This is a genomic window from Rhodoferax sp. GW821-FHT02C08, from assembly GCF_059421805.1.
Genome location: NZ_JBWKVR010000008.1, coordinates 57,062 through 112,063, shown reverse-complemented (window position 1 = coordinate 112,063; position 55,002 = coordinate 57,062). Strand labels below are relative to the sequence as shown.

The 55,002-nt window shown below is 63.2% G+C and carries 56 protein-coding genes (2 of these 56 only partly in view); 16 read left to right on the top strand and 40 right to left on the bottom strand.

Going from position 1 to position 55,002, the window contains the following annotated elements:
- The 6 genes in view from AC07VY_RS12180 to AC07VY_RS12155 are tightly spaced (at most 41 nt apart) and all read right to left on the bottom strand, a layout consistent with a single transcriptional unit that may run on beyond the window.
- Positions 1-2,246 carry the 5' portion of a pilus assembly protein gene (locus AC07VY_RS12180; RefSeq protein WP_495097625.1) on the bottom strand. Its footprint begins 1,924 nt before the window's first position, so only the first 2,246 of its 4,170 coding nucleotides appear in the window; it begins with the start codon at positions 2,244-2,246; its stop codon lies beyond the left edge, outside the window.
- Between the two features lie 41 nt (positions 2,247-2,287).
- Complete coding sequence (locus AC07VY_RS12175; protein WP_495097626.1) at positions 2,288-2,896, bottom strand: pilus assembly PilX family protein; 609 nt, start codon at positions 2,894-2,896, stop codon at positions 2,288-2,290.
- Between the two features lie 8 nt (positions 2,897-2,904).
- A complete protein-coding gene (locus AC07VY_RS12170) occupies positions 2,905-4,221 on the bottom strand; it encodes a PilW family protein (RefSeq protein WP_495097627.1) in 1,317 nt (438 codons plus the stop codon).
- Positions 4,221-4,655 (bottom strand): type IV pilus modification protein PilV, encoded by a 435-nt coding sequence (pilV, locus tag AC07VY_RS12165; protein ID WP_495097628.1) that lies wholly within the window; start codon positions 4,653-4,655, stop codon positions 4,221-4,223. Before pilV ends, AC07VY_RS12170 begins: the two co-directional genes overlap by 1 nt.
- On the bottom strand, positions 4,652-5,260 hold the full coding sequence (locus AC07VY_RS12160) for a pilus assembly FimT family protein (protein ID WP_495097629.1): 609 nt from the start codon (positions 5,258-5,260) through the stop codon (positions 4,652-4,654). The genes pilV and AC07VY_RS12160 overlap by 4 nt, the downstream gene beginning before the upstream one ends.
- The gene (locus tag AC07VY_RS12155) at positions 5,254-5,763 is read right to left on the bottom strand and encodes a type IV pilin protein (protein ID WP_495097630.1); all 510 of its coding nucleotides are present in this window, start codon (positions 5,761-5,763) and stop codon (positions 5,254-5,256) included. Before AC07VY_RS12155 ends, AC07VY_RS12160 begins: the two co-directional genes overlap by 7 nt.
- 173 nt (positions 5,764-5,936) lie before the next feature.
- Here AC07VY_RS12155 and AC07VY_RS12150 point away from each other — a divergent pair, with 173 nt between their 5' ends.
- From AC07VY_RS12150 to AC07VY_RS12140, 3 genes are read left to right on the top strand one after another with little or no spacing between them, the layout of a single operon-like run.
- Complete coding sequence (locus tag AC07VY_RS12150; protein WP_495097631.1) at positions 5,937-8,030, top strand: ATP-dependent helicase; 2,094 nt, start codon at positions 5,937-5,939, stop codon at positions 8,028-8,030.
- Positions 8,027-8,473, top strand: a complete 447-nt coding sequence (locus tag AC07VY_RS12145) for a hypothetical protein (RefSeq protein ID WP_495097632.1) — start codon at positions 8,027-8,029, stop codon at positions 8,471-8,473. The genes AC07VY_RS12150 and AC07VY_RS12145 overlap by 4 nt, the downstream gene beginning before the upstream one ends.
- Entirely contained in the window at positions 8,470-9,681 is a 1,212-nt protein-coding gene (locus tag AC07VY_RS12140) for a phospholipase A (protein WP_495097633.1), read from the top strand. The genes AC07VY_RS12145 and AC07VY_RS12140 overlap by 4 nt, the downstream gene beginning before the upstream one ends.
- 102 nt (positions 9,682-9,783) lie before the next feature.
- Here AC07VY_RS12140 and AC07VY_RS12135 read toward each other — a convergent pair whose 3' ends face one another.
- Positions 9,784-10,182, bottom strand: coding sequence for a hypothetical protein (locus tag AC07VY_RS12135; protein ID WP_495074173.1), 399 nt, complete (start codon positions 10,180-10,182; stop codon positions 9,784-9,786).
- Between the two features lie 128 nt (positions 10,183-10,310).
- Here AC07VY_RS12135 and dbpA point away from each other — a divergent pair, with 128 nt between their 5' ends.
- Complete coding sequence (gene dbpA / locus AC07VY_RS12130; protein ID WP_495097634.1) at positions 10,311-11,741, top strand: ATP-dependent RNA helicase DbpA; 1,431 nt, start codon at positions 10,311-10,313, stop codon at positions 11,739-11,741.
- 42 nt (positions 11,742-11,783) lie between these two features.
- On the opposite strand, the gene AC07VY_RS12125 is transcribed toward dbpA, so the two are convergent.
- The 3 genes from AC07VY_RS12125 to AC07VY_RS12115 are packed head-to-tail and all read right to left on the bottom strand — an operon-like array spanning position 11,784 to position 13,927.
- A complete protein-coding gene (locus tag AC07VY_RS12125) occupies positions 11,784-12,248 on the bottom strand; it encodes a GNAT family N-acetyltransferase (RefSeq protein ID WP_495097635.1) in 465 nt (154 codons plus the stop codon).
- A complete protein-coding gene (gene htpX, locus AC07VY_RS12120; protein ID WP_495074176.1) occupies positions 12,245-13,120 on the bottom strand; it encodes a protease HtpX in 876 nt (291 codons plus the stop codon). The genes AC07VY_RS12125 and htpX overlap by 4 nt, the downstream gene beginning before the upstream one ends.
- A 51-nt stretch (positions 13,121-13,171) precedes the next feature.
- Positions 13,172-13,927: a DUF3025 domain-containing protein gene (locus tag AC07VY_RS12115; protein ID WP_495097636.1), complete on the bottom strand. Its 756-nt coding sequence runs from the start codon at positions 13,925-13,927 to the stop codon at positions 13,172-13,174.
- A 72-nt stretch (positions 13,928-13,999) separates the two neighbouring features.
- Here AC07VY_RS12115 and AC07VY_RS12110 point away from each other — a divergent pair, with 72 nt between their 5' ends.
- From AC07VY_RS12110 to AC07VY_RS12100, 3 genes are read left to right on the top strand one after another with little or no spacing between them, the layout of a single operon-like run.
- Entirely contained in the window at positions 14,000-14,713 is a 714-nt protein-coding gene (locus AC07VY_RS12110; RefSeq protein WP_495097637.1) for a GntR family transcriptional regulator, read from the top strand.
- Between the two features lie 27 nt (positions 14,714-14,740).
- On the top strand, positions 14,741-15,604 hold the full coding sequence (locus tag AC07VY_RS12105; RefSeq protein ID WP_495097638.1) for an isocitrate lyase/PEP mutase family protein: 864 nt from the start codon (positions 14,741-14,743) through the stop codon (positions 15,602-15,604).
- A 1-nt stretch (position 15,605) separates the two neighbouring features.
- Entirely contained in the window at positions 15,606-16,034 is a 429-nt protein-coding gene (locus tag AC07VY_RS12100) for an HIT family protein (protein WP_495097639.1), read from the top strand.
- Between the two features lie 21 nt (positions 16,035-16,055).
- On the opposite strand, the gene AC07VY_RS12095 is transcribed toward AC07VY_RS12100, so the two are convergent.
- The gene (locus AC07VY_RS12095) at positions 16,056-17,210 is read right to left on the bottom strand and encodes an ABC transporter substrate-binding protein (protein WP_495097640.1); all 1,155 of its coding nucleotides are present in this window, start codon (positions 17,208-17,210) and stop codon (positions 16,056-16,058) included.
- A gap of 132 nt (positions 17,211-17,342) precedes the next feature.
- On the opposite strand from AC07VY_RS12095, the gene AC07VY_RS12090 reads away from it, so the two are divergent.
- Positions 17,343-18,749, top strand: coding sequence for an FAD-binding oxidoreductase (locus tag AC07VY_RS12090; protein WP_495097641.1), 1,407 nt, complete (start codon positions 17,343-17,345; stop codon positions 18,747-18,749).
- A gap of 6 nt (positions 18,750-18,755) precedes the next feature.
- Here AC07VY_RS12090 and pyrC read toward each other — a convergent pair whose 3' ends face one another.
- The 11 genes from pyrC to AC07VY_RS12035 all read right to left on the bottom strand — a co-directional run bounded on the left by pyrC (position 18,756) and on the right by AC07VY_RS12035 (position 31,277).
- Entirely contained in the window at positions 18,756-19,793 is a 1,038-nt protein-coding gene (gene pyrC / locus AC07VY_RS12085; RefSeq protein ID WP_495097642.1) for a dihydroorotase, read from the bottom strand.
- 35 nt (positions 19,794-19,828) lie between these two features.
- Positions 19,829-21,475: a methyl-accepting chemotaxis protein gene (locus AC07VY_RS12080; protein ID WP_495074184.1), complete on the bottom strand. Its 1,647-nt coding sequence runs from the start codon at positions 21,473-21,475 to the stop codon at positions 19,829-19,831.
- Between the two features lie 29 nt (positions 21,476-21,504).
- Positions 21,505-22,242, bottom strand: coding sequence for an amino acid ABC transporter ATP-binding protein (locus tag AC07VY_RS12075; RefSeq protein WP_495074185.1), 738 nt, complete (start codon positions 22,240-22,242; stop codon positions 21,505-21,507).
- Positions 22,243-22,263: 21 nt separating this feature from the next.
- Complete coding sequence (locus tag AC07VY_RS12070; RefSeq protein WP_495074186.1) at positions 22,264-22,950, bottom strand: amino acid ABC transporter permease; 687 nt, start codon at positions 22,948-22,950, stop codon at positions 22,264-22,266.
- A gap of 1 nt (position 22,951) precedes the next feature.
- The gene (locus AC07VY_RS12065; protein ID WP_495074187.1) at positions 22,952-23,674 is read right to left on the bottom strand and encodes an amino acid ABC transporter permease; all 723 of its coding nucleotides are present in this window, start codon (positions 23,672-23,674) and stop codon (positions 22,952-22,954) included.
- A 117-nt stretch (positions 23,675-23,791) separates the two neighbouring features.
- A complete protein-coding gene (locus AC07VY_RS12060) occupies positions 23,792-24,691 on the bottom strand; it encodes an amino acid ABC transporter substrate-binding protein (protein ID WP_495074188.1) in 900 nt (299 codons plus the stop codon).
- Positions 24,692-24,854: 163 nt separating this feature from the next.
- On the bottom strand, positions 24,855-25,748 hold the full coding sequence (locus tag AC07VY_RS12055) for an amino acid ABC transporter substrate-binding protein (RefSeq protein WP_495097643.1): 894 nt from the start codon (positions 25,746-25,748) through the stop codon (positions 24,855-24,857).
- 11 nt (positions 25,749-25,759) lie between these two features.
- Positions 25,760-27,055, bottom strand: coding sequence for a dicarboxylate/amino acid:cation symporter (locus AC07VY_RS12050; protein ID WP_495074190.1), 1,296 nt, complete (start codon positions 27,053-27,055; stop codon positions 25,760-25,762).
- A 344-nt stretch (positions 27,056-27,399) separates the two neighbouring features.
- Complete coding sequence (locus AC07VY_RS12045) at positions 27,400-28,332, bottom strand: LysR substrate-binding domain-containing protein (protein WP_495074191.1); 933 nt, start codon at positions 28,330-28,332, stop codon at positions 27,400-27,402.
- Positions 28,333-28,373: 41 nt separating this feature from the next.
- A complete protein-coding gene (locus tag AC07VY_RS12040; protein WP_495097644.1) occupies positions 28,374-29,315 on the bottom strand; it encodes a 2-hydroxyacid dehydrogenase in 942 nt (313 codons plus the stop codon).
- A 102-nt stretch (positions 29,316-29,417) separates the two neighbouring features.
- Complete coding sequence (locus AC07VY_RS12035) at positions 29,418-31,277, bottom strand: ABCB family ABC transporter ATP-binding protein/permease (RefSeq protein ID WP_495097723.1); 1,860 nt, start codon at positions 31,275-31,277, stop codon at positions 29,418-29,420.
- A 41-nt stretch (positions 31,278-31,318) separates the two neighbouring features.
- Between AC07VY_RS12035 and AC07VY_RS12030 the strand changes: the two genes are divergently transcribed.
- Both AC07VY_RS12030 and AC07VY_RS12025 read left to right on the top strand, forming a co-directional pair.
- Complete coding sequence (locus tag AC07VY_RS12030; protein WP_495097645.1) at positions 31,319-31,729, top strand: acyl-CoA thioesterase; 411 nt, start codon at positions 31,319-31,321, stop codon at positions 31,727-31,729.
- A gap of 23 nt (positions 31,730-31,752) precedes the next feature.
- Entirely contained in the window at positions 31,753-32,172 is a 420-nt protein-coding gene (locus AC07VY_RS12025; RefSeq protein WP_495074194.1) for a hypothetical protein, read from the top strand.
- Positions 32,173-32,203: 31 nt separating this feature from the next.
- Here the strand turns inward: AC07VY_RS12025 and AC07VY_RS12020 are convergent, their stop codons facing one another.
- Complete coding sequence (locus tag AC07VY_RS12020) at positions 32,204-33,166, bottom strand: chemotaxis protein (RefSeq protein WP_495074195.1); 963 nt, start codon at positions 33,164-33,166, stop codon at positions 32,204-32,206.
- A gap of 175 nt (positions 33,167-33,341) precedes the next feature.
- The gene (locus AC07VY_RS12015; RefSeq protein ID WP_495097646.1) at positions 33,342-33,923 is read right to left on the bottom strand and encodes a chalcone isomerase family protein; all 582 of its coding nucleotides are present in this window, start codon (positions 33,921-33,923) and stop codon (positions 33,342-33,344) included.
- A gap of 347 nt (positions 33,924-34,270) precedes the next feature.
- Between AC07VY_RS12015 and trpE the strand changes: the two genes are divergently transcribed.
- The 5 genes from trpE to trpD are packed head-to-tail and all read left to right on the top strand — an operon-like array spanning position 34,271 to position 38,369.
- Complete coding sequence (gene trpE, locus AC07VY_RS12010; RefSeq protein ID WP_495097647.1) at positions 34,271-35,773, top strand: anthranilate synthase component I; 1,503 nt, start codon at positions 34,271-34,273, stop codon at positions 35,771-35,773.
- The gene (locus AC07VY_RS12005; RefSeq protein ID WP_495097648.1) at positions 35,770-36,090 is read left to right on the top strand and encodes a chorismate mutase; all 321 of its coding nucleotides are present in this window, start codon (positions 35,770-35,772) and stop codon (positions 36,088-36,090) included. The genes trpE and AC07VY_RS12005 overlap by 4 nt, the downstream gene beginning before the upstream one ends.
- The gene (locus AC07VY_RS12000) at positions 36,087-36,662 is read left to right on the top strand and encodes an anthranilate synthase component II (RefSeq protein WP_495097649.1); all 576 of its coding nucleotides are present in this window, start codon (positions 36,087-36,089) and stop codon (positions 36,660-36,662) included. Before AC07VY_RS12005 ends, AC07VY_RS12000 begins: the two co-directional genes overlap by 4 nt.
- The gene (locus AC07VY_RS11995) at positions 36,659-37,336 is read left to right on the top strand and encodes a LysE family translocator (protein ID WP_495097650.1); all 678 of its coding nucleotides are present in this window, start codon (positions 36,659-36,661) and stop codon (positions 37,334-37,336) included. The genes AC07VY_RS12000 and AC07VY_RS11995 overlap by 4 nt, the downstream gene beginning before the upstream one ends.
- A gap of 13 nt (positions 37,337-37,349) precedes the next feature.
- Positions 37,350-38,369 (top strand): anthranilate phosphoribosyltransferase, encoded by a 1,020-nt coding sequence (trpD, locus tag AC07VY_RS11990; RefSeq protein WP_495097651.1) that lies wholly within the window; start codon positions 37,350-37,352, stop codon positions 38,367-38,369.
- 185 nt (positions 38,370-38,554) lie between these two features.
- Here trpD and AC07VY_RS11985 read toward each other — a convergent pair whose 3' ends face one another.
- The 5 genes from AC07VY_RS11985 to AC07VY_RS11965 form a co-directional block, all read right to left on the bottom strand.
- The gene (locus AC07VY_RS11985; protein WP_495097652.1) at positions 38,555-40,606 is read right to left on the bottom strand and encodes a methyl-accepting chemotaxis protein; all 2,052 of its coding nucleotides are present in this window, start codon (positions 40,604-40,606) and stop codon (positions 38,555-38,557) included.
- 248 nt (positions 40,607-40,854) lie between these two features.
- Positions 40,855-41,364: a DoxX family protein gene (locus AC07VY_RS11980; RefSeq protein WP_495097653.1), complete on the bottom strand. Its 510-nt coding sequence runs from the start codon at positions 41,362-41,364 to the stop codon at positions 40,855-40,857.
- A 3-nt stretch (positions 41,365-41,367) separates the two neighbouring features.
- A complete protein-coding gene (locus tag AC07VY_RS11975) occupies positions 41,368-42,120 on the bottom strand; it encodes an HvfC/BufC N-terminal domain-containing protein (protein ID WP_495097654.1) in 753 nt (250 codons plus the stop codon).
- Positions 42,117-43,004 carry an MNIO family bufferin maturase gene (bufB, locus tag AC07VY_RS11970; protein WP_495097655.1) on the bottom strand — a complete coding sequence of 296 codons (888 nt, stop codon included), beginning with the start codon at positions 43,002-43,004 and terminating at the stop codon, positions 42,117-42,119. The genes AC07VY_RS11975 and bufB overlap by 4 nt, the downstream gene beginning before the upstream one ends.
- A 29-nt stretch (positions 43,005-43,033) precedes the next feature.
- A complete protein-coding gene (locus AC07VY_RS11965) occupies positions 43,034-43,339 on the bottom strand; it encodes a BufA1 family periplasmic bufferin-type metallophore (protein WP_495097656.1) in 306 nt (101 codons plus the stop codon).
- A 149-nt stretch (positions 43,340-43,488) separates the two neighbouring features.
- On the opposite strand from AC07VY_RS11965, the gene AC07VY_RS11960 reads away from it, so the two are divergent.
- Complete coding sequence (locus tag AC07VY_RS11960) at positions 43,489-44,532, top strand: NAD(P)H-dependent flavin oxidoreductase (protein ID WP_495097657.1); 1,044 nt, start codon at positions 43,489-43,491, stop codon at positions 44,530-44,532.
- On the opposite strand, the gene AC07VY_RS11955 is transcribed toward AC07VY_RS11960, so the two are convergent.
- From AC07VY_RS11955 to AC07VY_RS11905, 11 genes are all read right to left on the bottom strand, one after another.
- Positions 44,529-45,683: a patatin-like phospholipase family protein gene (locus AC07VY_RS11955; protein ID WP_495097658.1), complete on the bottom strand. Its 1,155-nt coding sequence runs from the start codon at positions 45,681-45,683 to the stop codon at positions 44,529-44,531. The genes AC07VY_RS11960 and AC07VY_RS11955 overlap by 4 nt on opposite strands.
- A gap of 131 nt (positions 45,684-45,814) precedes the next feature.
- Positions 45,815-46,354, bottom strand: coding sequence for a pseudouridine synthase (locus AC07VY_RS11950; RefSeq protein WP_495097659.1), 540 nt, complete (start codon positions 46,352-46,354; stop codon positions 45,815-45,817).
- Between the two features lie 97 nt (positions 46,355-46,451).
- Positions 46,452-47,699 carry an enolase C-terminal domain-like protein gene (locus AC07VY_RS11945; RefSeq protein ID WP_495097660.1) on the bottom strand — a complete coding sequence of 416 codons (1,248 nt, stop codon included), beginning with the start codon at positions 47,697-47,699 and terminating at the stop codon, positions 46,452-46,454.
- A gap of 12 nt (positions 47,700-47,711) precedes the next feature.
- Complete coding sequence (locus AC07VY_RS11940; protein ID WP_495097661.1) at positions 47,712-48,746, bottom strand: L-idonate 5-dehydrogenase; 1,035 nt, start codon at positions 48,744-48,746, stop codon at positions 47,712-47,714.
- Between the two features lie 117 nt (positions 48,747-48,863).
- The gene (locus AC07VY_RS11935; RefSeq protein WP_495097662.1) at positions 48,864-49,631 is read right to left on the bottom strand and encodes an SDR family oxidoreductase; all 768 of its coding nucleotides are present in this window, start codon (positions 49,629-49,631) and stop codon (positions 48,864-48,866) included.
- Positions 49,632-49,653: 22 nt separating this feature from the next.
- Positions 49,654-50,481, bottom strand: coding sequence for a 2-keto-4-pentenoate hydratase (locus tag AC07VY_RS11930; RefSeq protein WP_495097663.1), 828 nt, complete (start codon positions 50,479-50,481; stop codon positions 49,654-49,656).
- Complete coding sequence (locus AC07VY_RS11925) at positions 50,478-51,461, bottom strand: 2-hydroxyacid dehydrogenase (RefSeq protein WP_495097664.1); 984 nt, start codon at positions 51,459-51,461, stop codon at positions 50,478-50,480. The genes AC07VY_RS11930 and AC07VY_RS11925 overlap by 4 nt, the downstream gene beginning before the upstream one ends.
- 31 nt (positions 51,462-51,492) lie before the next feature.
- Positions 51,493-52,665, bottom strand: coding sequence for an ABC transporter ATP-binding protein (locus tag AC07VY_RS11920; RefSeq protein ID WP_495097665.1), 1,173 nt, complete (start codon positions 52,663-52,665; stop codon positions 51,493-51,495).
- Between the two features lie 19 nt (positions 52,666-52,684).
- Positions 52,685-53,518 (bottom strand): carbohydrate ABC transporter permease, encoded by an 834-nt coding sequence (locus AC07VY_RS11915; RefSeq protein WP_310376605.1) that lies wholly within the window; start codon positions 53,516-53,518, stop codon positions 52,685-52,687.
- Positions 53,515-54,441 carry a carbohydrate ABC transporter permease gene (locus tag AC07VY_RS11910; RefSeq protein ID WP_495097666.1) on the bottom strand — a complete coding sequence of 309 codons (927 nt, stop codon included), beginning with the start codon at positions 54,439-54,441 and terminating at the stop codon, positions 53,515-53,517. Before AC07VY_RS11910 ends, AC07VY_RS11915 begins: the two co-directional genes overlap by 4 nt.
- 24 nt (positions 54,442-54,465) lie before the next feature.
- On the bottom strand, positions 54,466-55,002 hold the end of the coding sequence (locus tag AC07VY_RS11905) for an ABC transporter substrate-binding protein (protein ID WP_495097667.1). 708 nt of this gene lie beyond the right edge of the window; the window shows 537 of its 1,245 coding nt (coding positions 709-1,245); its start codon lies beyond the right edge, outside the window; the stop codon is at positions 54,466-54,468.

Below are 55,002 nucleotides of genomic sequence, written 5' to 3'. Positions count from 1 at the left end.
CACTGCGCGGTCATGGTGGCGCTGCCGCTGGTATCGTAGGCCACGGTGGCGCCGATCACGCTGCCCGTCCAGTTGGAAGGATCGTAATTGGCGGAATAGCTGGCGCTGCCGGTCACCACGTTGGGCGAGGCCATGGCGTAGGTGGTGCTGTTGGCCGAGCTCAGCTCGCTGGAAATCTTGTTGAAGGCTGCCGTCAGGCTGGACTTCATGGTGGCCGGGGAGCTACCGAAGTAATAGTTGTCGGGACGCTTGTCGTAGGTGGTGTCGGTGGAGAAAGTCACGGCGGCGCTGCCGGTCTGCGCGGACTGGCTGATGGTCGTCAGGCCCGAGCTGGTGTCGGAATTGGTGTACCAGGTGCTGTCGCTCAGGGTGCTGGTGCTATTGCTGCTGGAATAGGGCGAGAAGCCGCTGGGCACGGTGAAACCGCCGTACTTGGCCGCCAGCCAGTACTGGTTCTTGTGGCGGTAGGTCTGGTTCTCCATCACGTCCAGCCAGTAGGTGTTGATGGTTTGGGTGCCGGTCCAGTCCGAACGCAAGTCCACGGTGTGGGCGTCGTAGGCCAGGCCTGCGATGTAGTAGGTGTCACACCACTGGTAGGTCGAGGTGCTGCAGGTGCTGCTGCCGGTATCGCCGTAGAGACTGCCCAGGGAGGAATTGCCCTCCAGCGTGCCCACCATATTGGTGGCTGTAGCCACGTTCACGGAAGTGTCGTCTGTGGGATAGGTGGGGGTGGCATCGAGGGTGCTGCCCGAGCGCAGAGTACTGCCATACAGATTGGCATCGCGATGGGTGTTCACGTCGCCCATCCCCAAAATAAAGTTTTTCTGGCAGGAATAGAGGATAGGGTCGGCCCCCATGCTGCTGCTATCGCTCACCCGCCACTTGGTGATGACGGGAAAGCCATCTGCGTAGGTGGCATAGGTCGAAGCAGTCGCTGTGGTAGTCGCGGTGGTACTAGATTGAGAGGTGGCGGATGTGTATGGCGCCCAGTTCGCCAGACCTTTGTAGTAGCGCAGCACCGTGTTGTACAACTCGGAAACCGGGTCTTTGGATTTATAGGTATGCGAGTAATTGCCAAACTTGTTCAGGTAATTCATCACTCCGCTTTGGACTACGGCGGTAGACGATAGACCAAAGGTGCTGACCGTATCTGAGGCGTCGTTGTAGTCCGGGTTGGTTGCCATGATGCCGGTCGTGGCGCTCCACTCGGGATAGCCACCGTTGAGCGCAGTGCCATCGATCGTGACGGTACCTGCGTTGGTGATATCTGCAGAGCCGGGCACCGGCTGGTAAGGACCAATGTAATTCATACGTGCGCGAAGTACCCCGCCGTTTCGCTGCTGCCCGGTCACACTGCTGTCGCCGCTATGGTTGAGGTAGCTGAAGGCCGAGAAGCGCAGCTGCATGGCGTAGGTCTGCATCAGGCCTTCAGGCTTGTAGGTGCTGCCGTACAGCACGCAGTTATCTTCCTTCAATGCGGCCGACACACACACAGCCACGTTGATATAGAGCTGATAAACGCTGGTGTTACTGGCACTGCTTCCCTGGTTGGAATAGTCCACCAGGGCTTTGGTACCAGTGCCCGAGGTCGATGCATTGGTCAGATCGCCGTTGCTGGTGATCCACATGCGGTTGCCCAGGGCGCGGATGCGGGACGAGGCCGTGGTCCAGCCGGTGAAGGGTGTACCGGATGCGGTCAGTGTGGCGGTGGTGGTGGCCTTGTCAGGGGCCGAGGTGGTGCTGTCATTGACCGCATAGGTTTTGGTCAGGATGGTGTCGGTAGTCGAGCCGGTATTGGTGTCGGTACTGCGGTAGCCACCGGTCATGATCCAGCGGAATTCGTCCAGCGTTTGCATGGACGCCCAGTTCAGGTAGTTGCCGCTCCATGCGGGCTGGGTGGCACTGGCGCAGGAATGGCTGCTGGCAGCACTGATGGGCAAGAAGTAGCTGCTGGACGGCGTGGTGGAGTTATAGACGTATTGGTAGCACTTCTCGGAGTCGAAGTAGCCGATGAAGGTACTGCCTGTGGCATAGGCCGTGGTGCTCATATAGGCCGAGGTGGTGGCCGTGGGCCACTCCACCGACAAGGCCAGGGCCAGATTACCTGGCACCTTGACGGTGGAGAACAAGGGGTAGTCGGCCAGGTCAATAGCGCATGCCGGCAAGCTCAGCGCGGCACAGGCCACGGCCAGCAAGGCGGCCGTCAGCCCCCGGGCCAGATATGAGCGAAGGATAGAAATCAACATGGCGAACTCCTGCGGCCGAGGGCGGGGTATGGCGATGTCGCTCACTGCGACACGATCATTTGGTGGTAGGTTTCCGTGCCGCGCGGACCTTGCACGCGCACGCTGATGCGGTAGCTGGCATTGCCGGGGGCCTTGGCGCGCTTGATCCATATCGTGCCCGCCTGGGCTGCATTGGTCTTGGTCGCGCTAGATACGCAGCTGGTAGAGCTGTAGGCACCAGATGCCACGCATTGCCGGTCGATCACGGTGCGGATGGTGATGCCAGCGGTGCTGTCGCTGATCGCCGTGGTGTCGGTCATGCCGGCCGAGGTGAAGGTGCTGTCATTCACCAGCACCAGGGGTATGCCCTGCGCGTTCGACGCCAGGGTGGAGGCCGAGTAGTTCAACGTCAATTGGTCGGTGGTACGCGCGGTCTCGGTCACCAAGGCGCCGGTGTTCAACAAGGCCACGGCCGCCGCCATACCGCGCTCGCCCTGGTTCAGCAAATCACGCTTGAAGGCAAAGTTGCCGGCCAGCAGCAGGCTGTTGGTGGACGAACGCATCAGGGCCACCGAGGCCACCAGCATCAGCACCAGGCAGATCAGCGTCATGACCATCACCATGCCGCGCTGGGCCTGGTGCGGCGGGCGCGTATGCCGGCATTTGTGCATGCTGGGCCTCATGGCAACATCATGGGGTTGCGCACCGGGATCGTCGTCTCAACGGTGCGGTAGCGGTACAGCTTTTCTGCGTCCGTCAGCGTGCGGGTATACGCCACGCCGCTGCCCAGGTCGGAGAATAGGGTCAGGCTGCTGGCGGTGGTGACAGTGTCTTTTTCTGGCAGGCTGGTGCGCAGGATCAGGCCGACGCGGATCGCCAGAATCTTCTGCAGATAGTCGTTGGCGGTGGTGAGGCTGGAGCAGTTGGATAGGCGTACGCTTGCGCTGGTCGGACGGTTCTGCACTTCCTGTACGGTGCCTGCCATCAACGCGGCAACCGTATAGGGGTTGCTGGTGGTTGCCGTCGTCACGGGCTTGAACCACTCGCTGCTGCTGATCTTGCCGTCGCAATCCGCGTCTATGCCGTACAGGGCATGCATTTCAAACACGCCATCTGCCCGGGCTTGCACGGTGCGCGTACTGGCGGCCGCCGTGTTGAGCAAATCGTAGGAATACAAGGTGTTGTTGTCGCCTACGCCTAGGACCTGGAACTGCGGGGGCCGGCCCAGCGTCACATTGCCCATCGGCATAGCGGTGCTGTTGTCGGACAGTGCCGCCAAGCGGGTGCCGGCCACGTGGTAGTCCCCCGCCAGCGGCATGGCCGAGGCCGCGCCACCGCGCCCATCGGTGGAGGAAAACGCGCTGGCGCTCACCTGGTCCAGCAGACAGTTGGTAATGCCTGATGTGCTGGCATCGGGCTCCACCGAGGCCACCAACACCAGGTCGCTGTTGGAGAATGCGGCGGTGTTGGTCAAGTTCAGCTGCGCGGCCGAGGCGAAGCCAGAGAACTCGGTAGGGATTTCGCCCTGCCCGGCTGCGCCGCCCATGACGACCAGCACATCCGAGGTCTTGCCGCTGACACTTGGGGTCGTGGCGCCAGGCAGTATCACCACCGGCGCCAGACGGAAGACGCCCAAGGTGCTGTCGGTGGCCTCGGTGACGCTGGCAAATGGTGCGGGCAACGCGGTCGCGTTATAGGTGGGCAATATCTGTGTATTGGTTTGCGATGCCTGGTTCGCATACAGCTTGCAGCCGTAGTTGTAGGCCGCTGCCTGTGTGAAGCCGCTGCCTGCGCTACGCACCCATTGGTCAAGCAGATAGACGGCGTAGTTGCCGGCCTGGTTGATGTCGTTGGTGGAGGTGAGCGTGCGCTTACGCCCCTCGGCCGTGGTCAGCACCACCATCATGGCCAACGAGAGGATCATGCCGATCAGCAGCGCCACCATCAGCTCCAGCAGCGTGACGCCGCGCTGGCGTGCAAGTCGCCCGGCCCGCATCACGGTATGACCACGTAGGTAAAGTACTTGCTGTTCGTCTCGGTACTGAGCTTGGACGGCGACTTCCAACTGATGGCGACGGTGGTGATGCCCGTGCTGCTGTCCGTGCTGACGCTGGACGTTGCATTCGGCAGGCCCGAGACCGTAGGGTCGGCTACCCGCGCGGCCCAGGCCGTGAGGGTGGACGGCGAGGTGCTTTGCTCGGCCCACATGCAGGCAATGATTTCATTGGCCAGCATGGCCGCACGGGTGCGGTCCTCGGCGGCCACGGCGTAGCCAGTCGCCTTGGTCTGCATGGCCACCAAGCCCAGCACGCCCAAGGAAAACACCAGCAAGGACACCAGCACCTCGATGAGGGCGAAGCCAGCCTGCGCCGGGCCCGATGTATGCACGGGGCGCGCGGGATGCGACAGCAATTTGCGGGGCGGCTTCATGATGCGGGGCAGCCATCAGGCACGGTGGAAGACAAGGTGCGTGTGGGGTCGCACATGCGCACCTGCCCACCCGCAGTGAGCAGTACTTTCAGGGTCCGGTAGGCGTTGTTGCCGGCGACCGCACTGGAGCTGACCAGGGTGTAGCTGGTGGCCGTGGAGCTGCAGGCGGTGCTCAGCCCGGTGGCGGTGGAGGCCAGCGTCACCAGTCCGCCCAGGGAGCCGAAGCAGACGGCTGCCGGGCCGGTCACGGCCACACCGGCCTGCGTTCCGTAATTGCTGCCTTGTACGAACTCGGCGCTGGTTTCTGCGCTGCCGGTCAGCACCACGGTCTGGACGTACCAGTTCTTGCCATTGGCCACAGGGGTGGCCGCCAATGCCGGCGTGGCGTTGGTCAATGCGAACACGGTCTGGCGGTTGCGGCGGATGGCCTCGGCCTGGGCCTGGCGCAGGCCGTTCTGGATTTCTTCCGCCACGCTGCGCACCTTGGCATTGGCGATCCACTGGCTGAACGAGGGCACCACCGCCAGCAGCAACAACGCGGCCACGGTCAGCGTCACCATCAGCTCGATCAGCGTGAAGCCGCTGGATCGACGCTGGGTCAGCATGTATCCCCCTTGCGCAGGATCCAGCAGGCATAGGTGGCACCACCCCAGGCGGTGGACATGGTGCTGCCCTGCACGCCGGTCTGGGTGATGGTGTAGCTGAAGCCGTCCGTCGCCGTGCCCGAGGTACCCGTCGCGGTGACGGTGTAGGCCGTAGATGTAATGCCGCTACACACCAGCGAATACGGCGTCGGCTTGGTATAGGTGACCGCCGTGGCGGTGCATGGCGCGGGCGCGGCTGTGGATGTCACGTACGTGCGGTTGTCTTGGTAGAACTGCTCCATCTTGGCGCGGGTGGCCAGCACGTCGTTCGCCATGGTCACCAGATGCCCGCGCAGGATGTAGTCCCGGTACGAGGGCAAGGCCACCGCCGCCAGGATCGCCACCACGGCCACTGTGATCATCAGCTCGATCAAGGTAAAGCCTCGGGCTGCGGGACGGCCCGGCGCGCCTGGGGACCGCTGCGCCGAATGCAAAAGAGGAGTGTGGCGAGGTGGATTCAACATGTTTCACATTGTAAGTGGGATTATTTCCCATTTATTAACGCTATGTAAAATCCGATCGCCGGCGCCATGCGGACGACCAACGGTTGTCAAATACGGGCTTTCTACGGGCCTAGGTACGCCATCCCCCTCAGCCGCTATCATCCAAAGCTTTGTCTAAAGCATCCCCCCACACCATGTCCGCCGGAATGAACCCTGCCCAGCAGGAGGCAGTGAACTACATGCACGGACCCTGCCTGGTGCTGGCGGGCGCGGGCTCGGGCAAAACGCGGGTCATCACGCACAAGATTGGCCGGCTCATCCAGTCCGGCATGGCGCCCAAGAAGATTGCCGCCATCACCTTTACCAACAAGGCGGCGATGGAAATGCGCGAGCGGGCCAAGGCGCTGATTGGCCGCGAGGCCAAGGACGTGGTGATCTGCACCTTCCACGCCCTGGGCGTGCGCATGGTGCGCGAGGACGGCTTCCGCGTCGGACTGAAGCCGCAGTTCAGCATCCTGGACGCCGACGACGTGACCAGCATACTGAAAGACGCCGGCGGCAGCACCGACGTGGCCACCGCCCGCACCTGGCAGTGGACCATCAGCAAGTGGAAGAACATGGGCTTGAATGCCGAGCAGGCAGCGGCCCAGGCGGTGGACGACAACGAGGCCATCACCGCCCGCGTGATGGCGCTGTACGAAGAACGCCTGACGGCCTACCAGAGCGTGGACTTTGACGACCTGATCAGCCTGCCGCTGCGCCTGCTGCGCGACTTTGAAGAAGTGCGCGCCAAATGGCAGACCGTGCTGGGCCATGTGCTGGTGGATGAATACCAGGACACCAACGCCACCCAGTACGAGGTGCTGAAGTACCTGGTGGGCGAGGCGGCGCGCTTCACCGCCGTGGGCGACGACGACCAGTCCATCTACGGCTGGCGCGGCGCCACACTGGACAATCTGCGCAAGCTGCCACTGGACTTTCCGCAGCTCAAGGTGATCAAGCTGGAGCAGAACTACCGCTCTACCAGCGCCATCCTGCGTGCGGCCAACAACGTGATCGGCCCCAACCCCAAGCTGTTCCCCAAGACGCTGTTCAGCGAACTGGGCGAGGGCGAGCCGGTACGGGTGATCGACGCCGACAACGAAGAGCACGAAGCCGAGCGCGCCGTGGCCCGCATCCAGAGCCTGCGCGCGGGCACGGTGGTGACGCAGGGGCCGCAACTGCAGGACTTCAAGCACTTCGCCATCCTGTACCGCGCCAACCACCAGGCCAAGCCGTTTGAAAAAGCGCTGCGCAAGGCGGGTATTCCGTACAAGGTGTCGGGCGGCACCGGATTTTTTGACCGGGCTGAAATCAAGGACCTGTGCGCCTGGTTCCGCCTGTGGATCAACAACGACGACGACCCGGCTTTTCTGCGCTGCATCACCACGCCCAAGCGCGGCATAGGCCACACCACGCTGGCCAAGCTGGGCGAGTTCGCCACGCAGTACAAGCTGAGCTTGTTCGAGTCGCTGTTCGCCGCCTCACTCGGCGCCGTGGTGCCGGCACGTGGGCTGGAGGGCCTGCACGAATTCGGCCGCTATGTGAACGACCTGGAGTACCAGGCGCGCCGCACCATTGGCGCCGAAGACTCGCTGGCCTTCATGCTGCAGTGGCTGAAGGACATCGAGTACGAGCAACATCTGTACGACAACGAAGACAGCGAAAAGGCTGCCGCCGCGCGCTGGACCAATGTGCTGGAGTTTTGCGACTGGATGGCCGCCCGTGCCGGCGGCCAGACCGACGAGGATTCGGGCACGACAACGGTCCGCGAGACCAAGAGCCTGCTGGAGGTGGCGCAAACCATCGCCCTGCTGTCCACCATCAGCCAGCGCGAGAAAGAAGCCGACGTGGTCACCCTGTCCACCCTGCACGCGTCCAAGGGGCTGGAGTGGCCGCACGTGATCATGGCCGGCGTGACCGAGGGCATGCTGCCCTTCAAGCTGGACGACGACGAAGGCCGCCAGCAGGTCGTCAGCGAGGACATCACCCAGAAGCTGCAGGAAGAGCGCCGCCTGATGTACGTGGGCATTACCCGCGCGCAACGCAGCCTGGCCGTGAGCTGGACGCGCAGGAAGAAAAAGGGCCGCGAGATGGTGGCCGCCCAGCCCAGCCGATTCATCAAGGAAATGGCGCTGGACGCCAACACCGCCAAGGAAGACCCGCGCGAAAAGCTGCGCGCACTGCGCGCCGAATTCGCCAAGAAGTCGCAGGACAGCGCCGCTGCCCGCGCAGCACAAGAACCATGAAGTTTCGCAATGCTCTACTTTTGATAGCTGCCTGCGCAGGTATTACCTGCGCTAGCGGCCAAAATCTTATAAATCCAGCGGCCACGGCCTGCCCGGCTGCCCAGGACCTGGGCCCGCTGCAGCTCTACGGCCAATGGCAGGTGCAGATAGACGGCCAGCCCGGCCCAGCCAGCCTGCGCCTGGAAAAAGACCCCGAGCAACCCGACAGCCTGGTCGGCAGCATCCACCGCGCGGGCAAGCTGGCCCAGGTGGCGGGCGAAATCGAGCAGGGCAACTTCAACCTCGAAGAGTCAGACGACGGCACGCGCATCAGCGCCACCTGGGCAGGCCAGGTGAGCGAGGGCTCGTGCGGTAAAGAAATCAAGGGACTATGGACCAACACACTGCAGGACAACGCCACCCCGCTCGCCTTCGTGCTGCGCAAATCAAGCGGCTGGGAATGAAACCGCTGGCAGGCATCTGCGCCGGGCTGGCGCTGGCCGCGGGGACCACCGCCGCGCAGGCCCAGACGTCCAACACCGTGCCCACCATTGCCTCAACCACCAATGTGGCTCCTGCCAGCGCAACGTCGTCTGGCCCGGTGCCGTCGGCACCCTGGTTGTCTTGCGCGCGCCTGGTAAACGACAAAGAGGCACGGCTGGCTTGCTATGACGAGCTGGCAGAGCAACAGACTGCGGCCGTAGCCCCCCCCGCTCCTGCCCTGGCCACGTCCACCGCCGCACTGCCGGAGGTACCACCACAACCCGTCGCCGTGGCCCTGGCCATCGCCGCCGACAAGGGCTGTGAAGACACTCGCTATTCGGAAGCCTCGCGCTTCTGGGAGCTGGAGGCCGGCAGCGACTGCGGCACCTTCGGCATCCGCGGTTACCGGCCGATCAGCCTGTCGGTGATCGGTAGCGACAGCGTAAACGACCTGCCCAGTTCGCCCGCCGCCGGCCACACCGCTACCACCGCCATCGACTACAAGCGCACCGAGACGCGCATCCAGCTGTCGGTGCGGACCAAGGTGGCCCAGGGCCTGCTGACCCAGGGCGAGCCCAGCCTGCGCGACTCGCTATGGTTTGGCTACACCCAGCAGTCGTACTGGCAGCTGTTCAGCGCCGACCTGTCGCGCCCCTTCCGCAGCACCGACCACGAGCCCGAGCTGGTCTACGTCTACCCCACCACCATGGCGCTGCCCGGCTCCCTGCTGGAAGGCTGGAAACTGCGCTACAGCGGCCTGGGCCTGGTGCACCAGTCCAATGGCCAAAGCCTGCCGCTGTCGCGCAGCTGGAACCGCGTCTACCTGATGGCCGGGCTGGAAAAAGCCGGCCAGTGGAATGTGCAGGGCCGCATCTGGCAACGCATAAACGAAAGCAATGGCAACGACGACAACCCCGGCATCAGCGACTACATCGGCCGGGGCGAGTTGAGTGCCATGTGGCACGCCAGCAAAGACAGCACATTTGGCGTGACGCTGCGCCACTCCATGCGGCAGGACGCGCGCGGCTCGGTGCGGCTGGAATGGCTGCAAGCCCTGGGCGGCAGCGACAGCCACAAGAGCGACCTGCGCTTCCACACCCAGCTGTTCAGCGGCTACGGCGACAGCCTGATCGACTACAACCGACGCCGCACCGTGCTGAGCGTGGGCCTCAGTTTGGTGGATTTTTAGAACTGACGAGGATTCACCCACCGCCCGTTCGGGCTGAGGTCAAAGGGCTCCATTAGCAGGCCCTTCGACACCTCAGGACGAACGAGAGCCACACCCAGGTGGCTAAACCGTAGAGCTGGCCTTGCTGGCGGGTTTGAAGGGTTTGGTGTTGAACTTGCCGTGCGGCAAGGTAGCCAGGCGCTTGAGCATCCAGCGGCAGTAGCCCTGTATGCCCAGGCATTTGTTCAGCTCGTCCACCGGCAGCGGGCCGGACACCACCACGATGTCGTTGGCGCTGTCTTGCGCCCCCGCCGCCCGCAACCGGCGCCGCGCACCCATGGCCCAGGACTGGATGCGCGTAGGGTCGCCATGCTGGTGCAGCTCGCCGGTGCTGGCGTCAAAGGCAATGGCCACCGTGTCCGTCTTCAACCGAAAGCGGCGCTCGCCCGTGACCGCGCTGGGAGGCGTGGACATGTCGTACAGGTAGTAGCTGCCACCTTTGAGTTGGTATTGCAAATCCATAGGGTTTACGGCGGAGGGAGGGCCTCATTGTGGACGAATTTTGGCGACGCCCAAATAAGTATTACGAGCATACCCGAAGCCCAAGCGCCGCCAATCGCCCCGGCCGCCCCCCCAACGATAATCGGGGCATGACTACACCGCACACGCCCGCCACTTCTGGCACCTCCTCGTCCGATTTCAGCAGCCTGCCCCTGGCACCGGCCATGCTGGCCAACCTGGAGCAACTGGGTTATTTGCAAATGACGCCCATCCAGGCAGCCAGCCTGCCACTGGCCTTGCTCGGGCAAGATTTGATCGCCCAGGCCATGACCGGCAGCGGCAAGACCGCCGCCTTTGCCCTGGCCCTGCTGGCGAATCTGAACCCACGCCGCTTCGCCATCCAAAGCATGGTGCTGTGCCCCACGCGGGAGCTGGCCGACCAGGTGACCACCGAAATCCGCCGCTTGGCGCGCGCCGAAGAGAACATCAAGGTCGTCACCCTGTGTGGCGGCGTGGCCCTGCGCGGCCAGAACGCCAGCCTGGAGCACGGTGCCCACATCGTGGTGGGCACGCCAGGCCGCATCATGGACCACCTGGAGCGCGGCAACCTGGACCTGTCGGCCCTCAACACCCTGGTGCTGGACGAAGCCGACCGCATGCTGGACATGGGCTTCTTCGAGGACATGGTGACCGTCATCAAGCAGTGCCCGAAAGAGCGCCAAACCCTGCTGTTCTCGGCCACCTACCCGGAAGGCATCGAGAAGCTGAGCCAGCAGTTCATGCGCACGCCCAAGACCATCACCGTGCAGGCCCAGCACGCCACCACCAAAATTTCGCAGCGCTGGTACCAGGTGGAAAAGTCCGAGCGCCTGACTACGGTGGGCAAGTTGCTGAACCACTTCCGCCCCGAAAGCGCGCTGGCCTTCTGCAACACCAAAGCCCGGTGCCGCGAACTGGTGGACGCGCTGCAGGCCGAAGGCTTCAGTGCACTGGCGCTGTACGGCGAGCTGGAGCAACGTGAGCGCGACCAGGTGCTGGTGCAGTTTGCCAACCGCAGCTGCAGCGTGCTGGTGGCCACCGACGTGGCCGCGCGCGGCCTGGACATTGCCGACCTGGCGGCCGTGATCAATGTCGACGTGACGCCCGATTCCGAAGTGCACATCCACCGCATCGGCCGCACCGGCCGCGCGGGAGCGGAAGGACTGGCACTGAACTTGGCGTCGATGAACGAGATGGGCTTTGTCGGCAAGATCGAAGTGCTGCAGGGCCGCGAATCCGAGTGGCACAAGCTGGACGAGTTGACGCCCACCAGCAAGGAGCCGCTGCGCCCACCGATGATGACGCTGCAGATCACCGGCGGCCGCAAGGAAAAGATCCGCGCTGGCGACGTGCTGGGCGCGCTGACCGGTGACGCCGGCTACACCCGTGAACAGATCGGCAAGATCAATGTGAACGAATATTCCACCTACGTGGCGGTAGACCGCCGCATCGCCCATGAGGCCGAGCGCAAGCTGAACGCCGGCAAGATCAAGGGCAAGAGTGTGCGGGTGCGGCTGCTGACGGAGCGGACCGATTTATAAGAAATAAGGCGCTGGCGCAGGTAACACCTGCGCTGGCAGCTATTATTTTTGCAGCATGCCGGGGCGCAGCATTTCGATATGCGGGATGTCGTCTTCCAGGTACATCTCGCCCACAGCCTCAAATCCAAAGCTTTGGTAGAACTTCAGCAGGTACTGCTGGGCGCTGATGCGATTGGCTTGGCCAGGCCAGGTCTGGTCGCAGCGCCGCAAGGCCTCCGCCAGCAACTGTTGGCCCAGGCCCTGGCCGCGGTAGGCCGGCGCGGTGAGCACCCGGCCCAGCGAGGGTTCGGGGTATTTGCTGCCGGGGTCGGTCACACGCAGATAGGCCGCCAGATCGTCGCCCGCCCAGGCCAGCAGGTGCCAGCATTGCAGGTCGTAGGCATCGGTGTCCTGGTAGACGCAGTTCTGCTCCACCACAAACACCGCATCACGCAGCAGCTTGGCGGCGTGGAAGTCGCGGGCGCGCAACTCGTCCATGCGCGCCCACTGGAAGCGCAGAGGCGTCATGCCTGTGCGTTTTGCAGAGCGGCGATACGCGCCTCAATCGGCGGGTGGGTGGAAAACAGCTGGCCTATGCTGCCGGCAATGCCGAAGGCGGCCACGCTCTTGGGCAGCTCTGCCGTGTGCAGGCCGCCCAGGCGCGCCAGGGCGTTGATCATGGGCTGGCGGCGGCCCATCAGCTGGGCGGCACCGGCGTCGGCGCGGAATTCGCGGTGGCGCGAGAACCAGGCCACCACCATAGAGGCGGCAAAGCCGAGCACGATGTCCAGCACGATGGTGCTGATGTAGTAGCCAATGCCGGGGCCGCTGTTGCGGTCGTCGCCCTTGCGCAGGAAGCTGTCCACCGCGTAGCCGATGACACGGCTGAGGAACACCACAAAGGTGTTCATCACGCCCTGGATCAGCGTCATGGTGACCATGTCGCCATTCGCCACGTGGGCGATCTCGTGGCCCAGCACGGCTTCGATTTCTTCGTGCGTCATGCTTTGCAGCAGGCCGGTGGAGACGGCCACCAGGGCCGAGTTCTTGAAGGCGCCGGTGGCGAAGGCATTCGGCGCGCCTTCAAAAATACCAACCTCGGGCATGCCAATCTGGGCCTTGTCGGCCAGGCGGCGCACAGTGTCCACAATCCAGGCCTCGTCGGCGTTCTGTGGCTGCTCGATCACATGCACGCCCGAGCTCCACTTGGCCATGGGCTTGCTCATCAGCAGCGAAATGATGGCGCCGCCAAAGCCCATTACCAGCGCGAAGCCGAGCAAGGAGCCCAGGTTCAGGCCGTTGGCCGTCAGGTAACGGTTCACCCCCAACAGGCTGGCCACGATGCCCAGCACCGTGACCACCAAGACATTGGTAAGAATGAACAGAAGAATGCGTTTCATAGTTTTTCCCGTGGAATGACTGGGGTTTAGATGGGGTTTCGTGAAAGAAGTTCAAGCCACACAGCGCGGAGGACGGAACACCTGGGCATCGTCATAAAACTCCGGCTGGGTGTTCTCGGGCCACCAGCCGGGCACGCCCAGCACCGGCATGGGCAGGAACGGCTTGCTGGCGAGACCCGAGGCACTCAGCTGGGCCGCCACCTGCGCGTCCACATCCGCTATTGAATGTATAGCTACCGGCGCGCAGTATATGTGCGCCACCATGGGTTTTCTAGGCTTAACCAGCTTCTCCATGAGGGCATGGCCGAACATCAGCAGTTGGGCCTGACCCCACAGCGGACGCAGGGTGACGAACAAGCGCTGCCAATCGCGGGTCTGCAGCGCCTCCCATAGCGCGGGCGGCGCGATGAGGAAGGCGCCGTTCTCGTCCAGCACCGTCAGCGCGTCGCGCACCGGGCCGCGCAAGGGCTTGACGCCTGCCGCCGCAATCTCGGCCGCCTGCAACTGGTTCAGCCGGGTCTTGGTCTGCGGGAAATGCAGCCAGCATAAGCCGTTGAAGAAGTCGTGCAGGTTGTCGCGCGTGGGCACGGTGCGGGTGCGGGAAATAAAGGCCTCATAGGCCTCGCCGGGCGGCAAGGCGCTTTGCGGCACAAAGCCTACTGGCGCCGGGCCGACCGCGTGCAAGGCAGCGGCCACGCTCGCTCCCTGCTGCCAGGCTTGGCCAGCAGGTTCGCCCAGCGCGCGCAGAGGCTGCAGCCAGGGCTGAGCCCAATCCACCCCCTCCGTTTCGCTGTTTGTATCTTGCATACAGAACCTTAGTCCTTCATAAAAACTACAATGCATTCTTGTGCCACCCGCACGCCAGAAGGAACCCGAACCATGGCCCAAAAATTTGACATCGAGATGCCCAAGTCGCTCACGGAAATCGTGGCCCAGCGTGTGCGGCAGGCGATTATTGACGGTGAATTTGCACTGGGCCAGATGATCTCGGAGGAAACACTGGCCGAGTCATTTGGCGTGAGCCGTACACCGGTGCGCGATGCACTGACGCTGCTGCAAAGCACCGGCCTGGTGGTGATCCGCTCCAAGCGCGGCAGCTTTGTATTCCAGCCAGACGAGGCCGATGTGCAGGCGATCTGCGACTTCCGCGCCATGCTGGAGCTGCACGGCGCCATGCTGTCGCGCGCGCTGCGTCGCGAGGCCACGTTGACCACGCTGCAAGGCATTTACCAGCAGATGCAGGACGCGATTGCCGCGGACGACGATGTGACGTATGGGCATTGCGACTCGGCCTTCCACGAAGCGCTGTTTGCCCACTGCGGCAACCCCTATGTGGTGAACTCCTACGCCCTTGTGTCGGGCAAGATCGCGGCGCTGCGCACGCATATGTCCAAGCAGTATTCAGACGCCCGCAGCGTGTCCATGGACGAGCATGCGCAGATCATCCGCTGCGTAGACGCAGGCGACTTCGAGCAGTTGAAGCAATTGCTGAATCTGCACGTGGGCCGTACGGTGGACGCCTTCCGCCTGGCCAGCGCCACCGCGCTATTGGAAGCCAGTGCGCTATTGCCCAAGCTGCGCCCCAGCGCCTGAACCACCGCGTCACCAGGAGCTCCCCCCATGCATCCCACCCTCCGACTTCAGCAGTTGCTACAGAGCGGCAAGATCGTCATGGCGCCCGGCGCGCCCGACGCCATCACTGCCCGGCTGGTGCAAAAAGCCGGCTTCCCCGCCGTCTACATGACCGGCTTTGGCGCCACCGCCAGCCGCCTCGGCACGCCGGACATCGGGCTGCTGAGCCAGACCGAGATGACCACCCATGCGCGCGATATGGCGCGGGTGGTGGACATCCCCATCATTGCCGACGCTGACACTGGCTACGGCGGTCCGTCCAACATCCAGCGTACGGTGCGCGAATACATCCAGGCCGGCGTGGCCGCCATCCACCTGGAAGACCAGGTGGCACCCAAGCGCTGCGGCCAGATGGCCGGCATCCGCCTGATGGACGCACAGGAGAACGCGCTGCGCTTGCAGTGCGCCATCGAAGCCCGCGGCAGCGACCCGCTGCTGGTGATCGGCCGCACCGACGCCCTGCCCGCCATGGGCCTGGAGGAAGCCATACGCCGCGCCCATCTGTACCAGGCCGCAGGCGTGGACCTGGTGTTCGTCGATGGCATCAAAAAGATCACCGAAGTGGAGGCCATCGCCAAGGCCGTGCCGGGGCCCAAGGTGGTGTCCATCGTCGATGGCAATGAGACTACTGCGCTAACCGCGCGGGACCTGCAGGACATGGGTTTCTCCGTGGTGTTCTACGCAGTGACGGCTCTATTCACCGCAGTGAAAGCCGTGTCCGATGCGCTGGCCGAGCTGCAGCGTGCCGGCACACCACGCGGCAGCGCAGGCGGCATGGTCAGCTACGCAGAATTCAGCGCCCTGGTGGACCTGGATTTCCACAAAGACCTGGACGACAGATTCGGAGCCTGACATGACCACACCCGCTTGCCGCTATTGCACCGCCACCCTGGCGGAACTGGACAGCCTGATGGTCCACATCCGCGACCTGGAGCATTCACGCGTGTTCCTGCTGCGCGACCAGACGCACCGGGGTCGCTGCATCGTGCTGCTGAAACAGCATGCGCGGGAATTGTTTGAGCTGGCGCCTGAGGTGCTGGGCGGCTTCATGCAGGAGGTGGCGCAGGTGGCCGCCGCCATCACCCAGCTAGGCCACTGCGACAAGGTGAACTACGCCATCTACGGCGACCTGAACGAGCATATCCACATGCACCTGGTGCCCAAGACCCGCAACGGGCCCAACTGGGGTCAGGCCTTTGTGTTGACGCAAGACAGACCGGTAGCGCTGCCCGACGCCGACTTCCAGGCAACGCTACAAAAACTGCAGCTGCTACTGCAGTAAATACCTGCGTTAGCGGCCGATTTAACCCTTGCCCAGCGGCGGCAAGACGTCCTTCACCACGGGCTTACCACCCTTGATTTCGATGATGAAGCTTTCGCGGTCGATGTCGCCCTTGTCGTCAAAGGTCACGTCCATCAGCACGCCGGGCTCGTCCGCCACCTTGATGGTCATGCCGTGCAGCTGCTTGGCCACGGCCACGCGGTCGAACTTGCCGACCTTCTGGATCGCAGCCTTGAGCATGTAGACACCCTGGTAGCCTTTGATGCCGTTGTGGTCGGGCACGAAGTTATAGGCCTTGACGAACTTATCGCGCACCATCTTGATCCCGGCAATCGGCGCATCGGCCGACATCTCGGTGTGTCCCACCACCCCATTGGCGGCGTCACCGGCCAAGTCGATCACCTTCTGGCCCAGCAGAGTGACATCACCGACGATGGGCTTGTCCCAGCCCTGCTTGCGCAACTCGCGCACCGCGCGGGCCGACTCTTCTTCGTTCAGGTAGACGAACACCGCGTCGGCATTGGCCTGCTTGGTGCGCACCACGGCGGCAGAGAAGTCCACCTGGCCGGCTTCAGTGGAAACATCGGCCACCACGTCCACGCCGTAGGTTTTGAGCGCGCTGGTGATGGCGTCGCGGCCGGGTTTGCCGAAGTCGCTGTTCACAAAAATCACCGCCACCTTCTTCACCTTCAGGTTCTGCGCAATGTAGCGCGCCGCCTTGGGCATGGAGTTGGTCTGTGTGAGACCGGTTCGGAAGATGTAGGGGCTGCCTTGCTGGGTTACCAGGGCTCCGGCGGCCGCAGTGAAATTGGGTACCTCGGCGCGCCGCGTCTCGGTCTGGCTGACCAGGATGGAGCCGGTGAACACCGGGCCGAAGATGGCAAACGCGCCGTCATCAATCGCCCGCACCACCAGACCCTTGGCCACGCCAGGGTTGGTCTGGGTGTCCATATTCGTGACCTCGATCTTGCGGCCCAGGATGCCGCCTGCGGTATTGATGTCCTTCACAGCCAGCTCTATGCCCGACTTGAACATGGTGCCCGCCGTGGCCCCAGCCCCGGAAAGCTCCACCACATTGAAGATTTTCACGATCTCGCCTTGCGCCCACAGCGGCGCGCTGCTGCACAAGGCGGTGGCGCCAACGGCGGTGATGAGGGTTCTGCGCTGGATGCTCATTTTTTGTCTCCTGGATCGGTCAATGTCCTGCTGAGGACTATATGCAGCTGCCGTGGTAACCGGCTATTTTCTGCGCCTGAATATTAATGTACAGTATCCAGAACCTTACATACATCAGTTTTTTGCACTCCTATGACCTCCTCTACCGCCGCCGGACTTGCCCTTCAGGACCTGCGCCAACAGCTGGGTTCCGCCGTTTTTCTGGCCGACGAGGTGCCCGCCCGTAACCGCAACGACTACAGCGGCCTGCCGCCCACCACGCCCCTGGCCATGGTACGCCCGACCGATACCGAAGGCGTAGCCACGGCCCTGCGCATCTGCCACGCGCACAGCATCGCCGTGGTGCCCCAGGGCGGCCTGACTGGTCTGTGCGGCGGCGCCCGCGCGCTGGACGACGAGATCGCCTTGTCGCTGGAGCGCCTGGTGGGGATTGAAGAAATTGACTCCGCCTCGGCCACCATGACCGTGCTGGCCGGCACGCCGCTGGAGGTGGTGCAGCAGGCAGCAGCAGCAGCCGGCTTCTTCTGCCCGCTGGACTTGGGCGCGCGCGGCTCGTGTGCGATTGGCGGCAACCTGTCCACCAACGCAGGCGGCAACCGTGTCATCCGCTACGGCATGGCGCGCGACATGGTGCTGGGGCTGGAGGCAGTGCTGGCCGACGGCACAGTGGTCAGCAGCCTGAACAAGATGATCAAGAACAACGCCGGCTTTGACTTGAAGCACATCTTTATCGGCAGCGAAGGCACGCTGGGCATCATCACCCGCGTGGTGCTGCGCCTGTTTCCCAAGCCCGCCTCCACCATGGTGGCGCTGTGCGCGGCCGAGGACTACGGCACAGTGCTGAAGCTGCTGACCGCGGCGCGCAACGGCCTGGGCCCTATGCTGTCGGCCTTCGAGGTGATGTGGCCCGACTACTGGGACATGGCGACGCAAAAAGTGCGCGGCGTACGCAACCCCTTCGCCGCCGATGGCCGCCGCTACGGCGCTTATGTGCTGGTGGAGGCCCTGGGCACCGATCCGGCGCGCGACGGCCCCAACTTCGAAGCCTGGCTGGCCCAGTTGCTGGAAGATGGTACCGTGCCCAACGCCGTGGTGTCGCAGTCGCTGGCCGATGAAAAAGCCTTCTGGGGCGTGCGCGACGCCTGTGCCGAATTCCACCAGCTCTGGCCCGGCCACCTGGCTTACGACATCGGCCTGCCGGTGGTGAACATGGACGAATACGCCGTGCGTTGCAAGGCCGCCCTCAGCGCCCAGCTACCGGGCTGCGAGGCCGTGTTCTACGGCCACATCGGCGACGGCAATGTACACATCGTGGCCTACCAAAGCGGCGTGGCCGCCCAGCCCAAGGACGCAGCAGATGAAATCATCTACGGCCTGGTGCGCGAATACGGCGGCACGGTGTCGGCCGAGCACGGCATTGGCACCATGAAGCGCCGCTGGCTAGCCCATGCGCGCTCGCCCGAGCAGATTGCCCTGATGCGCATGCTCAAAGCCGCACTGGACCCGAAGAACATTCTGAATCCAGGCAAGGTAATTTAAGCCGACTTAGAGCAGACGCCAGGGCAGCGCTTCACCCGAACGCAGCGGCTTGAGCTGGGCTTCACCGAAGGGGAAGCTCTCGGGTGGGGTCCAGCTTTCCTTCACCAAGGTGATGGTGCCCTGGTTACGCGGCAGGCTGTAGAAGTCCGGACCGTTGAAGCTGGCAAAGGCTTCCAGTTTGTCCAAGGCACCGGCGTTGTCAAAGGCCTCGGCATACAGCTCCATCGCCGCATGGGAGGTGTAGCAGCCGGCGCAGCCGCTGGCGTGCTCTTTGAGGTGCGCGGCGTGTGGTGCGCTGTCCGTTCCCAGAAAGAACTTGTGGCTGCCGCAGGTAGCCGCCTCGACCAATGCCACACGGTGGGTTTCGCGCTTCAGCACCGGCAGGCAGTAGTAGTGAGGGCGGATGCCACCGGTGAAGATGGCATTGCGGTTGTACAGCAGGTGGTGGGCCGTGATGGTGGCAGCCGTGAACTGGTCGGCAGCTTGCACGTACTGCGCAGCCTCTTTGGTCGTGATGTGCTCGAAAACGATCTTCAGCTCGGGGAAGTCGCGGCGCAGCGGGATCATTTGGCGGTCGATGAACACGGCCTCGCGGTCGAACAGGTCGATGTCGGAGTTGGTCACTTCGCCATGCACCAGCAGCAGCATGCCGGCGCGCTGCATGGCTTCCAGCGTCTTGTAGATCTTGCGCAAGTCGGTCACGCCGGCGTCGCTGTTGGTGGTGGCACCAGCGGGGTACAGCTTGGCTGCGACCACGCCAGCGTCTTTGGCGCGGGCGATCTCGTCGGGTGGCAGGCTGTCCGTCAGGTACAGCGACATCAGGGGCTCGAAACTTACGCCTGCAGGCACGGCGGCCAGGATGCGCTCTTTGTAGGCCAGCGCCTGGGCGGTACTGGTAACCGGCGGGCGCAGGTTGGGCATGATCAGGGCGCGGCCAAACTGGGCGGCTGCGTGCGGCACAACGGTGTGCAGGGCGGCGCCGTCGCGCACATGCAAATGCCAGTCGTCTGGCCGGGTCAGGGTAATGGTGGAGGCGGTGGTCATGCCCCAGATTGTCGCTGAAGCCGCCCCCGCCGGTATCAGCCCTGGCTGGGCCCTGACAGGCTGAGGCCGGTGCTGCCGCCATAGCCACCGGCGACCGGTACCTTGCCATTGCGCTCCAGCTTGAAGGTGCTGACGGCTGCGGCCAGCTGCACCGCATGGCCATTCATGGTGTCTGCGGCAGCAGCGCTTTGTTCCACCAAGGCCGAGTTCTGCTGCGTCATCTGGTCCAGCGCGGCAATGGCGGAGTTGATCTGGCCAATGCCCCGGCTCTGCTCGGTGGCCGCTGCCGTAATTTCGCTAAGCGTATCGGTCACACGCTGCACCGAGCTGACGATTTCACCCATGGTTGCGCCCGCATCAGCCACCAAGCGTGTGCCTTTTTCGACCCGCTCGACGCTGGCGCCGATCAAGATCTTGATCTCCTTGGCGGCCTGGGCCGACCGGCCGGCCAGGCTACGCACCTCGCTGGCCACCACGGCAAAGCCACGGCCCTGCTCGCCGGCACGCGCAGCTTCCACTGCAGCGTTCAAGGCCAGGATATTGGTCTGGAAAGCAATGCCGTCGATGACGGTGATGATGTCGGCAATCTTCTTGGAGCTGCCATTGATGTCGTCCATGGTGGTCACCACTTCCGACACTACCGCGCCGCCGCGCGCAGCCACCTGCGCGGCCGACATAGCCAACTGATTAGCCTGCTGGGCAGCGTCTGCGCTGTGCGAAACGATACCGGTCAGGTTGTCCATGGCATGCGCGGTCTGCTGCAGATTGGATGCGGTTTGCTCGGTACGCTGGCTCAGGTCCTGGTTGCCGGCAGCCACCTCGCTGCTGGCAACCTGAATGGAGTCCGCCGCCAGGCGGATGCCACCGACCAGGGATTTGAGTTTTTCCTGCATGGCGGAAATGGCCTGCAACACCCGGCCAGTCTCGTCAAAAATACGTACCTCGACCTGGGACGACAAGTCACCAGTGGCAATGCGTTCAGCCAGCACCACTGCGCGGTTCATGGGAGCGGTCAAAGTCGTTGTGATGTGCCAGGTAATGACACCTCCGGCCACCAGCGCAATCGCCACCAGCACGCCCTCCACGAGGAAGGCCTGCTTCTCCAAATCCTGCACCTCGGCGGCGGCAACCTCGGTCTGCTTACGCTGCAGCTCGATCAGCTCGGACACCTTGGCCCGCAGATCGGCTTCGGCCGGGCGCACCCGCTTCATCAAGGTCATCACGGCGGCAACGTTGTCACCATCCATGGCCTGCTTCAACGCATCCCTGACTTCTGGAAAAGCTTTTTTGCTGATCTGGGAAATATCAGCGATCAGAGCCCGCTCCTGCTCGGACGCACCTGGCTGTGACAGCAACGCATTCAGCTCTTGCTCGGTCTTCAGATAGGTGGCTTCGGCAGTCTGGGCGGCCTTGAACTCGACATCCAGTTGCTTGGGGTCCAGCTCGGTGAACAAGGCCACCGAGCGGCTCTGTATAGCCATACTGCTGATGGAACCCATCAGCTGGTTGGCCAACTCGCTCTTGCGGTTATTGGTGTGGACGATACGGTCCACATGGGCACCCAAGAGGTGCATGGCATACATGCTGGTGGCGGCCACGGCCACCAGCAAAGCCAGTATGTTCACAAACCCCAGGGTAAGACGGCGGGCAATCGAGAGGGAGCGGGAGAGGTGGAATGCCATTGTGTACCCTGGAGGTGTGGTGGTCTGACTTAGTGCGCCAGGATCTTGTTCAAAAAGTCCTTGGTGCGCGGCTGGCGGTTTTCCGGATGGCTGAAGAACTCATCTTTAGAGCAGTCTTCCAGGATCTTGCCACCCACGTCGATAAAGATCACGCGGCTGGCGACCTTGCGTGCAAAGCCCATTTCATGGGTTACGCACATCATGGTCATGCCTTCCTTGGCCAAGGTCACCATCACGTCCAGCACCTCGCCGACCATTTCGGGGTCAAGCGCAGAAGTGGGTTCATCAAACAACATGACCATCGGGTCCATGCTCAGCGCACGGGCAATCGCCACGCGCTGCTGCTGGCCGCCAGAGAGCTGACCAGGGAACTTGTCCTTATGCGCCATCAGGCCCACGCGGTCCAGCATCTTCAGGCCACGGACCTTGGCGTCGTCGGCAGAGCGGCCCAGCACCTTGATTTGCGCGAGGGTCAGGTTTTCGGTTACCGACAGATGCGGGAACAGTTCGAAATGCTGGAACACCATGCCAACGCGGCTGCGCAGCTTGGGCAAGTCTGTCTTGGGGTCGTGCAGCGCAATGCCGTCCACAAAAATCTCGCCCTTCTGGAAGGGCTCCAGCGCGTTGACGGTTTTGATCAGCGTCGATTTGCCCGAGCCAGACGGACCGCACACCACCACCACATCGCCCTTTTTGATACTGACATTGCAGTTGTTCAGCACCTGAACCGGGCCATACCATTTGGAAACGTTTTTAATTTCAATCATGTTTTACTCCACGAATCTGTATCAGCGAATGATCGCAATCTTGAGCTGCAGCTTTTTAACGATATAGGACAGGCCAAAGCAAAGCAGGAAATACACCACCGCAGCCAGCAGGTAGGCTTCTTCCGGGCGTCCATAGAGCTTGCCGGCGGTCGTGAAGCCCTTGAGCAAATCGTAGGCACCAATGGCATAAACCAAGGATGTGTCCTGGAACAGGATGATGGTCTGCGTCAGCAGCACCGGCAGCATGTTGCGAAACGCCTGGGGCAGTATCACCAGCTTCATGTTCTGCCCGTAGGTCATGCCCAAGGCCTGACCGGCATGCACCTGACCACGCGGAATGGACTGGATACCGGCGCGCATGATCTCGCTAAAGTAGGCCGCTTCAAATGCAATGAACGTGATGGCGGCAGAATATTCCGACCGGTAGTTGGCCCCGTCGGGCAGATACGAATAAAAGCTGCTAGGCACCAGCAGGAAGAACCACAGAATCACCATCACCAGCGGGATGGAGCGCATCACGTTGACGTAGACAGTGGCTGGCCACATCAGCAACTTGGCGCCCGACAGGCGCATCAAAGCCAGCACCGTGCCCAGCAAAATACCGCCGATCGTGGCAATCACCGTCAATTCAATACTGAAGAGAAACCCCTTCTGTACGAACTTGCTGATGATCTCCCAACTGAAAAACGAAAGGTCTAGTCCGCCCATATCAATGTCCCCCTCCGGTACCACCGGCTACGATGAAGCCGGGGATCGCCATTTTTTTCTCAACAAAACCCATCACGCGATTCACGGCAAAGGCCGAAACCGCATACAACAAGGTCACGCCCAGATACACCTCAATACCGCGAGAGGTTTCTTCCTGGGCTTGCATGGCAAACATGGTGAGCTCAGAAATCGACACCGCAAACGCCACGGACGAGTTTTTCAACAGGTTCATGGACTCGCTGGTCAGCGGCGGGAAGATGATGCGAAACGCCATCGGCAAAATCACATAGCGATAGGTCTGGAAAGTAGAAAAACCCATGGCCATGCCCGCATAGCGCTGCCCCTTGGGCAGAGCCTGGATGCCCGCACGGACCTGCTCGGCAATACGCGCCGAGGTAAAGAAACCCAGCGACACAACGACCAGCGCAAAGCCCGGTACCTTTTGCATCGCAGGAAAAATCTTGGGCACCACAAAGTACCAAATAAAGATTTGAACCAGCAGTGGAATATTGCGGAACAGCTCCACCCACAGATTGGCGAAACGCACGAGCCAAGGACTGTTGGGCAAGGTCCGCAGAGTTCCCATCAAGGCCCCAACCACCATGGACACTACCCAGGAACAACCGGCCACGGCCAAGGTCCAGCGCCAAGCCTCCATCATCCACTGCAGATAGGTACGCCCACTGCCGTCATCGTTGAGAAATATCTGCCAATCCAAACCCATAACGCTCTCCTCCAAAAATATGCCGCTCAGACGGGTTGCGGCCATGGCGCAGCCCTTTGGCAAACAAAAACCCCGCCCCTGTAAAAAAGGGGGGCGGGGTTTGGTTTACCTACTTACTTATTTTTTTGCGTAGTCTTCGGCTGGCTTATCGTTCAGATTTGCCCAGGCAGCCTTGGTCGCATCGCTAGCAGGCAGCCCCACCTTGGTGTTCTTCGGAGGAATGGGCTGCATGAACCACTTGTCATACAGTTTTGCCATTTCGCCCGACTTGACCATGCCAGCAATCGTGTCGTCTGCCAGCTTCTTGAACGCAGGGTCGTCCTTGCGCAGCATGATGCCGATAGGCTCTACGCTCAGCACTTCACCAACAATCTTGTAATCCGCAGGCGACTTGGAGGTGGCGATGTTACCGGCCAGAATCTGGCCGTCCATCACGAACGCGTCGGCACGGCCGGACTCCAGCAGCAAGAAGCTGTCGGCGTGGTCCTTGCCAAAAACTTCCTTGAAGTCCACGCCATTGGCGCGCTCATGCTTGCGCAGCAGCTGGACCGAAGTTGTTCCGGTGGTGGTCGCTACGCTCTTGCCATTCAACTGGGCGATCGAGGTAATGCCGGAATTGGCCTTGGTGGCAATACGCACTTCTTCCACATACACGGTATTGGCAAACGACACGTCTTTTTGGCGTGTGGCGTTGTTGGTGGTGGAGCCGCACTCAATATCCACCGTGCCGTTTTGCACCAGCGGAATACGGTTTTGCGAAGTCACCAGCTGGTACTTGGTTTCCAGCTTCTTGCCTGCTGCCTTTTCCAGATTGGCGATGATGTGCTGGCACACTTCGACGTGGAAGCCGGCAAACTTACCATCACCCAGGGTGTAGGACAGCGCGCCAGACGAATCACGCACACCCATCGTCACCACGCCCGATGCCTTGACCTTGCCAATGGTGTCCGAGGCTTGCGCAAAAGCGCCTCCTACTGCCAAAGCGGATACAGCCAAAGCCAACAAATGCTTCTTCATGAAAAACTCCTGGATAAAAGTAAGAACTACACAACGCAAATTTTAGGGACTACGCCCCGCGGGATAACCCTTGCGCCCGCATTTGGTGCACATCATGTGCGCACAAATACACATTTCACACTATGCAGACTCTGTGCCTGCCATCATGCAACTACCGCATAACTTACTCCGGTTTGGACACCAAGGACTGGAAAATGGTGGCCAACTGAGGACTCATGGGTAGATTGATGCCGGGCCCAGATGGCAAAGGACGCAGAAACCAGCGGGTATACAGCCGCTCCAGGTCTCCCTCTTCCGCCTGGCGGCGAAAACTTTGCTCCACCAGCTGCGCCAACGCAGCGTCGTCCTTGCGGAACATGATGCCGTAGGGGTCATAGGATAAAAACTCGCCCACCACCGCAAACTCGGCCTGGGCCTTGTTCTGCGCCAGCAGGCCGTAAAGCAGGACATCATCGGTAGCGAACGCATCCACCTTGCCCGCCTTTAGCTCGGCAAACGACTCCGCGTGGTCACGCGCCACCACCAGTTGCAGCCCAAGCTTGAACTTGTCCGACAGGGCGCGCATGGTTTTCTCATTCGTGGTGCCCTCGGTTACCACGACACGCTTGCCAGTTAAATCGCGGAACGAGCGCAACGCAGACCCTTTGCGGACCATCAACTTGGTGCCGGACACAAAGGTGACGGGAGAGAACGCCACCTGCTTTTCGCGCTCCACGTTATGGGTGGTGGAGCCGCACTCCAAATCCACCTGCCCCGAGCTCACCGCCTGCATGCGCGACTCGGCCGTCACCGGCTGCCAGCGCAGTACCAGCTCGCGGCCCAGCTCATCCTCCATGGAGGCCACCAGGGCACGGCAGATATCGATGGCGTAGCCTATGGGCTCCCCCCGGACTGACAGATAGGAAAAAGGCACCGACGAAGCCCGGTAGCCTATGGTCACAGCCCCGGTATCCCAGGCCTTTTTCAAGGTCCCGGTCAGCGCCTGGGCATGGCCGGCGCTGGCCATCAGGACTGCCACTGCGCCGGTCAGCAGGCATTGAGTCCACTTAAACGGCATGCTGTGTACCTTTACTGGCTGACGACCCGGACGGTCGCTGCGTCCATGGCGCGGGCATTCATTTCAGCCGCCTCCTCTGGCAGCAACTCTTTTTCCCACTTTGCAACGACGGCAGTGGCGATGGAATTGCCCACCGCATTAGTGGCCGAACGGCCCATGTCCAGGAAGGTGTCCACGCCCAGAATCAGCAATAGACCTGCCTCAGGAATATGGAACTGGTTCAGCGTAGCCGCAATCACCACCAGGGAGGCACGTGGCACGCCAGCCATGCCCTTGGAGGTCATCATCAAAATCAGCAGCATGGTGATCTGCGTGGACAGCGGCAGATGGATGTCATAGGCCTGGGCAATGAACAGCGTGGCAAAGGTGCAGTACATCATGGAGCCGTCCAGGTTGAACGAATAGCCCATGGGCATCACAAAGCTGGAAATCTTGCGCTTCACACCGAAACGGTCCAGCGCATCCAGAATCTTGGGGTAGGCGGCTTCCGAACTGGCGGTAGCAAACGACAGCAAAAACGCCTCCTTGATCAGCACCAGCAGCTTGAACACGCGCGGCCCCAGAAAGGCAAAGCCTGCCAGTATCAACACGCCCCACAGCAGGAACAGGCCCAGATAGAAGTCGCCCATGAAGACCGCGAACTTCAGCAAAATCTCCAGCCCGTTCACAGAAACTGTAGCAGCCATCGCAGCCAGCACGGCCAGTGGCGCCAGTTTCATCACATAACCGGTAATCTTCAGCATGACGTGCGAAAGCTCGTCGATGGCCGTCACCAGCACCTTGGCCTTGTCGCCCAATGCGGCCATGGCCACGCCGAAGAACATCGAGAACACCACGATCTGCAGAATTTCGTTATTCGCCATGGCTTCGGCAAAAGACTTGGGCACCAGATGGCTGACAAAGTCCTTGAGGGTAAATTTGGAGGTAGCCAAGCCGGCAGACGCACCAATGTCGGGCAAGGGCAGACCCAGGTTTTTGCCGGGCTCCAGCAGATTGGCCATCACCAATCCCAGCACCAGCGAAATCAGCGACGCGGTCACAAACCAGCCCAGGGCCTTGCCGAACACCCGGCCTACCGCCGACGCATCGCCCATGTGTGCGATGCCCACCACCAGCGTAGAAAACACCAGCGGCGCAATCAGCATCTTGATCAGACGCAGAAAGATGTCCGACATGATGGAGATGTAGCCGGCAATCTCGCTGGCGGCCTTCTTGTCGGGGAAGTTGAGAAACACCACGTAGCCGATCAGGATGCCCAGCAGCATGGCTAAAAGTATGGTGACTGCCGGAGGCATTTTGCGTTTCATATGTCTTCCTATTTCTGTACATCGGACCCGCGGCGGAAGCTCATGCCCCGCACGGGCCGTGGTGATCCATGGCGCGGATGGCCAGCAAGCCCAGGGCTAACATCCGCCGCCCCTCGGCACAAGCACACCGCCTGTCCAAGCGCCATACCGCCCAAAAACCTCCATGCAATGCGGCTATCCGCAGTGTGCAAGCCTCCAGGCTTCATGAAGGTGGCGAACTGTAAATGTCTGTTTCGCCAAACACCAATGCTGATTGCGCGCCGCCATATGCAAATTTTTCATAGCCTGCCGAATGCGCTGATTCCAGCATTTGGACCACCGACGCATGAACGCCAACGGCCGGCTTACTTCGCAGTTTTTTGGGATGCCAGGTAGGTCCACAAGGCCTGGGCGGTACCCTTGGCCGCCGTGGGGCCACTGGGCTTTTCGCGGTAGGCCCGCACATCCATGGTCATCTCCAGCCCGGTGAGGCCGGGTGGCGCAGCACTCACCAGTTTGCGTGTTCGCAACTCTTTCTTGACAGCACTGTAGGGCAAAAACGCAATGCCGTGGCCCTCCAGGGCCATGGCCTTCAGGCCCTCTGCCATGTCGGTCTCATACACCCGGTCCAAGTGGATGGGCGTGGCCGACTGCTTCAAAATCATGTCCACCGTCTGGCCCAGATAGGCACCCGGCGCGTAGCCCAGGTAGGGCAGCAGTTGCCCCGGACGACCCGGCAGCTGGAACAACGGCGCGCCCTCGGAATCCGCCTTGACGTAGGGAGCAATTACCTCCTGCCCCAGGCTCACCATCTCATAGCGATCGGCGGCCAGCTGAAAGGGCTGGGAACTGTGGTGGTAGGCAATCAACAGGTCGCAGCTACCTTCCACCAGACGCATCACCGCGTCGTGCACATTCAGGGCAATCAGACGGCTTTTGATCGGGCCAAACTTTTCGCGCAGCAAAGACACCCAGGCCGGGAAGAAGGTGAACGCCAGGGTATGCGGCACGGCAAACTCGATCACGTCCTGCCCGGCCGAATGGTGGCCGCGCAGCATGGCGCGGGTACTTTGCAGCGCCTGCAGCATCTCCAGCGATTGCGCGTAAAGGGTTTCGCCGGCGGGCGTGAGCCGCGTCGGGTACGAGCTGCGGTCCACCAGGTCGGTACCGGCCCAGCCCTCCAGCGCCTGGATGCGGCGCGAGAACGCCGGTTGGGTCACGTGCCGCAACTGGGCGGAGCGGCTGAAGCTGCGGGTTTCAGCCAAGCTGATGAAATCTTCTAGCCATTTGGTTTCCATGGCCAGATTATGGCCGCAGCCCCGAAACCCACACACCGATCCTAAATCGGGGAAACCACGGCTTGCCCCGCGAAGTGGCAGGTCGCGTTGTCAATGAAGCGCTGCACCGATGCCTCAATGGCCTGGGGGGACCAGCCCCCCAGGTGCGGCGTCAGCACCAGATTGTCGAAGCCCAGCAGCTCTGCGGGCGGCAGGGGCTCGCTCTCGTACACATCCAGGGCAGCACCGGCAATCTGACCGCTGCGCAAGGCCTCGGCCAGCGCAGCGGTATCCACCACGCTGCCGCGTGCCACGTTCACCAGATAGCCTCCAGCCCCTAGTGCAACCAGCACCTCGGCGTTCACCAGATGGCGCGTCGCCGGCCCACCGGGCGTGGCCACCACCAGAAAGTCGGCCCATGCAGCCAAAGACAGCAGATCGGCAAAGTAGCGGTGCGGCACCTGCTCTTGCTGCTTGCGGCCGTGGTAGCCAATCTGCATGCCGAAGCCCAGCGCCCGTTGGGCCACCTTGTGGCCAATGCCGCCCAGGCCGACGATACCCAGGCGGCGGTGTGAAACGCTGGCCGGCAGCGGCAAGGCATCGCGCCACAGGCCCTGGCGGCATTGCTGGTCCAGCTTGGGTACATTGCGCACCACGGCCAGCAGCAGGGCCATGGCGTGGTCGGCCACGCAGTCGTCATTGGTGCCGGCACCGTTGGCGAGCACCAAGCCACGCGCCCTGGCGTGGGCCAGGTCGATATTTTCAAACCCCACACCCAGGGCGCAGACCAGTTGCAGCGCGGGCATGGCGTCCATTTCGGCTGCCGTCAGCCCTACGCTGCCAATGGTCAGCACCACCTGGATGGCCGGGCCATCGGCCGCAATATGGGCAGCCCGCAAATCCGCCGTGGGCGCGTAAATCAGGTCAAAGAATGGCGTGACCATGGCCTGGTGGACATCGGCCATGTAGTTCAAGACAAGCAGTTTGGGACGTAGTGATGGCATGGTCAGAACGGTCTATCCAATTGGTGGGCTCCACCATTTACTATTAAATTCATAGCTACCAGCGCAGGTAATATCTGCGCCAGCGGCACATTTCCTCAAACCCTACTCAGCGCTTTGCTGCAGCGCCCACATGGCTGCATAGCGGCCATTGGCCAGCAACAGCTGGCTGTGCGTTCCACGCTCGATGATGCGGCCCGCGTCCATCACCAGGATCTCGTGCGCGTCCACCACGGTGGACAGGCGGTGGGCGATCACCAGCGTGGTCTTGTTGCGTGCAGCGGTTTGCAGCTCGGCCTGGATGGCACGCTCGTTGGCCGAATCCAAGGCCGAGGTGGCCTCATCGAAGATCAGGATGGGCGGGTTCTTCAGCAGGGTGCGGGCAATGGCCACGCGCTGCTTCTCGCCTCCCGAAAGTTTCAGCCCACGTTCACCCACCATGGTGTCGTAACCCTTGGGCGTCGCACTGATGAAGCCATGGATGCGCGCGGCCTGGGCGGCCGCTTCCACCTCGGCACGGCTGGCGCCGGGGCGGCCGTAGGCGATGTTGTATTCCACCGTGTCGTTGAACAGCACCGTGTCTTGCGGCACGATACCTATGGCCTGGCGCACGCTGGCCTGGGTCACGTTCTGGATGTTCTGCCCGGCAATCAGGATCTCGCCCTGCTGCACGTCGTAGAAGCGGAACAGCAGGCGTGCCAGCGTGGACTTGCCCGAGCCCGAGGGCCCAACCACCGCCACCGTCTTGCCCGCTGGAATATGCAGGCTCACGTCCTGCAGAATCGGTCGCGCCGGCTCGTAGGCAAAGAACACATGCTCAAACCGCACATCGGGATGGCCGTCGTTTGCGTCCAGCTGTAGCGGCTGGGCGTCCGGGCGATCAGCGATTTCGCGCTCTTTTTCCAGCAGGGCGAACATCTTTTCGAGGTCGGTCAGGCTTTGCTTGATCTCACGGTAGATCACGCCCAGAAAGCCCAGCGGGATGTAGAGCTGGATCATGAAGGCGTTGACCATCACCAGGTCGCCCAGCGTCATGCGGCCGTCCACCACGCCCTGGGTTGCGCGCCAGAGCATGGCCACCAGGCTGGCCGCGATGATGAGCTGCTGCCCGGTATTGAGCAGGCTCAGCGTGGTCTGGCTCTTCACCGAGGCGCGGCGGTAGCGCTCCAGGTTTTCGTCGTAGCGCTTGGCCTCAAAGGCTTCGTTGTTGAAGTACTTGACGGTCTCGAAGTTCAGCAGCGAATCAATAGCGCGGCTTTGCGCATGCGAATCCAGCTCGTTCATGGTCTTGCGAAACTGGGTGCGCCACTCGGTCACCGTCACAGTAAACGCGATGTACACCACCAGGGCAATCAAGGTGATCCAGGCGAACCACACATCGAACTTCATGGCCAGCAGGGTCAGCACAAAGCCGACTTCGATCAGCGTGGGAATGATGCTGTAGAGCGAGTATGAGATCAGCGAGTTCACCGCCCGCGTCCCGCGTTCGATGTCGCGCGTCATGCCGCCGGTCTGGCGCTCCAGATGGAAGCGCAAGCTCAGAGCGTGCAGGTGCTGGAACACCTCCAGCGAAATGCGCCGCGCCGCGCCTGCCGTGGCCTTGGCAAACACCAGTTCGCGCAGCTCGGTAAACAAGGAGGTAGACAGGCGCAGCAAGCCATAGCCCACCAGCAGTGCAGCCGGCACCACCAGTACCAAGGTGGGAACCAGCGCCTGGGCCGGCATCCCCGCCACATGCCCCCCGGCGGGGCTCATGGCATCGACAAGCTTTTTCAGCAGCAAGGGCACGCTGACGCTGGCGGCCTTGGCGGCCACCATGAAGCTCAGCGCGGCCACCACGCGCCATTTGTATTGCCACAGATAGGGAAACAGGCGACGCAGGGTATGCCAATCGGACTGCGTGGGCGCAGCTGCGGAATGGCCAGACATGACGGGAAGAGGGGCAATTTCGCCAGAGCGGCGCATCGGGGAGAATCTCACGTGTTATTACCAACCGATTGTCCCTGATGTCCGCACATTCCGACACGCATGTAGCTTTGCCCTCCGATATGGAACTGGTACTGAAAGTAGTTCCCATGCCGAACAACTGCAATGCCAGCGGCGACATTTTTGGCGGCTGGGTCATGTCGCAAGTAGACCTGGCGGGATCGGTCATCCCCGCGCGCGTCGCGCAGGGACGGGTCGCAACCGTGGCCGTGAAGGAATTCGTATTCAAGCAGCCGGTGCATCTGGGCGACATCCTGTCGCTGTATGCGGCCGCCACCCACATCGGGCGCACCTCGGTCACCGTGCGGGTCGAGGTGTATTCGGAGCGCCTGCACCGCCAGGGCCGCTACACCAAGGTCACCGAAGCCTCGCTCACCTACGTCGCCATTACCGAAAATGGCGAACCGCGCCCCCTGCCCCCGCAAGACTAAGCAACTCTCCGGTACCTCCACCCATGCCTATTGCCCCCCACTCCGCCCTGGTCGAAGAATGGCGCACGCTGCAGAACAACCATGAGCAATACGAGCGAGGCGCCATGCTGCTGAAGCTGGCGGCCCTGGTGGCTTTTGCCACGGGCTATGTGCTGGCGCTGCCGTATGAACTGACGGCCGGGCTGGCCTTGCTGGTCTGGATACAGGAGAGCATCTACCGCACATCCCAGGCGCGCCTGGGTGCCCGCCTGGTGCGGGTGGAGCAATTGGTGCAGAGCGAGGCTCCAGCCAGCAACGCCTGCCAGCTGCATACCGAATGGCAGGCAAGCCGCCCCGGCACCACAGGGCTACTGGCCGAATATGCCAGCCATGCGCTGCGGCCTACAGTGGCTTTTCCGTATGCGGTTTTGCTGATTTTGGAGCTGGTGGGCTACCTGGGGTGATGGCTGACGACAGCCACCAACCCATGGGCCTTTAGCCCGCGGCGGCCAGAATTTTGCGAATGGTCGCGGCCAGCTCCTCGGCCACAAACTTGCCGACGTAGGCGTCTGCACCCACGCTCTTCACATGCACCTCGTTGGCCGAGCCTGACAGGGACGAATGGATGATGACCGGAATCGATTTGAGCCGCGAATCCTTTTTGATGTTGCGGGTCAAGGTAAAGCCGTCCATCTCAGGCATTTCCAGGTCGGTCAGCACCAGGGCAATCTTGTCCTGGATGGACTTGCCTTCTGCCTGCGCCGCCTCGGACAAAGCCTGGACCTTCTCCCAGGCCTCCTTGCCGGTCTTGCACATGATGTAAGGCACGCCCACAGCGGTCAGACCTTGTTCGACCAAGGTGCGCGCCAGCGGAGAATCGTCGGCGGCGATGACCACCGAGCCAGGGCGCAGATTGATCTTGGGCCCCACGCTGGCGGGGTCCACGTCCGGCTCTTTGGGAGGCATCACGTTGCGCAGAATCTGCTCCACGTCCAGCACCTGGGCCAGACGGGTGTTGTCAATATCGCCGTCGAGACGGGCAATGCTGGTGATCATGCCGCCCGCGGTATTGGACTCGGCCGACAGCACCTGGCCCCAGTCCAGGCGAACAATCTGGTCCACTTCTTCCACTGCAAACGCCTGGGTCGAGCGGGCGTATTCGGTCACCATCAGGATGTTCAGGCCATTCTTGGGCAGGCAGCCCACAGCACCGGCCAAGTCGATCACCGGAATCACCTGGCCCCGGATATTGGTCATGCCCAGCAGGTGCTTGGACGAGCCCGCCACGGCGGTAATCGTCGGCATCACCATGATTTCACGCACCTTGAACACGTTGATGCCAAACAGCTCGCGATTGGTCGAATGCGGTGCTTCACCGAGGCGGAACAGCAAAAGCTCAAATTTGTTGCTGCTGGTCAGGTTGGTACGTTCGTCAATCTCTTGCTGTACGGTCGCCATAGTTTTCCCCTTTAATGCGTGCCATTAGAACTGGATTTGGATTTTTTACAAGTTTTAACATGATCGCCCAAAATACAGCGCGACCCCCTACATACCTGTTCAATATTTTTTCGAAGCAGAAGACTGTAACAACAAGCTCGGAAGCTTGTCGATAGCCATTAGAGCCTGAAAAACATCAGCCTGGCTTGCCGAGCAGGGCGTCCTTGAGCTTCCAGTCCGCCGGGCTGTTCCCCAGCCAGATACGCAGCAAGGCATTGAAAAACTCGGGCTCAGGAAAGACCTCACCCTGTTGCTTACCTTTGACGAACAACAGCGTACCCTCGCCCGGCGTCCACTCCAGCACAAAATTGTCGCCCGGCAGCAGCTTCTTTTGCTCTGCAAACACTTGCCCCATGCGGAACAAGCTGGGCACCAGCTTAGACAATTCGCTGCGGCTGGTGTTGTCCTCCACGCCACGGGTGAACAGCTTGCCCAGCTCGTTGGCATCGATCTCGCGCAGCATGGTGATACTGACGCGCTTGGGGCCCGGCATGGCAAGCACGTCCTCGGGCGTACCGGCCTTCTTGCCCAAGTACAGGCCTGCGCTATAGACCTTGAAAACAGCCTTGTAGCGCACACCCGCCCCATTCAGCTGCAGCGCCACGCCGCGCTGCTCCACGCTATCCGGGTAAGCCACGCCGGCCACTGTCACACCGTAGGCCGCCCCTGCCGCCCACAAGCCCAGCAAAATCGTGACCAAGAAACGCCTCGCATGCATATGCAATCACCCTGTGTAAGCGGCCTGGGCCGCGACACCTGCATTCTCACCCCTGCAACGGCCAGCCCAGCCCGCGCGGCTCCTGACAAACCCTGAACTCGGGTCACCTAGGCGACCGGTGGCCAACGGTTTGCTACACTTTAGCCATGTCTATCCCATGCACGATCACTGCAGGTTGCCTCGGCCAGGGAGCCTGGTCTTGGCGTAAGCCAACTTCTGCGCGCACCTGATCTGCACGGCCCTGCCGTGCGCCCCGCGCCTCGCCCAGAGGCAATGCCTGATAGACCCAGCACACCGTGCTGACGCCCAGCCCCCAGCGGCTTGGCATTTCACATAAGGTGAATTTCGTGATTACCGAACTTGAATTCAAAAGCCTAGCCCAGGACGGGTACAACCGCATCCCCTTGATGCTGGAAGCCTTCGCTGACCTGGAAACCCCGCTCTCTCTCTACCTCAAACTGGCCTACACACGTAACGGTGGCGCCTACAGCTTTTTACTGGAATCCGTAGTTGGTGGCGAGCGTTTTGGCCGCTACAGCTTCATTGGCCTGCCGGCACGCAGCTTCCTGCGCGCCAGCGGCTTTGGTGCTGAAGCCCAAACCGAAGTCGTGCGTGACGGCACTGTCGTCGAAACCCACAAGGGCAACCCGCTGGACTTCATCGCTGCCTACCAGAAGCGCTTCAAGGTCGCGTTGCGCCCCGGCCTGCCACGCTTCTGCGGTGGCCTGGCTGGCTACTTCGGCTACGACGCAGTGCGCTACATCGAGAAAAAACTCGAAGCCAGCTGCCCACCCGACACCCTGGGCTGCCCCGACATCATGCTGCTGCAGTGCGAAGAGCTGGCGGTGATCGACAACCTGTCGGGCAAGCTGTACCTGATCGTCTACGCCGACCCCAGTCAGCCCGAGGCCTATGCCACGGCCAAGAAGCGCCTGCGCGAACTCAAGGAACAGCTCAAATATTCGGTCAGCGCGCCCATCGTCAAGCCCACGCAAAGCCACCCCACCGAGCGCGAATTCGCCAAGGCCGACTACATCGCGGCTGTCGAACGTGCAAAGGAGCTGATTGCCGGCGGCGACTTCATGCAGGTGCAAGTCGGCCAACGCATCAAGAAGCGCTATACCGAATCCCCGCTGTCGCTGTACCGCGCGCTGCGGGCATTGAACCCCTCGCCCTATATGTTTTTCTACCACATGGGTGACTTCCACGTAGTCGCCGCCTCGCCGGAAATCCTGGTGCGCCAGGAATCCATGCCCAGTGGCGAACAAAAAGTCACCATCCGCCCGCTGGCCGGCACCCGCCCGCGCGGATCCTCGCCCGAGGCCGACAAAGCGGCAGAAGCCGAACTCATCGCCGACCCCAAGGAACGCGCCGAACACGTGATGCTGATCGACCTGGCACGCAACGACATCGGCCGCATCGCCAAGATCGGCAGCGTGAAGGTCACCGAGGCCTTTGCAGTGGAGCGCTACAGCCATGTGATGCACATCGTCAGCAATGTCGAAGGCACTTTGCTCGACGGCATGAGCGCCATCGATGTACTCAAGGCCACCTTCCCCGCCGGCACACTGACCGGCGCGCCCAAGGTGCATGCCATGGAGCTGATCGACCAGCTGGAGCCCACCAAGCGCGGCCTGTACGGCGGCGCCTGCGGCTACATCAGCTACGCCGGTGACATGGACGTGGCCATCACCATCCGCACCGGCATCATCAAGAACCAGACCCTGTTCGTGCAGGCCGCAGCCGGCGTCGTGGCCGACTCGGTACCCGAGCTGGAATGGAAAGAAACCGAGGCCAAGGCCCGCGCCCTGCTGCGCGCCAGTGAATTGGTAGAGGAAGGACTGGAATGAGCACGCCCATCAAAGCCCAGCACTGCAACAACATGGCCGAAGTGCGCCAGCACATCGACGCGCTGGACGAGCGCATCGTCGCTCTGGTGGCCGAGCGCAGCGACTACATGACCCAGGCCGCGCGCATCAAGCAGCGTGCCGACCAGATCGTCGACCTGGAGCGGGTCGAATACATCGTGGCCCGGGTGAAGGCCCAGGCCGTGCAACTAGGTGCGCCGCCCGAGATCCTGGAAGCCACTTACCGCGCCATGATCGATGCGTCCATCGCCTACGAGCAGCGCACGTTTGACAAAATCCACGCAGGAGAGTCCGCATGAAACTGCTGATGATCGACAACTACGACAGCTTCACCTACAACATCGTCCAGTACTTTGGTGAACTGGGCGCCGATGTAGAGGTGGTGCGCAACGACGAAATCACCATCGAGGAAATCACCGCGCGCAAACCGGACCGGCTGGTGATCTCCCCCGGCCCCTGCTCGCCCAAAGAGGCTGGCATCTCCGTCGCCGCGATCCAGCACTTCGCCGGCAAGCTACCCATCCTCGGCGTCTGCCTGGGCCACCAGGCGATTGGCGCAGCCTTTGGCGGAACCATCATCCGGGCGCAGCAGCTGATGCACGGCAAGACCAGTGTGATCACCACGACCCAGCAAGGTGTGTTCGCCGGCCTGCCGGAGCAGTTCACCGTGAACCGCTACCACTCGCTGTCCATCGAGCGCGGCACTTGCCCGACGGAGCTGGAGATCACCGCCTGGACCGATGACGGCGAAATCATGGGCGTGCGCCACAAGACGCTGGCCATCGAGGGCGTGCAGTTCCACCCCGAGTCCATCCTCACCGAGCATGGCCACGCCATGCTGAAGAACTTCCTGGACCAGGGGGCGCGATGAGCCTGGACGCGCTGGGCATCGTCCACCTGCCGCTGTTCATCGCCGCCGGCTGGCTGCTGAACCTGACACCCGGCCCGGACGTGTTCTACATCCTCAGCAACGGCCTGCGCGGCGGCTGGCGGGCCGGCGTGGTGGCGGCCTTTGGCATCACCGCCGGCTGCTTCGTCCACATCTTCGCGGCCGCCGTCGGCGTCAGCGCGCTGATCACCGCCTCGGCCACCGCCTTCACGGTGCTGAAGTGGATGGGCGCGGCCTACCTAGTGTGGGTTGGCGTGCAGATGCTGCGTGCGCCCAAACCCGTGGATGCTACGGATTCGATAGCTGCCCCCGCAGATTCCACCAGCGCCAGCGGCACAAAAAGCTTAAAGAAAGTATTTCTGCAAGGCTTCTGGACCAATGCGCTGAACCCCAAGGTGGCGCTGTTCTTTCTGGCCTTTCTGCCGCAGTTCATCACCCCGGGCAGCGCGCATCCCACGCTGTCCTTCGTGCTGCTCGGCCTGCTGTTCAACCTGAACGCGGTGCCGATCAACCTCGGCTACGCCTTGCTGGCCGCCTGGGCCGCCCGCCGCATGGGCGCGGTGCGGCGCGGCATGCACTGGCTGGAACGCGGCGCCGGCGCGCTGTTTGTCGGCTTTGGCCTGAAGCTGGCCTTGTCCAGCACCCCTAGCAATTGACCCGGAGCCTCCCATGATCACCCCCCAAGAAGCCCTGCAGCGCACCATCGAACACCGCGAAATCTTCCACGACGAGATGCTGCACCTGATGCGGCTGATCATGAACGGCGAGATGTCGCCGGTGATGATGGCCGCGCTGATCACCGGCCTGCGCGTGAAGAAGGAAACCATAGGCGAGATCACCGCCGCCGCCCAGGTGATGCGCGAGTTCTCCAACAAGGTGCATGTGGCCGACACCACCCATATGGTAGACATCGTGGGCACCGGCGGCGATGGCGCCCACACCTTCAACATCTCCACCTGCAGCATGTTCGTAGCAGCTGCAGCCGGCGCCAAGGTCAGCAAGCATGGCGGGCGCAGCGTCAGCAGCAGCAGCGGCAGCGCCGATGTGCTGGAGAGCCTGGGCGTGAACATCAACCTCGCCTCCCCGGACATTGCGCAGTGCATTGCCGATGTGGGCATAGGCTTTATGTTCGCCCCCAACCACCACCCTGCCATGAAGAACGTGGCACCGGTGCGCAAGGAGCTGGGCGTGCGCACCATCTTTAACATCCTGGGCCCGCTGACCAACCCCGCCGGAGCCCCCAACATCCTGATGGGCGTGTTCCACCAAGACCTGGTGGGCATCCAGGTGCGGGCGCTACAGCGCTTGGGCGCCGAGCACGCGCTGGTGGTCTACGGCAAGGACGGCATGGACGAAGTCAGCCTGGGCGCGGCCACCCTGGTAGGCGAGCTTCAACACGGCGAGATCACCGAGTACGAAATCCACCCCGAGGACTTCGGCATGACCATGACCAGCCACCGCAATCTGCGCGTGGACACGCCCGAACAATCCAAGGCCATGCTGATGGGCGTGCTGAACAACGACCATGGTGCCCCGCGCGACATCGTGATCCTCAACGCCGGCGCCGCGCTCTACGCCGCCAATGTGGCCGACTCGCTGGCAGCAGGCTTGCAGCTGGCACGGACCGCGATTGAATCCGGCGCGGCCAAGGCCAAGCTGGCCCAGCTGGTGCAGGCCACCACCGCCTAGCGGCTACACGAGGCAAGCACGCACATTGCCGCGCTTGCTTCTATTTTGATAGCTGCCTGCGCAGAGAATATCTGCGCCGCAGGCATAAAACACCCGCATTAAAGACGCTAAAGGCGTCGATTCCAATCGGCACGCTAACCGGCGCCGGGCTCTTTCACCCTTGCTACGCGCGCCTGGCTGCGTACTTAAAAGGTTTCCCAGTCGTCCTCACCACCCGCGGGCTTGGCGGGTTTGGCCGGCACGGGCTTGCGGGCCGAAGGCGCCGGCAACTTGGCCGCCGCGGGCCGCGCAGGTGCAGGTGCAGGGGTCTTGGCCGCCGAGGCCAGAGGTTTGGCGGCTGGTACCTTGGCTGCGGGTCGTGGCGCTGGCGCCACGCTGGTCCGGTGCGGCGCGGCCACCGGAGCCAAGGCACTGCGCTGCGGTTTGTGGGACGTTTGGGTTGTATGCGATGCCAGCTTGAACACACCCACCACGTCCACCAGATCGCCAGCCTGGGATTTGAGGCTGCTGGCCGCTGCGGCCATCTGCTCCACCAGCGCGGCGTTTTGCTGGGTCACCTGGTCCATCTGGGTCACGGCCTCTCCGATCTGCGACACGCCCGAGCTTTGCTCGGCACTGGCGACGCTGATCTCGCCCATGATCTGCGTCACGCGCTGGATGGAGCCCACCACCTCGGTCATGGTGGCGCCGGCCTGGTCCACCAGGGCCGTGCCCTGCTCCACCCGCTGCACACTGGTGGAAATGAGTTGCTTGATTTCCTTGGCCGCGTCGGCGCTGCGCCCGGCCAGGCTGCGCACCTCGCTGGCCACCACGGCAAAGCCGCGCCCCTGCTCGCCCGCACGGGCCGCTTCCACGGCAGCGTTCAACGCCAGGATATTGGTCTGGAAGGCTATGCCGTCGATCACACCAATGATGTCGCTGATCTTGCGCGAGGACTCGTTGATGCCCTTCATGGTTTCGACCACCTGACCCACCACCTCACCGCCCTGGATGGCCACCGAGGACGCGGTCATCGCCAACTGGTTGGCCTGGCGCGCGCTGTCGGCGTTTTGTTTGACGGTGGCGCCCAGCTCTTCCATGGAGGCAGAGGTCTGCTCCAGCGCGCTGGCCTGGTTCTCGGTGCGCGCGCTCAGGTCGTTATTGCCCTGCGAGATTTCCACACTGGCCATGGCCACGCCATCGGCGCTGGTACGTACCTGCTGCATCACGGCGTGGATCTTCTCAACGAACTGATTGAAGCTGGAGGCAATGGTGGCCAGCTCGTCATTGCCACTGGTGGCCACGCGCAGGGTCAGGTCGCCGTCGCCCGAGCCCACCTCTTGCATGGCATCGCGCAGCACGGTGAGGCGACGCAGGGTTTTGCTGAGTACCGTTGCGATGATGAACAGCACGGCTACCGCCACCACCAGGGCGCCGACGACCGATGACCAGACCATGGCGCGGATGCCGGCCGTGGCCTCGTCGCGTTGCAGGGCCACCACCAGCGACCAGTCGGTGCCGGTGATGGGTGCGGCATAGACCAGGCGGGACTCGCCATTGATCTTGATGTCGGTCAGGCCTTTCAGGTCGGCAAAGCCGCCTTGGCCCAGGTCAGGTGCAATATCGGCCACCGGCTTGAGCAGCAAGTTGGCATCTTCGTGCACCACGATTTTGCCGGCCTTGGACACGATAAAGCCGTAGCTGCCGGGCGTTGGGCGGATGGAAGCCACGTTGCGCGACACGGTGTCCATCAGCACATCGGCGGCGGTCACGGCCTTGACCTGGCCTCCCTCCTTCACGGCGGCGGCAAAAGTAATGAGCAACTTCTTGGAGGCAGCGCCAATGTAAGGGTCGGTGACCACCGGACCGTCTGCCGCCGAGGCCTTTTGGTACCAGGGGCGTACGGTGGGGTCGTAGTCCGGGGCCCGCGTACGCACCTCTGAGAAGATGGCCTTCTTGTCGGCATAGCCGATGTAGGCCGAGTCCACACCACCCGCCACCTTGGCCTGTACCAGGGCTTTGAGCGGGTCTTCCTCGGGCACCGCGGCCGCGATGGACGCCACCACCCTGTGGTTCTGCGCGATCCATTCGGCCACGCCTTCGGCGTGCGAGTTGGCCAAGGATCGGGTCTGGCTGTCCAAGGCCTCCAGCGCGTACTGGCGCGCGGTCCAGACGTTGTTGATCGACAAGCCAACCAGCCCCACCAGCAGTACGGCGGCGGTGATGGCGACGATCTTGCCGCGAAGAGAGGTAAGCATTGCAAGCATAGGTGCTCCAGGCGCTAGTGAGGTGTGCGGGCAGAGACCGTGTAGCACGGTCCATATTACGGAAAGTAAAGCACATCCATTCTTGCCGAGAACGCCACTGCTGCGTAGAGGTTGGCCATCGCGCAACCGCATTTATTACATGTTGGCATAGACCAAGCACGCCGCAGAAATTTAAGCAAATGGCTCGCTAGCGCAGAATTTACCTGCGCTAGCAGCTATTTAAACCATAGCAAACCTAACTAACCGTAGCGGCGGGCGATGGCGTGGTCCAGCGACAACTTGCCTGGCCCTTGCGCGACCAGGTACAGCAGCAGGGCGGCCCAGGTGCCGTGGGTAGGGTAAGCCTCGGGGTAGACGAAAAGCTGGATGGTCAGCGTCATGCCCAGCAAAGCCAGTGCCGACAGGCGCGTGCCCAGGCCCAGCAATATCAGCAGTGGAAAGAAATGCTCAGCACAGGCGGCCATGGGCGCGGCCAGCTCCGGCGACACCAGGGGCAGCTTGTATTCCTCGCGGAACAGGGCCACCGCCGAGGCCGACAGATGCGGCCAGCCCAGGTGGAACTCGCCGCCCACCAGGTCGACAGCCAGGCCCTGCACCTTGGTCTGGCCCGACTTCCAGAACACCGCGGCGATGGAAAAGCGTGCCAGAAAGGCGATCAGCGTGTGCGGTATCTGCGCGCACAGGGCGATGAGCTTGCGCAGTGCGGCAACTGGGGGCGATGCGGTCGATGGGGTGTGTACGGTGTCCATGGTTCAGTCTCCAAAATCGAGGTGGGTAATCAGCTGCTGGCGCACCAGGTGGGCCAGCGTGGCCGGTAGATTGAGGTCGGTATCGGCGCTGGCGGCGGCCAGCAGGCTTTCGCCTTGCAATACAGCGCGGATGAAGTGGCCGCTAGCCGGGCTGGCCGCCGTGGTCTCCACCTGCATGCCATTGCGGTAGACCAGCACGGTCTCAGCCTGGCACGGGTCCACGCTGGCCAAGTCCAGCGGGCCCTGGTGCGCGGCCCACAGCGAGAACACCGCGTAGCGCGAGGCCAGCACCTGCAGGGACGGGTGCAGACCCAGCCGCAAGCTGGCCAGCCGCTCGGGCTGCGCCAGGACAGCCTGCAGGGCCTCGGATGGCACAGCGGCCACATCGGCTGCGTGGTAGGCCCGCACGCGGGCCATTTCCAAGCGCGCCACATCGGCAAGATAGGGCAGGCTGCCAGCAGGCTCGAAGTGCTCAATGAAATCGGCCAGATCCGTGCCATACCAGGCCAGGATGCGCGACTGCGGTGTATGGGCGCGCACGAATAGCGCGGCCATGGCGCGGAAGAATTCCTCGCCCACCAGGGCTTGCACCACGGGAAAAGTGGTGGCCAGCGCATCGACCAGCGACACCAGCACGTTGTTGCGGTACACCGCGAAACGCAGCGCCGGGTCGGAGCCGTTCCAAACGCGCAGGCCGTCAGGGCAAGGCTGTGCGGGCTGCAGCAGAGCCTGGGCGAATAGGGCTTGCGCGCTCATGCGGTCACCTGGATCGTGTGCAGCCGGTGCTCGGCCATGCCGGCCTCGGCCAGCAGCACAGGCAAGGCGGGTAAATCGTTGTCACGCTCTATCAGCGTGGCGACCGGGCCGGTCAAACCCAGCACGTAGTCGTACAGCCGCCAGACCGCCGCGTCCACCGGCGCGCCGTGGTGGTCGATCAGCAGCGGATCGCCGGCGGTGTCACATTGTTCGGCAAAACCGGCCAGATGGATCTCGCCCACCTGGTCCAGCGGCAGTGCGCGCACATAGGCCTGGGCGTCGAAGTGGTGGTTGACGCTGCTAACAAACACATTGTTCACGTCCAGCAGCAGGCCGCAGCCGGTGCGTTGCAGCACCTCGGCGATGAAGGCCGATTCGTCCCAGGTGGACTCGGCAAACTGCACATACGTGGCGGGGTTCTCCAGCAGCATGCGCCGGTGCAGACGGGTCTGCACCTGGTCGATATGCTCGCACACGCGCTGCAGGGTGCGGCCCGTATAGGGCATGGGCAGCAAGTCGTTCAGGAACACGCCGCCATGGCTGGACCAGGCCAGATGTTCAGAAAAGGATGCGGGTTGGTAGCGGTCCAGCAGGGCCGCCAAAGCATCAAGATGGTAGGCGTCCAGCGGGCCTTCGGCACCTATGGACAAGCCAACGCCGTGCATGGACAGCGGGTAGTGCTCGCAAACGCGGGCCAGGTGCTGGTGGAAGGGGCCGCCGTCCACCATATAGTTTTCGGCATGCACCTCGAAGAAACCGAGCGCGGGCAAGGTCTGCAAAATCTCGCCCACATGTGTGGATTTGAGCCCTATGCCGGAGCGGGCAGGCAAGCCTGCAGGGCTTGCACCGCGTGGCAGCAACTGTGTATCAACGGGATAGGACATGGCAGTCGCTGCGCAGGTTGAAGGTGTGCTTACATCTTTGCGGTGAAAGCCATCTTTTGGCCCATGCCCGTGGGCGATGTGGCGGACTTCATGGTCTCGCAGGTGCCGGCGGGCACGAACTTCCAGGAGTTGGCCTGGTAGTCCATCTTGGAGGTGCCTGCGCAGGTGGTGCCGGCGCCTGCAGCGCAGTCGTTCTTGCCGGCCATGGCCACGCCGAAGCACTTTTCCTTGGCGTCGTCGGCTGCCGATGCGGGGGCCGATGCCATGGCCAGGGCAGAACCCAAAGCCAGGGCCAGAACAGCGGTGGAAGCGAAGCGGGTGTTGGTAGCGGTCATGGTGATCTCCAGTCAATAAAAGTGAATAAGGGTTGTGTCTTCAGCACGCTGTGCGGTATGCAAGCTTGCTGTGAAGTAGTCGCAGCAGCGCCAGGGTTCTTACAAGCTCTGTATAGTTTTTTCATATTTTTTTTCAGACAGGACACGCCATGTCACTCACCAAACTCTTAGGTACCGCCCTGCCCCTGGTCCAGGCCCCCATGGCCGGCGTACAAGGCAGTGCCATGGCGGTCGCGGTGAGCGAGGCCGGTGGCCTGGGTTCACTACCTGCTGCGCTGCTGGGACTGGATGCCTTGCGCGACGAGCTGGAACGCATCCACGCGCAGACCCGCAAGCCCTATTGCGTCAACTTCTTTTGCCACACACTGCCCGCGCCGCAAGACGGGCAGCCGGCACGCTGGCATGCGGCGCTGGCACCCTATTACGCAGAGATGGGGCTGGACATGGCGCAGATTGCCTCGGGCCCGGGACGCGCGCCGTTCAGCGATGCGGCGGCCGATGTGCTGCAGGCCTTTCGCCCGCCGGTGGTGAGCTTCCACTTCGGCCTGCCCACGCCTGCGCTGCTGCAGCGGGTGCGCAGCTGGGGCAGCAAGATACTGGCCTCGGCCACCACGGTGGAGGAGGCGCTGTGGCTGCAGGCACGTGGTGTGGACGCCATCATCGCCCAGGGGCTGGAGGCCGGCGGCCACCGGGGCCACTTCTTGTCGCACGACCTGTCATTGCAAATGGGCAGCTTCACCCTGCTGCCGCAGATCGTGCGCGCAGTCTCGGTGCCGGTGATTGCTGCCGGCGGCATTGCCGATGCACAGGGCGTGGCCGCCGCCATGGCGCTGGGCGCGGCCGGGGTGCTGGTGGGTACAGCCTACCTGCTGAGCGATGAAGCCACCACCAGCAAGGCGCACCGCGCGGTGCTGCAATCGCCTGCGGCACGGCATACGGTGCTGACCCATTTGTTCACCGGGCGGCCCGCGCGCGGCATCGTCAACCGGGTGATACGCGAGCTGGGCGCGCTGAACGATGCAGCCCCCGCATTCCCCATGGCCACGGCCGCCATGGCACCGCTGCGCGCCCATGCTGAACGCCTAGACAGCGGCGACTTTTCGCCACTGTGGTCGGGGCAGAACGCCAGTGGGTGCCTGGCCTTGCCGGCGGCGGAGATCACCCGGCGGCTGGCACAGGGCTTTGGCGCCTAAGCTTCGTCGGGCCGCGTCAAGTCCAGCACCGTGATGCCGACCTGCGAGCGGCAACGCTCGGCCCAACGCGGATCGGCCAGGCTGCGCTCCACATCCTTGCGACCGGCATCCCAGTGTTCACGCACCGTGGCACGCGAGAACTCGTAGTCCTTGGATTGAGTTTCGTAGTGCTTGCTGCGGTGGATCAAGTGCACGATGGTCAAAGCGGCGGCAGTACCGGCATTCAGCAATTGCTGTAAGTCCGGGTCGTTGGCAAATTCTGGTGGAAGTTTGGTAGCCAGGTTTGCGGCCGTACTGGATATCTTTTGCTGCATTGCGACCAGGTCGGTATTGAAGCGGGTGCGGCTGGCAAACTGGATGTCCTTGCCGCGCTCGGCCACCTCACTCAGGTTGCGCGGCAGCCGGCCCCGTGCGCTGAACAGGTCTACCTGGAACACCAGCATGTCATGGTCCGCCGGCTGGTCGATCACATACTGCAGAGGGGTGTTGGACACCAACCCACCGTCCCAGTAGAAATGGCCGCCGATCTCCACCGGTTCAAAACCTGGTGGTAAAGCGCCGCTGGCCATGATGTGCTCGGGTCCGATGATCCGGTGGCACTTGCTGTCCACAGAATCGAAATACGTGGAGTTGCCGGTGGTGACATGCACCGCCCCCACCGAGAGGCGTACCTTGTCCCGGGCCTGCTTGGCATTGATAAGGTCAAAGTCCACCAAGCGCTGCAGAGTCTTGTACAACGGAGACGTGTCGTAGTAGCTCAGCGCCGCCGCCGTGCCATGCGGCTGGAAGGGCGCGGGCGGCATACGCGGGCTGAAGAAACCTGGCACACCAAACAGCGACACCCAGGCCGCGCTGGACTCGTTGAAAAACTCGCGCGCCTCAACACCAAAATTGCTGGGCAGCGGGGGAGCCAGCAGGTTGGCAGACACTCCCTCCCAGAACTCGCGCAGGCGCGCCACGCGCAGCTCCGGGGGGTTGCCGGCAATGATGGCTGCGTTAATGGCGCCGATAGACACACCAGCGACCCAATGCGGGGCAATACCATGCGTATGCAGGGCCTCGTACACCCCCGCCTGGTAGGCGCCCAGGGCGCCGCCGCCTTGCAGCACCAGCGTGCATTGTTCGGGATAAGGTATGGGAGAAGCGCTCATGCAAACACCTTTCAGACGCAGAAAATGCTGCGCTGCAGTATAGGGTGGCAGGGTAAAGCCAGGTTTACAGAAGAACCGCTTTCGCTCTCAAAAATATAGCTGCCTGCGCAGATATTACCTGCGCTACGGCCCTATGGAGCTGCAAGCCGCCAGGCACCCTGCGGCAGATCCCCTAGTTGGTAGTCGCCTATTTGCACGCGTATCAAACGCAAGGTGGGCAGGCCCACCGCCGCCGTCATGCGCCGTACCTGGCGGTTGCGCCCTTCGCAGATGCGGATCTCCAGCCAGGAAGTCGGCAACAGCGCCCGAAAGCGCACCGGCGGCGTACGCTCCCAGACGGCGGGCGCCTCCATGGCCTGGGCACTGGCCGGCAGTGTCATACCGTCGTTCAGCAGCACGCCCTGGCGCAGTGCCTGCAGCGCGGCCTCGGTAGGCAGACCGTCCACCTGCACCCAGTAGGTTTTGAACTGCTTGCGCCGGGGCTGGGTGATGCGCGCATTCAATGCCCCGTCGTCGGTCAGCAGCAACAGGCCTTCCGAATCGCGGTCCAACCGGCCGGCCACGCGCAGGCTGGGGTCCTGGATGTACTGCGCCAGCGTCGGCCGGTCGCCGTCGGGGCGGAACTGGGTGAGCACGTTGAAAGGCTTGTTGAAGAGGACGATTTTGGCCATGGGCAGGCCCGATTTTAGCCCCTGAAAATACAAGCCTTTTAAGGCTGCAGCGCAGGTAATATCTGCGCAGGCAGCTACGCTTTCAATAGCAAAATGCTTATGGTGTTTGCAGCGTGCCGTCACGCAGCCGGGTCTGGGTCCACAGCGTGATGGCGTTGTCGCACGGGTACTTGAGGGCCTCGGTCTCGTTGATGTCTACACCTAAACCCGGCTTGTCATTCGCGTACACATAGCCGTTGCGATATTCCGGCAAGCCGGGGAACACGTCCAGCAGCGCATCGCGCGGGCCTTTGAGCTCCTGGATCACGAAGTTCGGCGGCTCGGTGCCCGACCATTCCTGCACCCCGAAATTGCGCGCCGCCAGGTCGATATGGATATTCGCCGCATGGCCCAGCGGCGACATATCGCCCGGGCCGTGCCAGGCGGTGCGCACGCCAAACTGCTCGGCAAAGATCTGCAGCTTGCGGCCGGCGGTGATGCCGCCGATCTGGCTCAGGTGTACGCGGATGTAGTCGATCAGCCGCTCGACGATCAAAAACTTCCACTCCGCCGGGTGGTTGAACAGCTCGCCCTGGGCCAGCGGCGTGGTGGTCTTGGCGCGCAGCTGGCGCAGCCACTCGCCCTCCTCCAGCGCGATCGCATCTTCCAGAAAGAACAGGTCGAAGGGCTCCAGCGCGCAGGCGAACTGGATGGCCTCGCTGGGCTTGAGGCGCTCGTGCACGTCGTGGCACAGCGCCACGTCGAAGCCGACCTGGCTGCGTATGCCCTCGAACAGCTTCAGCGTGTCGCGCATGTACTGTTTGCTGTCCAGATAGATGCCATCCAGCGCGCCCTGCGGCGCAGTCGCCGGTGCCGCGCCGAAACCGCCACCGCCGTAGCCGCCGTTCTGGCAGCGGATGTGGGTAATGCCCTGCTCGCGGTACTTCTGGATGTTGTCGCACAGCTCGGCCAGGTCGCGGCCGTCGGCATGGCGGTAGATCGGCACGCCCTCGCGGCACTTGCCGCCGAACAGCTGGTACAGCGGCATCTGGGCCATCTTGCCCTTGATGTCCCACAGCGCCATGTCCACGCCCGAGATGGCGTTGTTTTCGATGGGGCCGTTGCGCCAGTAGGCGTTCTGGTGCATCAGCTGCCACAGCTCCTCGATGGCACTGGCGTCGCGGCCCAGCAGCAGCGGTTTCAGATATTGCTCCAGCAGGCATTGCACCGCCAGCTGGCGGTAGGCAAAGGTCGCGCAGCCCAGGCCGTACAGGCCGGGCTGGTTGGTCTCGATCTTCACCACCAGCAGATTGATGCCTTCGGGCGCGGTGAGTATGACTTTGACGTCGGTGATGAGGGTCGCCATTGCTTTTCTTTCTCAATCGAAATTCAGTAATACCTTCATGGCCTGCGAGCGGTCTGCCGCCAGGGCGAACGCCCGGGCCGAATCGCGGTAGGACAGCGTGGCTGAGATCAGCGGCTTGACGTCGACCAGGCCCTTGTTCAGCAGCTCCACCGCCATGGCGAATTCCTCGTGGAAGCGGAAGGCGCCGCGCAGATCAAACTCCTTGGCCACCAGGGTGTTGATGGGCAACGTCATCTCTCCGCCCAGGCCCAGCTGCACCAAGATGCCGCGCGGCCGCAGGGTGTCGAGCGCACCACGCAGCGCGCGTTCGTTGCCGCTGGCTTCGAACAGCACATCGAAGCTGCCCTTGTCGGCCATGAAGCGCTTCAAACCGTCCGGTTCCTCGGCAACGTTGATGGCCTCGTCGGCGCCGACCTTGAGCGCCTTGCCCAGGGTGTGGTCGCTGACATCGGTGGCCACGATGTGCGCGGCGCCAGCACGCCGGGCCGCCAGGATCACCAGCGCGCCAATCGGCCCGCAGCCTGTGACCAGCACCGACTTGCCCAGCAGCGATCCGGCGCGTCGTACCGCATGCAGCGCCACCGCCAGCGGCTCGGCCATCGAGCCCTCGCCATCGCTGACGCTGGCCGCCAGCCGGTGCGCCTGGTGCGGCTCGACCACGATCTCCTGGCGGAACGCACCCTGCACATGCGGGTTGCGCATGGCGCTGCCGTAGTAGCGCATGTCCAGGCAGTGGTTCTGCAAACCCTGCTGGCAGTAGCGGCACAGGCCGCAAGGCCTGCTCGGGCAGACGGCGATGCGCTCGCCCACTGCAAAGCCGCTCACCGCACTGCCCACGGCGTCGATGACCCCGGCGATCTCATGGCCTAGCACCATAGGCTCCTGCAGGCGGATGGTGCCGAAGCCTCCGTGGTTGTAGTAGTGCAGGTCCGAGCCGCAGATGCCGCCGCAACGCACCCGCACGCGCAGCTGGCCGGAGCCGAGCTCCGCGGTGGGGAAAGTTTCGACGCGCAAGTCGCCGGCGGCGTGGATGACGAGTGCTTCCATGGTGCTATTCCTTGGTACGCAGATTCACTTCTGCAGGTGGGTGGCGCAGACCGGGTGCTTTAGCCGGTCAACCGCCTGGTTCATAAGGACCTGGAGAACGGCAGAACAGCCATGCCCTCACAGCACGGCGAGCATGCCGCCGTCGACGTAAATGATTTGCCCGCTGACATAGTCGGACGCAGCGGAAGCCAGATAGACCGCCGTGCCCGCAAGCTCATCGGCACGGCCCCAGCGGCGCGCCGGTGTCCGGCCCTTGACCCAGGCGTCGAAAGTGGGGTTCTCCAGCAAGGCGGTGTTCATCTCGGTCGCCATGTAGCCAGGGCCGATGGCATTGGCCTGGATGCCGTGCTCGGTCCATTCGGCGGCCATGGCGCGGGTCAGCATCTTGATGCCGCCCTTGGCCGCCGTGTATGGGCCAACCGTGGCGCGCGCCGCCTCGCTGGTCAGCGAGCCGATGTTGATGACCTTGCCGCCACGGCCGCGCGCAATCATGCGTTTGGCGGCCTGCTTGCCGACGATGAAAGCGCTGGTGAGGTTGGTGTCGATCACGCGCTGCCAGTCCTTGAGCTCCAGATCGACCAGGGGCATGCGGTGCTGTATGCCGGCGTTGTTGATCAGGATGTCGATCTCTATGCCTTGCTGGTCCAGCGACGCGAATGCGGCGCCCACGGCGGCTTCGTCGGTCACGTCGAACGGCAGGCCCTGTGCATCGTGGCCCAGGGCGCGCAGCTGGTCCACGGCCTGCGCAACCTGCTCGGCGTTGCGCGCATTGATGACGACTTTGGCACCGGCCTCGGCCAGGCCCTGGGCGAATCCGAAACCCAGGCCGCGCGCGGACCCGGTGATGAGCGCCGTGCGCCCGGTCAAGTCAAACAATGGGGACATGGGGTTTCCTCTATCAGGTGAATCAGGTGAAATCGATGCCGTGTGCGGCGTGGACGGTTCCGCCGCGCAGGCCGACCTCGCCCAGGCCGGGAAAGCGGACTACGACATCGGCATCCCTTGGCATCGGAATCGCGCCCACCCAGGAGCCGGTGGTGACCACGCTGTGCGCCGCCACCGTACGGCCATGGCGCGTGGCGTGGCGCAGCCAGATCGGCAGCAGCCACAGCGGATCGCCCAGGGAATAGGCGCCCGTGTTGGCGATCACCGGCGTGCCGCCAAAACGGACTTCGCAGCGTTGGCCCGCCCAGTCGTGCGCGTACCAGGGCATCCATTCGCCCAGGATCAACGCGCCATGCGAGCCCTGGTCGGCCAGCCGCAAGGCGGCCGGTGCCTGCAGCCCTTCATCCCAGCGCGAATCGGCGATCTCGATGGCGACAGCCATGGCGTCCACCAGGGCCGGACCATCGGCATGGGTCAGGCGCTGCGCGCGCTCGGGCGTCACTTCTTCTGCGAGGCGCAGCACGATCTCGGCCTCCACGGCTGGCGTGTGGAAGGACACATCCGCCAACGTATCGCCAGCCACCCGCACGCCCGCAGACGGCAGGGCCGCATGGCTGAGCACGGAGTCGCGCGATGCGCCGCCCGACTTCCAGTAGCGCGGCCCACCCTCGGCAAACCAGCCCAGCGCCTGGGCCACCGCCTCCTGGACCGCATAGGCCTCATCGTCCGTGCTCAGCGCGGCCCGCAAGGCTGCGGCCGGGGCCGTTTGACCAGAACGGCGCGCCGCGACCAAGGCAGCTACCACCTCTTGCGCGGCCGCGGGCAGGGTGGGAGAGGAATGCGTGTTCATGGCTTAGGCCAGAGCACGTTGTTCAGCGGCTGGCCGTCCAGCCAACGCTGGATGTTGTCGGCCATGGTTTGCTGGCGCCGGCGCACGGTGCCAGAGGTCCAGCCCGACATGTGCGGGGTCATGAGCAGATTCGGCAGCGATGCGAAATCCAGGCGCGATGGCGTGCACTCGGCCTGGTCGGGCGTCGGATAGCGGTACCAGGTGTCGATGATGGCGCCGCCGATGCGGCGCTGGGCCAGCGCGTCGTACAGCGCCTGCTCGTCGATCACCGGGCCGCGCCCGACGTTCAGGATCAGCGCATCAGGCCGCATGGCGGCGAAGGCCTCGGCACCGACGATGCCCGTGGTCTGCGCCGTCAAAGGCAGCGAGACCACGATGGCGTCGGCCGATGCCATGAAGGCCGGCAGCTGGTCCAGGGTGAAGGCCTGGTCTACCCGTTCATCCTGGATGGGGCTGCGGTTGGCCACCGTGACCCGCATGCCAAAGGCCTTAGCCCGTGCCAGGATGGCCTGGGAGATATGGCCGAAGCCCAGCAGGCCCAGCGTCTGCGCTCCCAGCTCGCTGCGCAGTGCGGTCGGCCGGCCGGCCCAGTAGGTCCAGCGCTGCTGGCGCAGATCGGCGTCGGCCTGCGCCAGCGGCACATGGCGCTGCAGCAGGGCGGCCATCACGTACTCGGCGATGGCGTGCTCGTGGCCGAAGCAGTTGCACAGCACAGTGCCGGGCGGCAGCAGGGCCGTGTCGATCGCGTCCGTGCCTGCGGAAGGCGCATGGAACAGGCCCGCTTTCTTGGGTGTCGGCATCTCGCGGTTCAGCTTGATGCCGACGATGACGTCGGCGCTTTCGTAGTGTTCGCGCTCGCCGGGGCCGGCCAGCGTGTCGCTCAGATCGATGATCTGGTGCCGTGGGTCGACCAGGGTCTCGAAGCCCTGGCGAAAGTTGGCGGCGTTCTCGCCGTGGAAAGCAATCTTGAGAGTTTTCATGGGCTGTCCTGGTTGGGGTTTATGGCAACGCTCAGGCCGCGCGCGACAAGGCCGGCACACGGATGCGCTGCCCGCCGCGTTCGAACAGCACGGCTTCGCCCAGGTCGAGCGACAGCTGCACGGGCTGGCCGCTGCGCAGATCGCTATAGCCCTGGACCACGACCATCACGTCGTCGCCGCTCTCGCCGTCGTCGCTGTGGGCGGTATTGGCATGGTCGAGTTTGATGCTGACGATGGACTCGGCCCCCACGTGCTCGACCAGTACCACCTGGCCGGCCAGCACGCCGTGGGCCAGGCCCAGTGCCTGCGGACGAATGCCGAGCAACACATCGCGTGGCGCCTGTTGCCCCAGCGCGGCCAGATGTTCGGGCAAGGGCAGTACGGCCTTGCCAATCACCAGACCGCGCGGTTCGATGCGCGCCTCGATCAGGTTCATCGGGGGCGTACCGATGAACCGGGCCACAAAGGTGTTCGCCGGATCGGTGTAGATCTCGCGCGGCGTGCCGAACTGCTGCACCTCGCCGTCGCGCATCAGCGCGATGCGGGTGCCCATGGTCATCGCCTCGATCTGGTCGTGCGTCACGTAGACGAAGGTGCCGCCCACTTCACGGTGCAGCTTGATGATTTCGGCGCGCATCGAGGTACGCAGCTTGGCGTCGAGGTTGGACAGCGGCTCGTCCATCAGGAACACGTCGGGCTGGCGCACCATGGCCCGGCCCAGCGCCACGCGCTGGCGCTGGCCGCCCGACAACGTGCGCGGGTAGCGGTCGAGCATCTCGGTCAGCGCCAGCGTTTTGGCCGTGCGGTCGACCAGGTCACGCACCGCCGGCGACTGCTCGATGCGCCGCTTGGCCAGGCCACCGATCAGCGGCAAATGGAACCACCAGCGGTGCTCGCGCATGATCAGCGGGAAGCTGATGTTGCGCCGCACCGTCATGTGCGGATACAGCGCATACGACTGGAACACGAAAGCCATGTCACGGGCGCTGGGCGGCAAGGTGTCAACGCGGCGCGCGCCGACGTGGACCTCGCCGCTGGTGACCTGCTCCAGGCCGGCCAGCATACGCAGCAGCGTGGATTTGCCGCAGCCCGAGGGCCCGAGCAGTACGAGGAATTCGCGGTCGGCGACGTCGAAGGTGATCTGGTTGGCGGCCTTCTTGCCGCCGAAGATCTTGGTGACGCCCTGGAGGGAAATGGATGCCATGGTGGGTGTCCGGAAAGGGTTAGCCTTTGACGCTGCCGGCGGTCATGCCAGAGACGACGTAGCGCTGCACGAAGAGATAAAAGATGACGGCGGGCAGGGTGTACATCAGCCCGATGGCCATGACGGTATGCATGGGCGTGCTGAGTTCACCCACGAAGCCGGCCAGGCCGACCGAAGCGGTCTGCAGCCCCTGGTCGCTGATCAGGGTCTGGGCGAACACGTATTCGTTCCAGCCATGGAAGAAGGCGATCACGGCCGCCGCAGCCAGGCTGGGCGCCACCAGCGGCAGCACCATGGTCAGCACGATGCCCAGGCGCGAGCAACCGTCGATGCCGGCGGCCTCCTCGATATCAATGGGCACACCGTCGACCGCCCCCTTGAGAATCAAGGTGATCACCGGCACCGTGAATGCCGTGTTGGCCAGGATCAGGCCGGTCAGGCTGTTCAGCAGGCCCAGTTGGCCGAAGATCGCGTACAAGGGCACGACCAGCATGGCTTCGGGCAGCATCTGCGTGACGAACAACGCCACCCCCAGGATGGCAACCGCCCGCATGCGGTAACGCGACAACACATAGGCCGGAAAGATGGCCAGCACGATGCTCAGCGCGGCCGTGCCGAAGGCGACGATGGCGCTGTTCTTCAGCCAGGTCGCGACGGCGGTGGCGCTGAAGGCGTGGCCGTAGACCGCCGCTTGCGACCAGTCGGGCAGCAGGTGCGGCTTGGGCGCGAACAGGTCCGACGACGATGTCAACGAGGTGACCAGCATCCAGTAAATTGGGAACGCGGCCACGCCCAGCAACGCCAACACCAGGATCATGCGCAGCGCGTGGCTCCAGGACAGGGTGCGGCTCATCGCTGCCCCTTGGCGCGTTCGACGCGCTGGGTATAGCGGAAATAGACGATGGTGATGAGCAGCGCAATCGACAGGCCCACCATGCCGACGGCGGCGCCCTGCCCCAGATCGCGGTACACAAAGGCGCGACGGTACAGCTCGATCACCATGGTGTTGGTCGAACCGATCGGGCCGCCCTGGGTCATGAGCCAGATCAGGTCGAAGCGGCGCAGGGACCAGATCGTCAGGAACAGCGCGAGCAGCGCCACCGAAGGCTGGATGGTCGGCCAGACCACGGCGCGAAACACGCTCAACCGGTCCGCGCCGTCGATCACCGCGGCCTCGCGCAACTCAGATGACACGCTCTGCAAGGCGGCCAAGATGACGACCGAGGCGAACGGGAATATCTGCCAGATGGTTGTCAGCAACACGGCGGGCAAGGCCAGCGCCGGGCTATCGAGCCAGCTCTCCAGGCTGACGGCACCGCCGAGCGCACCCCGCAGATGGTTGAAGATGCCGTACTGGCCGTTGTAGATCCAGATGAAGATCAGCGCCACGGCCACCGGCGGCGCGGCCCATGGAATCGTCACCAGCGCCCGCGCCAGGCCGCGCCCGCGGAACGGCGCGTTGAGCAGCAGCGCGGCTCCCAGCCCCAGGCCGATCGCCACCACCACGCAGACTACGGTGTAGACGGCGGTGATCAGAAAGACCTGCCGGAACTCCTCCTGCGTCACCAGATCGACGTAGTTCTGCAGCCCGACATAGGTGTGCTGGCCGGGCGACAGCAAGGCGGTCGAGGTAAAGCTCAGGTAGAACTCCTGCACCAGGGGATAGCCCTGGAACAGCAGCAGATACAGGGCCACCGGCGCGGCGAACCAATAAGGCGTCCAGTCGCGCTTGGCCTTCGGCGACGTGACGCCTACGGAAGATGCAGCAGCATGCATGGGGAAGGTCTGCAGTGGGCTGGCTTACTTGCGCAGCACGCGCGACAGGGCCGTGCGCTGGGCGTCGTCCATGGCCTTCTTGGGGTCCACGCCGCCCTGCAAGACCTTGAGTACCTGCTCCAGCACGATCTGCTGGATCTCCGGCGTCTTGACCTCCAGGCCCTGGACCAGCTGCGGCACGCTGTTCACGGCCTGGTCGTCATAGACCTTCAGCCAGGGCCGCTTGGCCATCATCTCCGGGCTGCGCTCGACCACCGTGGCCACGTTGCTGGCGCCCAGCAATTCCTGCAGGTCCTTCTGGTTCTCGGGCTGCAAGGTCCACTTAATGAAGGCTTCGGCGGCGGCCTTGTGCTTGGTGTTGGCATTGATGGTCAGCGCGGTCAGCACCATGCCCTGGGCCCGCGTCGGGAACGGCGACGGCGCGGCCGCAAACGCCAGTTCCGGTGCCTGCAGGCTAAAGATACCCGCCACACCGCCGTTGTCGACCTCCATCGCCACCTTGCGTTCCCAGAACATGCGGCGGTAGGTAGCGGCGTCTGCGCCCTTGGGAATCACGCTCGC

What these genes read in the sequence shown, in the direction of transcription:
- AC07VY_RS12090 (WP_495097641.1), top strand. Translation starts at nt 17,343, where the DNA reads ATGACCTCCTCTACCGCCGCCGGACTTGCCCTTCAGGACCTGCGCCAA.
- AC07VY_RS12125 (WP_495097635.1), bottom strand. Translation starts at nt 12,248, where the DNA reads ATGACGCCTCTGCGCTTCCAGTGGGCGCGCATGGACGAGTTGCGCGCC.
- pilV (WP_495097628.1), bottom strand. Translation starts at nt 4,655, where the DNA reads ATGAAGCCGCCCCGCAAATTGCTGTCGCATCCCGCGCGCCCCGTGCAT.
- AC07VY_RS12055 (WP_495097643.1), bottom strand. Translation starts at nt 25,748, where the DNA reads ATGCCGTTTAAGTGGACTCAATGCCTGCTGACCGGCGCAGTGGCAGTC.
- bufB (WP_495097655.1), bottom strand. Translation starts at nt 43,004, where the DNA reads ATGTCCTATCCCGTTGATACACAGTTGCTGCCACGCGGTGCAAGCCCT.
- AC07VY_RS11960 (WP_495097657.1), top strand. Translation starts at nt 43,489, where the DNA reads ATGTCACTCACCAAACTCTTAGGTACCGCCCTGCCCCTGGTCCAGGCC.
- AC07VY_RS12100 (WP_495097639.1), top strand. Translation starts at nt 15,606, where the DNA reads ATGACCACACCCGCTTGCCGCTATTGCACCGCCACCCTGGCGGAACTG.
- AC07VY_RS12110 (WP_495097637.1), top strand. Translation starts at nt 14,000, where the DNA reads ATGGCCCAAAAATTTGACATCGAGATGCCCAAGTCGCTCACGGAAATC.
- AC07VY_RS12150 (WP_495097631.1), top strand. Translation starts at nt 5,937, where the DNA reads ATGTCCGCCGGAATGAACCCTGCCCAGCAGGAGGCAGTGAACTACATG.
- AC07VY_RS12155 (WP_495097630.1), bottom strand. Translation starts at nt 5,763, where the DNA reads ATGTTGAATCCACCTCGCCACACTCCTCTTTTGCATTCGGCGCAGCGG.
- AC07VY_RS12045 (WP_495074191.1), bottom strand. Translation starts at nt 28,332, where the DNA reads ATGGAAACCAAATGGCTAGAAGATTTCATCAGCTTGGCTGAAACCCGC.
- AC07VY_RS12020 (WP_495074195.1), bottom strand. Translation starts at nt 33,166, where the DNA reads ATGGCGACCGTACAGCAAGAGATTGACGAACGTACCAACCTGACCAGC.
- AC07VY_RS12080 (WP_495074184.1), bottom strand. Translation starts at nt 21,475, where the DNA reads ATGGCATTCCACCTCTCCCGCTCCCTCTCGATTGCCCGCCGTCTTACC.
- AC07VY_RS12065 (WP_495074187.1), bottom strand. Translation starts at nt 23,674, where the DNA reads ATGGGTTTGGATTGGCAGATATTTCTCAACGATGACGGCAGTGGGCGT.
- AC07VY_RS11940 (WP_495097661.1), bottom strand. Translation starts at nt 48,746, where the DNA reads ATGGAAGCACTCGTCATCCACGCCGCCGGCGACTTGCGCGTCGAAACT.
- htpX (WP_495074176.1), bottom strand. Translation starts at nt 13,120, where the DNA reads ATGAAACGCATTCTTCTGTTCATTCTTACCAATGTCTTGGTGGTCACG.
- AC07VY_RS12105 (WP_495097638.1), top strand. Translation starts at nt 14,741, where the DNA reads ATGCATCCCACCCTCCGACTTCAGCAGTTGCTACAGAGCGGCAAGATC.
- trpD (WP_495097651.1), top strand. Translation starts at nt 37,350, where the DNA reads ATGATCACCCCCCAAGAAGCCCTGCAGCGCACCATCGAACACCGCGAA.
- AC07VY_RS11995 (WP_495097650.1), top strand. Translation starts at nt 36,659, where the DNA reads ATGAGCCTGGACGCGCTGGGCATCGTCCACCTGCCGCTGTTCATCGCC.
- AC07VY_RS11965 (WP_495097656.1), bottom strand. Translation starts at nt 43,339, where the DNA reads ATGACCGCTACCAACACCCGCTTCGCTTCCACCGCTGTTCTGGCCCTG.
- AC07VY_RS11915 (WP_310376605.1), bottom strand. Translation starts at nt 53,518, where the DNA reads ATGAGCCGCACCCTGTCCTGGAGCCACGCGCTGCGCATGATCCTGGTG.
- AC07VY_RS12170 (WP_495097627.1), bottom strand. Translation starts at nt 4,221, where the DNA reads ATGCGGGCCGGGCGACTTGCACGCCAGCGCGGCGTCACGCTGCTGGAG.
- AC07VY_RS11980 (WP_495097653.1), bottom strand. Translation starts at nt 41,364, where the DNA reads ATGGACACCGTACACACCCCATCGACCGCATCGCCCCCAGTTGCCGCA.
- AC07VY_RS11930 (WP_495097663.1), bottom strand. Translation starts at nt 50,481, where the DNA reads ATGAACACGCATTCCTCTCCCACCCTGCCCGCGGCCGCGCAAGAGGTG.
- pyrC (WP_495097642.1), bottom strand. Translation starts at nt 19,793, where the DNA reads ATGACCACCGCCTCCACCATTACCCTGACCCGGCCAGACGACTGGCAT.
- AC07VY_RS12025 (WP_495074194.1), top strand. Translation starts at nt 31,753, where the DNA reads ATGCCTATTGCCCCCCACTCCGCCCTGGTCGAAGAATGGCGCACGCTG.
- AC07VY_RS12140 (WP_495097633.1), top strand. Translation starts at nt 8,470, where the DNA reads ATGAAACCGCTGGCAGGCATCTGCGCCGGGCTGGCGCTGGCCGCGGGG.
- AC07VY_RS12095 (WP_495097640.1), bottom strand. Translation starts at nt 17,210, where the DNA reads ATGAGCATCCAGCGCAGAACCCTCATCACCGCCGTTGGCGCCACCGCC.
- AC07VY_RS12160 (WP_495097629.1), bottom strand. Translation starts at nt 5,260, where the DNA reads ATGCTGACCCAGCGTCGATCCAGCGGCTTCACGCTGATCGAGCTGATG.
- AC07VY_RS12135 (WP_495074173.1), bottom strand. Translation starts at nt 10,182, where the DNA reads ATGGATTTGCAATACCAACTCAAAGGTGGCAGCTACTACCTGTACGAC.
- AC07VY_RS11950 (WP_495097659.1), bottom strand. Translation starts at nt 46,354, where the DNA reads ATGGCCAAAATCGTCCTCTTCAACAAGCCTTTCAACGTGCTCACCCAG.
- AC07VY_RS12040 (WP_495097644.1), bottom strand. Translation starts at nt 29,315, where the DNA reads ATGCCATCACTACGTCCCAAACTGCTTGTCTTGAACTACATGGCCGAT.
- AC07VY_RS11935 (WP_495097662.1), bottom strand. Translation starts at nt 49,631, where the DNA reads ATGTCCCCATTGTTTGACTTGACCGGGCGCACGGCGCTCATCACCGGG.
- AC07VY_RS12000 (WP_495097649.1), top strand. Translation starts at nt 36,087, where the DNA reads ATGAAACTGCTGATGATCGACAACTACGACAGCTTCACCTACAACATC.
- AC07VY_RS12015 (WP_495097646.1), bottom strand. Translation starts at nt 33,923, where the DNA reads ATGCATGCGAGGCGTTTCTTGGTCACGATTTTGCTGGGCTTGTGGGCG.
- AC07VY_RS11910 (WP_495097666.1), bottom strand. Translation starts at nt 54,441, where the DNA reads ATGCATGCTGCTGCATCTTCCGTAGGCGTCACGTCGCCGAAGGCCAAG.
- AC07VY_RS12050 (WP_495074190.1), bottom strand. Translation starts at nt 27,055, where the DNA reads ATGAAACGCAAAATGCCTCCGGCAGTCACCATACTTTTAGCCATGCTG.
- AC07VY_RS11975 (WP_495097654.1), bottom strand. Translation starts at nt 42,120, where the DNA reads ATGAGCGCGCAAGCCCTATTCGCCCAGGCTCTGCTGCAGCCCGCACAG.
- AC07VY_RS12115 (WP_495097636.1), bottom strand. Translation starts at nt 13,927, where the DNA reads ATGCAAGATACAAACAGCGAAACGGAGGGGGTGGATTGGGCTCAGCCC.
- AC07VY_RS12005 (WP_495097648.1), top strand. Translation starts at nt 35,770, where the DNA reads ATGAGCACGCCCATCAAAGCCCAGCACTGCAACAACATGGCCGAAGTG.
- AC07VY_RS12060 (WP_495074188.1), bottom strand. Translation starts at nt 24,691, where the DNA reads ATGAAGAAGCATTTGTTGGCTTTGGCTGTATCCGCTTTGGCAGTAGGA.
- AC07VY_RS11925 (WP_495097664.1), bottom strand. Translation starts at nt 51,461, where the DNA reads ATGAAAACTCTCAAGATTGCTTTCCACGGCGAGAACGCCGCCAACTTT.
- AC07VY_RS11955 (WP_495097658.1), bottom strand. Translation starts at nt 45,683, where the DNA reads ATGAGCGCTTCTCCCATACCTTATCCCGAACAATGCACGCTGGTGCTG.
- dbpA (WP_495097634.1), top strand. Translation starts at nt 10,311, where the DNA reads ATGACTACACCGCACACGCCCGCCACTTCTGGCACCTCCTCGTCCGAT.
- AC07VY_RS12035 (WP_495097723.1), bottom strand. Translation starts at nt 31,277, where the DNA reads ATGCGCCGCTCTGGCGAAATTGCCCCTCTTCCCGTCATGTCTGGCCAT.
- AC07VY_RS12175 (WP_495097626.1), bottom strand. Translation starts at nt 2,896, where the DNA reads ATGCACAAATGCCGGCATACGCGCCCGCCGCACCAGGCCCAGCGCGGC.
- AC07VY_RS11985 (WP_495097652.1), bottom strand. Translation starts at nt 40,606, where the DNA reads ATGCTTACCTCTCTTCGCGGCAAGATCGTCGCCATCACCGCCGCCGTA.
- AC07VY_RS12145 (WP_495097632.1), top strand. Translation starts at nt 8,027, where the DNA reads ATGAAGTTTCGCAATGCTCTACTTTTGATAGCTGCCTGCGCAGGTATT.
- AC07VY_RS12030 (WP_495097645.1), top strand. Translation starts at nt 31,319, where the DNA reads ATGTCCGCACATTCCGACACGCATGTAGCTTTGCCCTCCGATATGGAA.
- AC07VY_RS12075 (WP_495074185.1), bottom strand. Translation starts at nt 22,242, where the DNA reads ATGATTGAAATTAAAAACGTTTCCAAATGGTATGGCCCGGTTCAGGTG.
- AC07VY_RS11945 (WP_495097660.1), bottom strand. Translation starts at nt 47,699, where the DNA reads ATGGCGACCCTCATCACCGACGTCAAAGTCATACTCACCGCGCCCGAA.
- AC07VY_RS12070 (WP_495074186.1), bottom strand. Translation starts at nt 22,950, where the DNA reads ATGGGCGGACTAGACCTTTCGTTTTTCAGTTGGGAGATCATCAGCAAG.
- AC07VY_RS11920 (WP_495097665.1), bottom strand. Translation starts at nt 52,665, where the DNA reads ATGGCATCCATTTCCCTCCAGGGCGTCACCAAGATCTTCGGCGGCAAG.